The organism is Bacillus sp. SIMBA_154 (assembly GCF_046536015.1).
GTDB classification, from domain to species: Bacteria; Bacillota; Bacilli; order Bacillales; family Bacillaceae; genus Bacillus; species Bacillus pumilus_P.
This window is the reverse complement of sequence record NZ_JAWJBV010000005.1, coordinates 56,316-113,986: the sequence shown is the minus strand read 5'-3', so window position 1 is coordinate 113,986 and position 57,671 is coordinate 56,316. Positions and strand designations below refer to the sequence as shown.

Here is a 57,671-nt window from a genome sequence, read left to right as displayed (position 1 = left end):
CACAAAGAGATCGTAAGCAAATGCCTCGTTCTGCTGAGCTGCTTGTCCTATCAGCGAAGAGCAAAACGAGCATGGAAAGAATGAAAGAAAAACTCGTGAACCAAATTGAAAACACGACTTCTATCAATTTGGCAGACGCAGCATATACCCTGCAAACAGGCAGACAATTCTTTGGTTTCCGTCAAGCATTTGTTGCCGGCAGCAGAGAAGATGCTTTGCGTGTGTTAACAGAAAAGCAAGGCAAGGGCATTGGAAAGCTCATGCATTCGCATGTTGAAAAGCAGAAGATTATTTTTATGTTTTCAGGACAAGGCAACCAATACCTCAATATGGGATTGAATTTGTATCAGGAAGAGCCTTATTTTAAGGAGCAAATGGATGCTTGTTTTAAAGCATATGAAGAAGCAACTGGGCGAAGTCTTGCCCGTATTCTTTATCCATTAGCGGCTGAAACAGAAAAGGCGCGCGAAAAATTGGCAAGCACTCAATATGCACAGCCAGCCATTTTTGCCATTGAATATGCACTCTCAATGCTCTTCATTGCTTGGGGCATTCGTCCTGATGCGATGATCGGCTATAGTTTTGGCGAATTAACGGCAGCAGCTGTATCTGGCGTATTCAGCTTAAAAGATGCGATGTCCATGGTCGCCTATCGCGCGAACGCCATGCAGGCGTCACCAGCTGGCGTCATGATGAGTGTTCCGTTACCTGAAGCAGAGTTAAAACCGATGCTTCCAAAGGAAGTTTCTCTTGCGGTGGTCAATGATTCCTCTTGTATCGTATCAGGGCTTGAAGAGGCGATCAGTGAATTTGAAAAAGAACTGAGGAACAACAGATTGATGTGTATGCGATTAGGCGGAACCATTGCGGCCCACTCACATGTCATGAAGGAGGCAGCGGAGCAATTCGGAGAAAAATTGCAGCATATAAAAGCCAATCAGCTCCGTATTCCATTCATTTCGAATTTATCAGGAGATTGGATGACAGACACGAGTGCTGGAGATGTGTCTTATTGGAAACGGCATATGACCGATACGGTTCGCTTTGCTGAAGGCATCACGAATATCTTACAAGAGGAAAATATTCAATTAATTGAGATTGGACCAGGACAAGATTTAAGCGTGATGGTCAACCGGTCTCTCAATGGCCTGAATCAACATGTGTGCCATGTGTTAAGACATGCAAAACAAGATGTGACAGATACTGAATTTTTACTTGGACAGATCGGACGCCTATGGACACACGGGTTATCCATTGATTGGGATCGATTCCATATGAACCGTCAGCCGCTGAAAATGCCACTACCAACATATGCGTTTGATCGTACCTCCTATTGGTATGATGCATCAGATAGTGTAAAGCGCGACAAACCAAAGCAGGCAGGAAGAAAGCAGCAAATGGAAGAATGGTTCTATACCCCTCATTGGGAAGCGGATCTTTTACCTGGTGCGCCATCAGATGTTTCTTCTGCCGGAGCCATGCTTTTGTTTGCAGAGACATCTGTTTTCGGAGAGAAAGTAGCAGCTGAACTTCTGACGAAACGGAAAGAGCACGTTGTGGTTCATAAAGGAGAACAATTTACGAAGCATGATGAAAAAACCTATACCATTCGTTCACATGAGCCTTCTGATTATGAAAAGCTCATATCAAATCTCGTAAATGATCAAATCAACGTGACAGATGTTTGTCATCTTTGGGGACTTTCAGATCGACAACCATCTCACACGGAAGAAGAATGGGTGAAGCACACGCAGCAAAATGCCTATTACTCCTTGCTTTATATCGGCCAGGCGCTGAAGAAATATGTCTTGGACCAAAAGGTGTCGATGACAGTTCTTTCCTCATTGACATATGCCGTTGGCGGAGAGCCTGTGCTTTATCCTGAAAAAGCGATCCATCTTGGACCTGCCTTGGTTATTTCTCAAGAAACACCGACCTTGCGTTATCGCATTCTTGATGTGGATCGTCCAGTGGAAAATGGGGTTCAGGAAAAGAGATTGTTGAAACAAATCAGCGATGAACTAGACCGGGAGTATGGACAGCTTCTCACTGTCTATCGACGGAATAAGCGATATGTGAAAAAGTATGCGAAAGGTTCAGTTCCCGAAACAGGACATGCTCACTTAGCTAAAAAAGATGGTGTGTACATGTTAATTGGCGGGCTTGGGTTTATTGGATTGAATCTCGCCCAGACTTTGGCCGAGCAAACTAAGGGGAAATTGATCTTAACGAGCAGGTCTGGACTGCCTGATAGAAGCAAGTGGCAAGAATGGCTGGCTACGCATGATGAACAAGATCCAACCAAGAAAAAAATTCAAAAGGTCATGGCACTAGAAGAGGCTGGCGCAGAAGTTCTGATAAAGAAAGTGGACGTTCGTCACCGGGAAGATATCCAGCAATTAATCAACGCAGTGGATGCCTCCTATGGCCAGATTGACGGTGTAATCTATGCAGCAGGAGTGACAGGCGATCAATCATTCCGGGTGATGGAGCAAACAGATGACACTTTCTCAGAACCGCATTTTGAGGCGAAGATGAACGGTGTACTTCATCTCGATGCCGCCTTAGGTGATCGATCACTTGATTTCTGCTTTGTTCTGTCATCTTTGTCGCCGATATTGGGCGGACTTGGTTTTACAGCTTATACAGCCGTGAATCATTTCATTGATGCGTACGTGCATGAACGCAATCTACGTTCACAAACGCAGTGGTCTGTGATTAGCTTTGACGGCTGGGAATTTGAGCAGGGTAAGCAGCTGGATCTTCCAATCGGAGATGACCTCACCGAAACGTTGATGACAGAAAAAGATGGAAGAATGATCTTCGAACGATTACTTTCACTGCAACAAGTTGAACAAATTGTTATTTCGACAACAGACTTACATGATCGAATTCACCGGTATGTAGATCGTTTATCCCGTGAAGAAGAGAGCGGCGGAGAGTATGTACAAGATGGAACTTTGTATTCTCGACCAGCGCTGTCAACGAATTATGTGGCACCTGAAACGGAGCTGGAGAAGGAACTAAGTCAACAGTGGCAAGCTTTCTTTAAGATTGACGAAATTGGCATAGATGATCATTTCTTTGAAATGGGTGGAGATTCCCTAAAGGCGATCACCTTTATTGGTATCATTCATCGCGCATTCAGTGTAGAGCTGACGCTGCCTCAATTCTTCCAAATGCCAACGATTCGATCAATGGCAGAATATATCGATCAAGCAGATACAGCGGCTTATCATGTGATTGAAAAAGCAGAAGTGAAGGAACATTATCCTCTGTCGTCTGCGCAAAAACGCTTGTATCTCATGCAGCAAATGGATCTGAGCAGCACAGGATACAACGAATTTAAAGCGGGGCGAATCAAAGGGAAGCTCGATATCAGCAGATTGGAATGGGCATTTCAGCAGCTCATTAAGCGTCATGAAAGTTTGCGGACAGCGTTTGTACTCGAGAATGGCGTGCCTTATCAAAAGATCGAACAAGAGGTGCCGTTTGCTGTCACATTGTTTGACCTCACAAAGGGATCGACACAAGCATCTGAGGAAGATCAAAAACAAGTGATTGAGCAATTTTTGACTGCCTTTACATTAAGTGAGGCTCCATTGATGAGGGTAGGTGTGATGAAGGTGGCAGAAGAGGAGTTCGTGCTCATGCTGGACATGCATCACATTGTCTCAGATGGTCTTTCTCAAGATATTTTGGTCAACGACTTTATGCAGTTATATGACGGAAGGACGCTTGAGCCTCTAGCTCTTCAATATAAAGATTTTTCTGAATGGCAAAATGACATGCTTGCTTCTGATGCCCTTAAAGCATCGAGTGACTACTGGAAAAACCGTTTAGAAGGTGCACCTGCACTTGATCTGCCAACAGATTTCGACCGGCCTGAGGTGAGACAATTCCGCGGCGGACATTATACGTTCCGTATTGAAGAAGCGGAGCTGAACGCGTTTAAACAGGTCATTTTAAAAGAAGACGCAACGCTGTTTATGGGGCTGTTAAGTCTGTATCAGATTCTGCTTCATAAATTAAGCGGGCAATCAGATATCACGGTTGGGGTTCCAGTAGCAGGAAGAAAACAAGAGGAGCTGCAGCAAGTCATCGGTATCTTTGTCAATATGCTGCCCCTTCGTTTATATCCTAAAGCAGAGATGACGTACAGTGAATTCCTTCACGATGTGAAGGCGCATGTGATCGATGATTTCGGACATCAAGAATTTCAATATGAACAAATGGTCCAAGACCTGCAGCTGAGCCGGAATGTCAGCCGAAATCTATTGTTTGATGCTGTGTTCGCTTTACAAAATATGAATCAGCCAGAACTGAAGGTAGGCGGTTTAACCTTTAGTGATTATCCGTATGAGACAGGAACGTCGCGGTTTGATTTACTGTGGATTGCGTTTGAGCAGGAAGACGGTCTTTCTTCAACGATTGAATATAATACAGCGCTTTTCACAGAGGAAACCATTCATCGGATTGCCGGCTTACTAAAAGACATCATGCGAGCTGTCTCAATAGATGCAGTGAGATTAGAGGATATCGAACTGATTTCTTCATTCAAGCAATTAGACGACGTATCTCTTTTCGAATTAGATGACTTAAAAATATAAGTAAAGAGGTGAACGGAAGAGTGATTGAACATGATGATTTTCAACTGAAAGCAGCGGCAAAAGAAAAGGTGAAGGAAAGAGCCTACTGGACATCTATTTTATCAGGTGTCCAGCTGGATGGCCGCATTCCCCATACGGTTTCACAAGCCAAGCCTGCTGCAATGAACCGATCGCTTCATTCGTCCTTCCCTATGGCTGTGAACCAGTCGTTAAAGCAATTATGTGGAGATTCTGATTTGCGGATGTTTATCGTGCTGACCACAGCTGCTTTTGGCTTGCTGCAACGTTACAGCGGAAAAACTGAGTTGATGGTGACTGTTCCTACAATGGAACAGTCCGCCAATCAATCTGCCATTAATCATATGCTGCCACTCAAGGCAGAGATTGATCCTCATATGAGCTTCAGCGCAGGGTTAGATGCAGTGAAGCGATCGTTTCAGGAGGCAGTACGTCATCAAAACTATCCTGTTCATATTTTAATGGAGGAACTTTGGCATTCATTAGGAGACGGCAAGGAGTGTGTCAATCTGGCATGTGCATTTGAGACATTGCATGGACAGGCTGACCGAATGCAATTAAATGCGGATGTGCTCATTGTTTGGAAGAAAGCACAAGATCAGCTTCATGCCGAAGTTCACTGGGATGCTTCCAACTATGACGATCAAATGATGGAGCAGTTCTCCAGGCATTTCATGACACTCACAGAGCAATTGCTCAAAGCGCCTGAACAAGCGATGAGCACACACTCATTTCTATCTGACATGGAGAAAAGTCAGTTGTTTGATGCGTTTCAAGGGGAGCCGCTCGCTTATCCAGTAGATCGTGATATTGTGTCTTTATTTCAACAGCAAGTCCAGTTGCATCCAGCACGAACGGCCGTTGTGTTTGGCACCACCTCCTATACATATAAAGAGGTTGACCATTTATCGGATCGCATTGCGCTTAGACTCTCTCAAAGTCAGATGACACGGGAGACCCCAGTTGGTCTCAGAATGTATCGGTCTGCTGAACTTGTGATTGCCATTCTTGGCATCTTAAAGGCTGGCTATGCTTATTTACCGATTGATGTCCATCTGCCGATCGAAAGAATTCGGTATATGCTCAAAAACAGTGGCGCTACAGCCATTGTATCGGATGCAGCCGGACATGAAGGATTGGATGTCGAGGTTCATGTCATTCAAGACATGCTTCATGAATCGGAAATAAAAGAAAACCTGACTTGGTCCATTTCGCCTTCGGATATGGCTTATGTCCTGTATACATCAGGTACAACAGGAAATCCGAAAGGGGTCGTCATTGAACATCGTCATGTCATAAATTTGGTGTACGGAATGAAAACACGCTTTTTTGATCTGCTTCCAGATGATTTGCAAGTAGGGATGCTGGCTTCACATATTTTTGATGCGTCTGTTCAAACGTTGTTTCCAACATTGTTGCTTGGACATACGCTGCATATTGCCAAAGATGAAGTCCGTATGGATGGGCATGCGTTGTGGAATTTTTATCAAGAAAACCACATTCAGCTGTCAGATGTGACACCCTCTCATTTAAAGCTGATGAACAAGGCAGCAGGGCAATCGAAACAGGATCTGCCTGCTTTGAACATGCTGCTTGTAGGCGGAGAAGTATTTACAAAAGAGCTGATGGATCAATTTTTACAGCATGTATCAAGTGAAAAACCCATCATGATTAATGCATATGGGCCTACTGAATGTACTGTTCAATCGTCATCCTTTTTGATTCCGCCTGACTGGGATGAACAGGTCATTCCTATTGGGAAGCCGATGCCAAATGAGCGTATCTTCATATGTGACGCGCAAGGGGAGCCAGTTCCGATAGGCGTCTTTGGTGAACTGTATATCTCAGGCGATGGTGTAGGGCGTGGGTACATCAATCATCCTGATCTGAGCAAGGAGAAATTTATCAAAAAACCAGAGTTGAGCAGCGGGGTGTTATACGGTACGGGAGACCTTGCAAGGTGGCGGTTTGATGGGGTATTGGAATTTGCCAAAAGGAACGACAGCCAAGTGAAAATCAGAGGGTATCGAATTGAGCTGGAGGAGATCCGCAGAGCTATTCTTGATGATCCGAATATGCAAGGACTGATCCAAGATGTCATTGTGATCCCTAAGGAGACGACGGAGCAGGACCAATACATTTGCGCATATTTGATGGCAAAACAAGTCATAGATCAGCGTGTACTTCGTCAATCTCTCAGTGGGAGATTACCAGGGTATATGGTGCCAAGACATTTGATTCAAGTAGAGCAATTTCCTTTGAATCTATCAGGGAAATTAGATATTCAAGCGCTGCCGAATCCAGAAGATCAGCTGCCAGGCGGGCAAGAGCCAGTGGCCATTCAAGCACACAATGAAACAGAGCAGAAGCTTGTTCGCATTTTCGCTTCAATTTTACAAGTCCCTGCTTCTCACATTCGATTAGATGAACCGTTTTTTGATCTGGGCGGGAACTCTTTTAATATCGTTGAGCTGTCTAATAAAGTGAAAGAGGAATTTCATCAGGAGCTGACAGTGATGGAGCTGTTCCAATATACAACTGTTTCACAAATAGCAGCCCAATTAAAAAACAAATCAGCAGGACAAGATAAACAAATAGAAGCTGATGGAGAAAATGAAGCGGATGACTTAGAAAGTGCCGCACAACTGTTAGGCGGGATGATAGATGAGTAAGTTAACAGGATTAGAGGTTGCAGTGGTTGGTATGGCCTGCCGATTTCCGGGAGCGAAGAATATTCATAGCTTCTGGGATAACCTTGCAAATGGAAGAGAGTCCATTACGTTTTTTTCTAAGGAAGAATTGCTTGAGGCGGGGGTTGGACAAGAAGCTCTGGATCATGAGCAATATGTACGTGCCAAAGGAGCAGTAGATCAGCATGATCACTTTGATGCAGATTTCTTTGGTTATTCACAGCGTGAGGCAGAAGTAATGGACCCGCAAATCCGCATGTTTCATGAAGTGGCGTGGGAATCCCTTGAAGATGCAGGCTATAACCCTGAAACCTATCAGGAGCCGATCGGTTTATTTGGTGCTGCTTCTGCCAATTTATATTGGCAAGCTGCTTCCATGCTGATGAGAACGAATAACTCATCTGAGCAGTTTGCGGCTGTTCAGTTGACAGATAAAGATTTTATGAACACAAAGGTGTCCTATAAATTGAATTTGAAGGGGCCGAGTGTGGCTGTTGATACGGCTTGTTCCTCCTCTTTGGTTGCAGTTCATTTAGCGGCACGCGCCCTGCTCACTGGGGAATGTAAAATGGCACTCGCTGGCGGCGTCACCATCACGACTCCTCACAAAAAAGGATACATGTATCAAGAGGGCATGATCATGTCCCCTGATGGACACTGCCGAGCCTTTGATGAACAGGCAAAAGGAACAGTTGGCGGCGAGGGCTGTGGAGTTGTTGTACTCAAATCATTAAAGCAGGCACTAAAGGATAAGGATCACATCTATGGGGTGATTAAAGGGTCAGCGTATAACAATGACGGCGGGCGGAAGGTTGGTTACACAGCACCAAGTATTGAAGGGCAAAGTGAAATTATTAAAAAGGCGCTCAAGATCAGTCGTGTAGAAGCCGAGAGCATTTCTTATATTGAAGCACATGGCACAGGTACGACCCTTGGCGATCCAGTTGAAATTGAGTCACTGAATCAAGCCTTTCAAACTGATAAAAAACAGTTTTGTGCCATCGGGTCTGTGAAAACCAATATCGGTCATCTTGATTCAGCGGCAGGCATTGCCGGTTTTATCAAAACGACGCTTAGTCTGTATCATCAGACGCTGCCACCTAGTCTTCATTATGAAAGACCGAATCCAAAAATTGATTTTGAATCAAGCCCGTTTTATGTGAATACAACACCCGTACCATGGACGAAACGAGAGCAGCCGCTGCGTGCTGGGGTCAGTTCATTCGGAGTCGGCGGTACGAATGTACATCTCATCATGGAAGAGGCGCCCATTGCCGATAAACGGTCAGTAGACAAGGATCACGAACTCATGGTGATATCAGCAAGGTCGAAGCAGGCGGTTCAAACGTCTGCTGAGCAAATCATTTCTTATTTAAAAGAACAAAAGGACGTGCCGCTATCCCATGCTGCGTTTACGCTGCAGGAGGGACGAAAGCATTTTCCTTATCGACAAGCATTTCTTGCAAGCCCCGATCGCACATTCCAGTCAGCTGGACAGCCTCAAAAGGCTTTTCAGCAGCCTGCGGTCGTCTGGATGTTTTCTGGTCAAGGTGCACAGTATGTCAATATGGGCAAGGATTTATATGAGAAAGACCCTGTATTTAAACAAACGCTTCAAAAATGTTTTGCCATCATTTTATCCTTGGCAGGTGTTGAGATCGAGAAAGTGTTATATCCAACAACCGAAGCAGACTTCATTGAAGCAGAACAACTCATGCAGCAAACGTCTTATACACAAATCATCTTGTTTAGTTTTGAGTATGCACTCGCATCTAAGCTGATGGGACTAGGCATACGTCCGCATTATTTCATTGGTCATAGTATTGGTGAAATCACAGCTGCTTGTGTGGCCGGTAGCATCCATCTTGAAGATGCGATCCGGATCGTTTTAAAAAGAGGCAATTTGATGCAAAAGATGCCTCCAGGTGATATGGCTGGTGTGACGCTTCCAGCCGAAGAGATTGAGCATGAACTTCCAGAAGGTGTCGAGCTTTCTGCTGTGAATAGCTCGCAATTATCCGTTGTTTCCGGTCCTACAGACCGTTTACAGGTATATATCGAACAAGCTGAGAAAAGAGGGGCTTCTGTCCAAAAGCTGAAAACCTCTCACGCCTTTCATACGAGTATGATGGCTGAAGCGGCCAATCAGTTTAAGGATGTTCTTTCTGAGATCACCTATCAGCAAGGCGAGATACCGATTGTTTCCAATGTGACAGGGAGCTGGTTAACCCACGAGCAAGCAGCATCACCAGATTACTGGGCATCTCATATCAGGCAGCCTGTTTTATTTAGTCAAGGAATAGAGACGTTACTTGGACTTGGAGAGGTTGTCTTCATTGAAGTGGGGCCAGGTCATACATTGACTCAATTCGTGAGACGCCACGATCGCTATGATGTGAATAAAGCAGCTGCTGTTTCATTGGTGAGACATCCAAAAGAGCAAGCTGCTGATGATGAATATATGCAAAAGGCAATAGGAAAGCTGTGGAGTTACGGAGTGGAGCCGAACTGGAGCGCTGTCAGAAAAGAGGAGGCCCCATATCGAGCTTCACTGCCAACGTATCCATTTGAGCATCAAATATTCCCCTCACCACAGTTCAAAGCGGACCAGCTGATGACCGCTTCAACACCATCAGGACAGCAGGAGAATCACTTATCTGATTTTCAAGACTGGTTTTACATTCCGGTGTGGGAGCGCTCTTCACCTGTACTAAAAGAGCAGCATCATCACGGGAAACGTGTGCTGGTCTTTGAGAAAAATGGTCATATCGGCGCCTATTTGAAAGAACGGCATGCGGAGGTCGTCAGCGTATGTCAAAGTGATCATACGATCAAAGAAAATGACCAGCTGATGAAGGCAGACGTTCATATGCTGTCACATTTAGAGTGGGTCATGACTGAATTACAGCAATCTGGATTTATCCCTGAAGAGATCATCTGGATGCATGATGAACTGACGGAGCATACCAAAGACAAGCCAAACTATTTATCTGTGCTCGATCTCGTCAGGCTGATCAGCAAATACCATAACACAAACATGCGTCTTCATCTCGTGACGAGCCAAGCGCATGATGTCATCGGCATAGAGAAGGTCGATCCTCTTCAAGCAACATTAACAGGACTAGCGCTGACCATTCCTCAAGAATATCAGCACATAGAGTGTCAGCACATTGATTTATGTCAGGATACTAAGGCGAATTGGCCGCTATTTCTTTCATATGAGATAGCGATGCACGATCAAGAAGCAGTCGTGGCTTATCGCGTGAGCAGCCGCTGGATACGAAAAGCTTCAAGCACGTCGTTAAGCAAAGAGGACTCGTCAATGCAGCCTTTCAGGTCTAGTGGCGTTTATCTCATCACTGGCGGTATGGGCGGCATTGGCCTCACACTAGCTAAATATTTAGCAGAAACGTATCAAGCGAAACTTGTGCTCATGAGCCGATCACGAATACGTGAACGCTCTGAATGGCATGAGCTGCGTGGTGCGGTTGGGAAAGAAGCTGATGCCGTGAAAAAGCTGCTGGCTCTTGAAGAATTAGGGGCTGATGTACAAGTTGTACACGGTGATGTATCAGATGAACGTGCCGTGCAGAAAGCGATTCAGCTGGCTCATACGGCATTTGGTGGTTTACATGGCGTCATTCACGCGGCAGGCGAGGCAGACGGGAAGATCATTCAAGCAAGAGCAGCAGATGATGAGATTCGCATGTGTCAGGCAAAAATCAACGGGACCTATGTGCTGGATAAAGCACTCGAGGATGAAACGCTGGATTTCTTCTTGCTTTGTTCATCCCTTGTTTCCTTTCTTGGAGCGGCTGGACAAGTGGCTTATGCGGCTTCAAATGCCTTTATGGACAGCTTTGCTCATGCGAAAAGGCAGGAAGGAAAGCCAGTTATTTCTTTGAACTGGGATCGCTGGGAGAAAGTCGGTATGGCACACGACTCGGCATTAGCTGCCAAAGTCAATGACATGATGGCACTTGAGGAGCAGGCAGGAATTTCGCCAGAACAAGGAATAAAGGCCTTCCAAGAAGTGCTGCGTCTAGATTATCCGCAAATTCTTGTATCTGTTCGAGACATGGGGGAGAGAATCAAACATCGGATAACACCTGTACAGCTAGAGGATGCGCCGTCTCAAGAGATTTCGCAGGTCATAGATGAACGTCTAGAAGCATCATTGAGTGATGTGCTTAGCTCCTTTTTTAAGCATGAACCGGATGTGAATGAGAATTTCTTTGAAATGGGTGCGACGTCTCTTGATTTATTGCAGATGAGTGGTCATATCAAATCGGTATATGGCATCGAGGTTCCGGTGGTCATGATGTACAGCCATCCAACCATCGCGTCATTGGCTGCCGAACTGAAGAAAATACATGGTGTAAAGGAAGAAAAGCAAGCTGTCACTGAATCATCTAATTTACGCAAACAAGCAATGGCTGAAGGGAAAAATCGCCGTAAACAGAGATTAAAACGAAAATAGATGGGAGAAATGTAGCGTATGTCTGATCAAGAGCAATGGACCGAATCTGGACTTGAAATTGCAGTAGTAGGATTAGCAGGTACGTTTCCCGGAGCACCGGATGTCCAAACGTTTTGGGAAAATGTATCGCAAGGGGAGGAATCCGTTACGTTTTTCACTGATGAGGAATTAAAGGCAGCTGGTGTAGATGAGACGCTGCTAAAGCATCCTGATTATGTGAAGGCCAAGCCATATTTACAAGGTGCGGCATCATTTGATGCAGACTTCTTTGGCTATACTCCGCGAGAGGCTTCGATCATGGATCCGCAAATTCGATTGATGCATGAATGTACATGGCATGCGCTAGAAGACGCTGGCTATGAGCCTGAGCAATACGATGGGTTAATTGGCCTTTATGCTGGTGCATCTAGCAATCTATCGTGGATGGGGCAGCATATGTCGTCACTTGAAAAGAACGAAGATGTGTTTCAAATCATGCATCTCAATGACCCGTCCTTTGCTTCTCGGGTTGCCTATAAATTAAATCTAAAAGGTCCAAGTGTATCGGTTCAAACGGCTTGCTCCACGTCGCTTGTTGCTATCCATATGGCCTGCCAAGGATTAATCGGTGGAGAATGTGACCTTGCGTTAGCTGGCGGTGTCACACTCCATCAGCCGCAGATTACAGGATATCAACACCAAGAAGGAATGATTTATTCTCCTGATGGCCATTGCCGACCATTTGATGAGAAAGCAAAAGGGACCATTTTTGGAGAAGGTGCAGGTGTTGTGGCGCTAAAACGATTAAAGGATGCGCTAGAAGACGGAGATTTTATTTATGCCGTCGTGAAAGGGTCTGCAACGAACAATGATGGAAGCAATAAAGTCGGCTATACGGCTCCAAGTGTCAGTGGTCAGGCAAGCGTCATTGAATCTGCTTTAGAAATGGCTGAGACAGAACCAAAGACGATTTCTTATATCGAAGCACATGGAACGGGTACACCAGTTGGAGATCCGATAGAGATTGAAGCGCTCACTCGTGCTTTTCAAACAGATCAACAAGGCTTTTGCCGGATTGGATCAGTCAAAGCCAATATTGGTCATTTAGATGCTGCAAGCGGCGTGGCTGGGTTTATCAAAACAGTCATGATGCTGCATCATCGTCAATTTGTCCCGATGCCGCACTTTGATAAGCCGAATCACCGTATTCCATTTGATCAAACCCCATTTTATGTTGGGACAGATAAAGAAGAGTGGAAGGCGTCTCAATTGCCAAGGAGAGCTGGAGTCAGCGCCTTTGGCATAGGTGGTGCAAATGCCCATGTCATCTTAGAAGAGGCAAAGCCGAGAAAAGCAAACAACCCGGACTCGTCCAAAGAATTAATCGTGCTGTCAGCCAGATCAAAGCATGACATGAAGAACATGACAAAAAACCTGAAGGAATATGTTTCCTCACATCATGAACTCTCACTTGGTGAAGCTGCTTACACCTTACAAAGTGGAAGAAGGGCCTTCCAATACCGAAAAACGTTTGTCTGTTCCACGAGGGATGAATTAATAGAGCAGCTACAAGTTCTAAACGAAGAGACTGTAGGCAGAGAAAGTGCTCTTTTCAAACGGATGAGCATGAGGTTGACTGGCTATCATGAGGCAGGCTTACGTGAATATATCAAGCTGTATGAGAAAGACCATTCTTTCAAGACAGAAGTGGATCGATTCATTAGCCTCATCCAATCCGTGTTACCTATAGAAAAAGATCAGCTGTTCCATTCAAAACAACATGGTCAAGCAGAAGTGGCTATGCTGATCATGACATCGGCTTTTGCCTATCAGCTGAGGGCACTCGGGATTGAACCAGACGTATGGATTGGAGAAGGGAGCGGGGTGTGGACAGCTTTATACGCAGCCGGCGGTCTTGAACTGACAGAAGCGGCATCCATTGTGTATCACCTTCATGACACTCAAAAGGTGGATCAATGGCTTTCTACTTTGCCTCCAAAAACACTGCATCAGCCTGTTTACATTCAACAGACCGGTGAGGAACTGACCACCTTCCAACCATTGTCTGCAAAGCGTTTCCTTGATATGGGCCAGGCTGTAAAGCCGTCTTTGATTGAGCAGGAATCAACAGCCTTGATCATCGATCTTTCAATGAAACAAGGGATCATGGTTGAAAAAGGAGCAGAAAAAACAACCGAACCACTTGATGGAGACATCCTTCAAATCGCAGGTGTTCTTTGGGAAATGGGGGTCGACTTAGCTTTTCCTTTAACAGATCAGAAGAACAGGCAGCGTATTCCGCTCCCAGGGTATCCATTTCATAAAAAAGACTTCTCTGCACAAACAAAACCGATGGCAGCCATTGAACCGTACAAGCCACAGGAGGAAAAACGTGTATTTACATCGCTCGCTTCTTTACAAAAAGACATTCATGACATTGTTCAAACTCATTTTGGGTTTGATCAAATAGACGATGAATCACCATTTTTTGAATTTGGTGCGACATCTCTTGATATATCCCAGCTTGCAGCGAAAATATCTGAGCGAATGGATCAAAAAATTGACACCGTTCAATTGTATCGTTTTGCCACAGTGGCAAGCCTTTCTGAATATTTGTTTGAAGAACAGACAGAACGTGAACAAACACCTGCTTCTCTCCCAGTAAAGATCACGTCGCCGGAACATACAGATATTGCAATTGTCGGAATGGCAGGAAGGTTCCCAGGGGCGTCGTCGCTAGAAGACTTTTGGCAGCGTCTTGTGAATGGCGAGGAAATGATTCACTTTTTCACAGAAGAAGAGCTCAAGAAAGCAGGGCTGGATGCGTCTGTTTATCAGCATCCGAATTTTATCGGAGCAAAAGGCCGTTTACAACATATCGAGGGCTTTGATGCAGACTTCTTCAACTATTCTGCTAGAGAGGCAGAGCTGATGGATCCGCAGTTCAGACTCTTGCATGAATGTGCTTGGGAGGCGCTTGAGGATGCTGGCTGTGACCCTGACAGAATGGCTGGGAAAATTGGCGTTTATACAGGAACAAGTCCAAATCATGAGTGGCTGACGCGCTTTGCACATCAAATGGAAGCAACAGAGCAATTCAGTGCGATGCTGTTAAATGATCGTGAGTTCTTTAGTACGCAGCTTTCTTATAAATTGAATTTACACGGGCCTAGTGTGACCATGCAGACAGCTTGTTCGACCTCACTTGTCAATATTGGCATGGCCTGTCAAGCATTATTGAATCAAGAATGTGATGCAGCGCTGGCTGGCGGTGTGACGGTCAGCTCTCCAGAAAATATCGGCTACATCTATCAAGATGGGATGATTCAATCAAAAGATGGCCATTGCCGTCCGTTTGACCAAGAGGCGAGCGGAACCATTTTCGGAGATGGAGCGGGGATTGTTCTGTTAAAACGTTACGAAGATGCCATCAGAGACGGCAATCCGATTCATGCTGTCATCAAAGGGGTTGGTGTGAATAATGATGGCAACCGGAAAGCTGGTTTTACAGCACCGAGTGTAGAAGGACAGGCAGAGGTTCTAAAAGAAACGTATGAAAAATCAGGCATAGATCCCGCTTCCATCGGTTATTTAGAAGCGCATGGAACAGGGACAAAAATGGGAGATCCAATCGAGGTATCTGCCCTTAGCCAAGTGTTCAAAGGAACAGAGCCGCTGACGATTCCAATCGGTTCTGTCAAAAGTAACGTTGGACACTTAAATAGTGCGGCAGGGATTGCCGGTCTGTTTAAAGCCATTTTGGCCATACAGCATAAAACGATCCCGCCGACCATTCATTATGAGTCGCCAAATGAGGATATTCCTTTCAAAGATACACCGTTTTATGTAAATCAAAAGGCGCTCTACTGGAAGGAAGCAGATGAGCCGAGAAGAGCGGGGGTCAGTTCTTTCGGAATTGGCGGAACGAACGCCCATATGATCATAGAAGAAGGAATACTGGCGAAGCAGAAACCAGCTTCTTTGCAAAAGCAGCTGCTCGTCCTATCTGCAAAAACGGACACCGCTTTAGCGGCAATGACGGATCAATTAAAGCACTATGTGATACATCATCCTCAAGTTCCGCTTGAAGATATCGCTTATACATTGCGCTATGGCAGAAAGCAATTTCCGTACCGAAAAGCCATCGTGCTCTCATCTGCTGATGAAAGGCTGCAGCAAAAACAACTTGAAACCAATGTGTTCCGAAGCAAAAAATGGCGTAAAGCTACCTTTATGTTCTCGGGTCAAGGCGCTCAATATGCTGGCATGATGCGCGGGTTATACGAAGCAGAGCCAGTGTTCAAATGGGAAGTAGACAGGTGCTTCAAATATGTCCTGGAAACGGAACAAGTTGATTTAAAGGCCATTGTTTTTTCAGAGGATGAAACAAACCAAGACATCACAAAAACATCAAATGCCCAGCCGCTTCTTTTCATATTCGAATACGCATTAGCAAAGCTGCTGCAGCATAGCGGCGTTGAGCCGGAATCGATGATTGGACACAGTATTGGCGAATACGTTGCCGCTTGTTTGTCAGGTGTCTTCTCACTGGAGTCTGCTTTAACACTCGTGATGGCAAGAGGCAGAATGATGCAAGGCATGGAAAAAGGCGCCATGCTTAGTGTGCAATTACCGGAGGCAGAGCTTGGCTCGATGATCGATGAATCACTTTCCGTTGCTGCTGTCAATGCAAAAGACCTTTGTGTCGTCTCTGGGCAGGAAGAGCATGTCAACGCTTTTGAAAAGAAGCTGCAAGACAAAGGGATTGTCACAAGACAGCTCCATACTTCCCATGCCTTTCATTCTTACATGATGGAGCCGATGCTGGAGGCGTTTCATCAATTCGTAGAGCAAGTGGAATTGCATGAGCCGACGATTCCGTTCATCTCCAATGTGACAGGCACGTGGGCGACAAGTGAAGAGGTGATGACAGCATCTTATTGGACAAATCACCTTCGTGGAACCGTTCGTTTTCATGCTGGCTTGTCTCAGCTATTCACCGATGAAGTACGAGCTTTCATTGAGGTAGGACCTGGAAACAGCTTGACAGCATTAGCGAAACGTCATGAAAACAAAGAGTCTCATCATGAAGTGCTGAATATGGTGAGACATGCAAGGGAACAAGCGGATGATCATGCGTATTTCTTAAAACGAATAGGAGAGCTATGGGCAGGCGGCTACGAGGTCAAGACGCAGCAAAGTCCAACTCAAGAGGAGCGTCAGCTTGTCTCGCTGCCAACCTATCCATTCGAGCGTAAACGATATTGGATTGAAGCAGGAAAGCCGGCTTCTCCTCCGCAGCTATCAGCTCCTAAGGAAACGAAGAAGAAAGAGATGGGAGAATGGTTCTACCTGCCTTCATGGGAGCAGCAGCCGCTAGAACCAGTTTTCGAAAAAGAAACAGAAGAACAAACGTGGCTCATTTTCAGGGAACAGAATGCCTTTCATGAACTGTTTACACAATCATTCAATCAACAAGGAATCAAGGCCATTTCTGTCACAAAGGGTGAAGCTTACCAAGAGCAAGGTCAATCGTTTACGATCAACCCGGCAGAAGGTCAGCATTATCGAAACATGCTAGATTCATTGTCTAATAAAGGTGTCAATATCACTCGTATTCTGCATTTATGGGAAGCTGCGAAAGAAGATGACATCGCGAGTCGTCAAACCGCTTTTCAGGCACATATTGAAAAAGGCTATTACAGCTTAATTTTCTTATCTCAAGCCATTGCGGCTCAAAAAAATATTCGAGAATGCCGTCTGTTTACTGTCACTAGCGGGATTCAGCCAGTCACAGGGCATGAGACGATTTGTGCAGAGAAAAGTGCAATGCTTGGACCATGTAAAGTCATTTCACAGGAATACCACCATATCAAATGCTGGAATATCGATGTGGAAGACGTGCCAGACATGATGTCTTGGAAGGAACAAACACTTGTCGATCTCATTGTGCAGGAAATCATGCAGCCTGGAAAGGACCAGCTTGTGGCGTATCGCAATCGTCAACGCTGGGTGCAGAGCTACAAACGTATGCCGCTGCAAAAAAAAGATGGCCTTCCGAAGATGATCAGACCAAATGGCGTGTATCTCATCACAGGTGGATTAGGAGGCATCGGATTTGTTCTATCAAAGATGCTGGCGAAAGAAGGAAATGTGCATCTTTATTTAACAGGAAGAACGGCTTTGCCGCCAAGAGGTGAATGGGCGTCATACGTTCATCAAGAAAATGCGGATGAAGCGCAGCGTACGAGAATTGAGAAAGTACTCGAGCTTGAACGATTAGGTGCAACAGTTGAAGCGGTGCAGGCGAATGCGGGAAATCTTGATCAAATGAAGCATGTATTTGAGTCCATTCGTCAAAAACATGGCGGCGTTCATGGTGTGTTCCATGCGGCAGGATTACCAGGGAGTACATCCTTCCGAGCGATCAAAGATATACCTTCTACACTTGCGCAGGGAGAGGATCAATTCCAATCAAAGGTGAAAGGGCTCGATGTGCTGGAGCAGCTGCTAGATCAAGAGCAAGCGGATTTTTGTCTCCTCTTTTCATCCATTAGTGCATTGCTTGGGGGCTTAGGATTCTCTGCTTACTCAGCGGCTAACTTATATATGGATGCATTTGCAGCTAGAATCAATCAACATAGTCAAACCCCGTGGATGTGTGTGAACTGGGATGCGTGGAATTTCTGGGGTGAGCTAGAATCGACAATTGGAGAATCGATTAATGAGCTTGCGATTTTACCAGAAGAGGGTGCCGAGCTGTTCCAATATGTTCTTTCTAATCGACAGAATCGTCACATGCTCGTGTCCACAGGTAATCTTGATGAACGGATAGATCAATGGCTGTCACTAGAGCCTAAGGCAGCAGAGAGTGAGGATTCATATGAGGTGTCTAAGCACGAAAGGCCAGAGCTGAGCAATCCATATGTGGCTCCTCGAAATGAAACTGAAAAAGCGATCTGTCAAGTATGGCAGGACTTTATGGGCATGGAGCAAGTGGGCATTCACGACAACTTCTTTGATCTTGGCGCAAGTTCACTGGATATTGTTCAAGTCACCAATCGGTTAAATCAAGCACTTCAAACAAATGAAGCGGTTGTGACCTTGTTTACGTACCCATCTGTCGCAGAGCTTGCGAAATATATTAAGCCTTCTGATGAATCGAAGGAAGAATCGATGGAAGAAGAACTAGCCGTCGTCACATCAGGTGATCGAAGAGCTCGTTTTAAACAGCAACGGAATAAAAGATTGAGAGGCGGAATCGAGAATGAATGATACAACGAATCACTATCATGGCGCAGAAATTGCTGTTATCGGTCTTGCAGGTCGTTTTCCAGGTGCCAAAAACGTAGAAGAGTACTGGGAGAATCTGAAAAAGGGAAAGGAAACAATCTCCTTTTTTACAGAGGAAGAATTACGGCGTGAAGGTACAGATGAAGCCTTATTGAAAAACCCCCGGTTTGTGAAAGCAAAAGGAATGCTTGATGATGTCGATTTATTTGATGCGGATTTCTTTGACTATACACCAAAGGAAGCGGCTATGATGGACCCGCAGTTCAGACTGTTTCATGAATGTGTTTGGACGGCGCTTGAGGATGCTGGGTACGATCCGTTTGAATATAAAGGTCAAATTGGCCTCTATACAGGTGCAGGAATCAATACAGAATGGGTCATGAGAGCGCTTCAAGGGGCTGCTCAGGGTGAGGACTCGAAAACACTGGAAGCCGCTGTTCTCAATATGCGTGACTATTTGGCGACGATGATTTCATATAAATTAAATCTGAAGGGACCGAGCATGGTGGTGCAAACCGCCTGCTCGACCTCTATGGTGTCAATTCACTTAGCTGTTCAGGCTTTATTAAGCGGAGACTGTCATATGGCAGTTGCAGGCGGCGTGTCCATTCGTCTGCCGCAAAAATCAGGCTATCTGTATCAAGAAGGTATGATCCATTCATCTGATGGACATTGCCGCGTCTTTGATAACAAAGCCGATGGAACCGTTTTTGGTGATGGTGCAGGAGCTGTCATTTTAAAAAATTTAGAGGATGCCATTGAAGACGGGGACCACATTTATGCTGTCATTAAAGGATCTTCTATTAATAATGATGGAAATAGAAAAGTAGGGTATACTGCGCCGAGTACAAAAGGTCAAGTATCAGCGATTAAGACAGCACTTCGAATGGCCGAGGTGGATCCTGAAAGCATTTCTTACATTGAAGCACATGGGACCGGAACAACGCTCGGAGACCCGATCGAAATTGAAGCACTCAAGCAAGCGTTTGATACAGATAAAAAAGGCTTTTGCCGCATTGGTTCTGTGAAATCAAATGTTGGTCATTTGAATGATGCTTCAGGTGTCGCCGGTTTTATTAAAACGGTCTTAAGCTTAAAGCATCAAGTGATTCCGCCGACGATTCATTTCGAGACGCCGAATGAAAAAATTGAATTTGCCGATTCACCTTTCGTTGTGAACACAGACTTGACACCATGGGGCGAGCAGGCAGCTCCTCGCCGGGCAGGTGTAAGCTCATTTGGAATTGGTGGAACAAACGCTCATGTCATTTTAGAAGAAGCACCGAATACACGTGTAGCAGCAGATAGCGCAGATGACAGTGAGCTTCTTTTATTATCTGCAAAAACACCAGCAGCCCTTGAGAAAATGACGGACCGCCTTGCCGACTATTTGCTTCAGCATCAGCAGCATGTCCGTTTAGCGGATGTCGCCTATACGCTCCAAACAGGACGCCATCATTTCCCGCATAAGCGTGTGATTCTTGGAAGTGTCACAGCTGACATGTTACAAGCGCTGAATCAAAGGTCAAAAGAGGTGGTCAAGACGGCCAGTTCTCAAACATCGAGCCGGCCTGTCGTCTTTCTTTTCCCAGGCCAAGGATCTCAATATGTGGACATGGGGCGTCAGCTTTATGACAAGTATCCAGTCTTTAAGGAAGCGCTGGATCAATGCTTGGAGCAATTCAAACAGCATGTTTCAGTTGATCCATTCAGCATTTTATTTTCAACAGAAGTAAGTGATGACCGTCAGCTGATCAACCAAACAGAATATACGCAGCCGCTCCTGTTTAGTATTGAATACGCTTTGGCTAAATTGTTGATTCATTTTGGGATAAAGCCGCAGGCGATGATCGGTCACAGTATTGGAGAATACACAGCAGCTGCTGTGTCTGGTTTACTATCTGTAGAAGATGCCATAGATCTCGTGTCTTACCGTGGACAACTCATTAGCCAGCTTCCGAAAGGCTCTATGCTGAGTATTCCTTTGAGTGAACAGAAGGTGCTGCCACATTTGACAGATGATCTTTCACTCGCCGCAGTAAATGGTCCTGAGTTATGTGTGGTGTCAGGCGAGACTGCAGCCATTGATGCACTCGCTGAGAAGCTAGAGGCTGCTGGACATGGGTGCAGAAAGCTTCACACCTCTCATGCCTTCCATTCGAGTATGATGGATGACATCCTCCCATCATTCAAAGAAAAATTAGCAGAGTATCGATTGAATGCACCGTCTATCCCGTATATTTCTAACGTCACGGGTACGTGGATTGAAAATGAAGCGGTGCAAGACCCAGCATACTGGGCCGATCACTTGCGGCAAGCGGTCCGTTTCCGTGATGGGGCAGAGACATTATTAACGGAGCTTGATCCCATTTTCATTGAAGTCGGACCGGGGAATACGTTAAGTGCCTTTATTCGCCAAGCCGCTAAGGAACACCATCAGCAGCCGATTCCATTGATGCGTCACCCGAAAGAAGAGGCAGCAGACGACCGCTACCTGCTGGGCAGGCTGGGTGACATCTGGCTTCAAGGAGTGCCGGTTGACTGGACAAAATTAAGACAACACAAATCAATTCAAAAAGTATCCCTGCCGACCTATCCGTTTGAACGACAACGATATTGGATTGAAAAGGTAGATACATCAGCACTCTCTTCGTCTTCAGGTGTGCAAATGGTGGTGCCGAAGGAAAACAAGGGGCAGGAAATAGAGGAAAACAATCAAGGCAAAGACGCAGCAGCGAGCGACATTGAGGCAACACTAAAGCGGATGTGGAAAGACATCTTAGGAATCGAAAAGGTGGAAAGGGACGATCATTTCTTTGAGCTTGGCGGACATTCGTTAAATGCGACCGGTCTGATTTCTCAAATTCACAAAGAGTTTGGTGTAGAACTTACGCTCACAGACATGTTCAACAATCCGACGATTGAAAAGCTACAAGCATTCATCGAAAAGGCAGAGAAGCATCAATATTTCAAGATTGAACCAGTGGAAAAGAAAGACACGTATCCATTATCTGCTGCTCAAAGACGGACGTTCCTCATTCATCAGCGTATTGGTCAAGTGACCTCATACAACATGCCGATGGCACTAAGATGTAAAGGTGAAATTGACGTCGAGCGTTTTGAGCAGACCTTCAAGCAATTAATTGATCGTCATGAAACCTTGCGAACGACCTTTGAATTAAAAGATGGAGAACCGGTTCAGCGGGTCCATAATGAATACCAGTTTGCTGTTGAAATGACAGAGGCGAAGGAAGAGGAATTAGAAGCACAAATCGATGAATTCATTCGCCCATTTGACTTAAAGGCTGCACCATTGATCCGTGTGCGTTTTGTGAAAATCGCAGCAGATGATCATCTCTTATTAGTTGATATGCATAATATTGTGGCTGATGGTGCGAGCATGAACATCTTTATTAAAGAATTTACTGAGCTTTATCGAGGGGAAGCCTTGCCAGAACTTACTGTTCAATATAAGGATTATGCAGAATGGCAGGACCAGTATTTCCGCAGTGAGATGTTTCAAAAGCAGCAGGATTATTGGAAGGAGCAAGTGGGCTCAAACGTTCCAACCTTGACGATGCCGTATGATTTTGAACGGAAGGAACAATCCTTCTTAGGAAGAGCGATCAAATTTAACATTGAACCGCACATCGTTGAGAAAATTGAACAGCTCGCTGAACGATTTCAGCTGACAAACAATGTCATCTTGTTCCAGCTATATGGTCTGCTGCTCTCACGTTATGCCGATCAGGAGGAGCTGATTGTCGGTTCTCTTGTTGCTGGAAGACGTCACGCAGATATTGAACATACAATTGGCATGTTTACGAACTTCCTGCCAATTAAACTAGACATGGTACAAGATGTATCCTTTACAGAGCAATTGGCTCAAACAAAGCAAGTCCTGCTTGATGCTTATGATCATCAAGAATATCCATTTGATCAAATGGTCGAGCATCTAAATCCAAAAACAAGACCGCATCGCAATCCATTCTTTGATACGATGCTCATTTATCATAATGAGTACGATCCAAATATTAAAATTGAAGCGGATGGACTGACCTTTGAAACGCATGAGTTTGCTAAGGGAATTTCCAAGCTCGATATGAAAATGGATGTTGTTAGAGAGGTAACAGGCGAGTTAAAGTGCGTTCTTCAATACAATCTTGCTCTGTTTGAACATGAGACGATGCAAGCTTTCGTGAAACACTTCCAGCACTTGGTCGAACAGGCTGTTCAAGCACCTGATCAATTGCTCAAGGATTTTAACGTGCTTTCAGAGGAAGAAGAACGATTGGCAAAAGAGAAAAGAGAGCGTGCAGAGAAAAAAGCACCACTTGTGCTGACAGTCAGCTCCACGTTTACGGCAGATCCAGTTGCTCCTTACATTCAGTACTGGACCAAGCAGTTTGATGTGCAGCTCGATGTTCAATTTGCACCGTATGGGCAGGTCTATCAGGAATTGTTAAACGAACGCAGCCTCATCTCACAGAAGAAAAATGGAGCCAACCTTCTACTCATTCGTTTGGAGGATATCACGGGTCCAGCTCATCTATCACTTGAAGAAAAGAAAAAGCTGGCCTCAGAACATGCTGGAGAGCTTGCCAACGTTCTGAAATTAAAAACGAAACATAACCTATATTTTGTTGGCATTTTGCCAATGAGTACTGCTTTTAAAGACACCCTGCAAGACGTGGAACAAGAGTGGATCGCCCAGTTATCTGAGATGAGCGGCGTTCAGTTAATCGACTGCCGCCAGCTTGCTCAGCAATATCAGATTGAAGAGATTTTTGATGAAAAAGGAGAGCAAGCCGCGCATCTCCCATTCACTGAAGCCTTTTGTGGAGCAATTGGTACAAAAGTCGCGCGAGAGATTGTTGCATGGCAAGGTGCACCATTTAAAGTAGCGGCCATTGACTGCGATCATACACTTTGGAGAGGTGTCGTTTCAGAAGACGGCGTGGAAGGCATCGAGATCACGCCAGAACATCAAACGCTCCAGCGCTTTTTAAAACAAAAGCAACAAGAGGGGATGCTGCTTGTCCTAAGCAGCAGGAATAATGAAGAAGATGTGTGGCGTGTGTTTGAAAACCACCCGGATATGATCTTGCAAAAAGAGGATATTGTCGACTGGCGGATCAATTGGGAAAGTAAACCGGATCATCTAAAAGAGATGGCAGATTCACTGAACCTTTCATTATCTCAGTTTATTTTCTTAGATGATGACCCAGCGCAGTGCTTGCGTATGAATGAAGAGCTACCTGAAGTGATGACACTGCTGTTACCTGCTAATGAAAAAGCCATTCCGTTATTTACCCAGCATGCTTGGGCATTTGACCGCTATGATGTCACCGATGAGGATAGAGGGCGGACAACGAGCTATCAGGCTGAAAAAGCGCGTCAAAAAGAGCGAGCAGAGTCGCCGTCAATGGAGCAATTTTTAAAAGATTTGAATTTGAACATGAGCGTAACAGAATGGGGAGAGCAGCACCTTGCCCGGGTGGCTCAGATGAGCAGTCGCATTAACCAATTCCGTTTAAATGATCAGCGCTTTGATGAACAGCAGCTGAGAGAGCGGATGGAGAATGAGCATGTTCAAGGCTGGATCATTGAGGCAGCGGATCGCTTCAGTCATGAAGGGATTGTAGGCGCCATCTTGGCACATCATGCGAATGAAACGTTGAAAATAGATGCATGGATGCTGAGCTGCCGTGCTCTAGGGAAAGGGATTGAGCAAAAATGTCTGACATGGCTCGCTGAATACAGCCGTCAGCACCAACTTTCTACCATTGAATTTACGTTTGCATCTACTGGACGTAATCAGCTATTCAAGTCATTTATGGAAGAGCATCAGATGCAGGAGATTGAGGGTCAGCAAACATATCGAATACAAGTGGAAGAAATCGGTTCATTGAGTGATCACATTCAAATCGTCAATCAACTGTCATCTCGTCAGCACTCAGCTGGAGAAATAGAGGATCACACGATGAAGGCAGCAAGTCATCCCGCTTCGGAAGCTTATACATGGGAAACGGTTCAAACAGATCAAACATTGCACAGCGGCTATGTGAAGGCTCTAAAGGTGCATGATGAAGAAGGTCTTTGTTCATTATTAAAGACGGAACATACGCAGGCTGATGGACTTTACGTACAGCCAACCAATGAACGTGAGGCCTTACTTTTAGACATTTGGTGTGACATTCTTCATGTGGAAAAAGTAGGAATTGACAACGACTTTTTCGATTTAGGAGGAAATTCTTTACTTGCTGTCAAAATGGAAGTAGAGATTGAAAAGAAGGGTTGGTATGTTGATGATTTGAATTTTGCTGAAAAACACACCATTCGCGAATTAGCAAAATATATGAAGAGGGAGAATCAGCATGCATAAAGATGTAAAAGCCATATATGACGAATCGAAAATTTTAGATGAGGCAACTCATTTATACGGGGTCCAGCGAAGTGACATCCACTTTATCGCAGATGCAGAAAACTATGTGTATGAAATGAAAAAGGACGGAGAGTCTTTCATTTTAAAAATTACTCATACCATCCGCAGATCACCTGATTATATTTTAGGTGAAATGGAATGGCTGCATCACTTAGCGAAGGGCGGTCTTTCGGTTGCGAAACCAATTGCTTCATTAAATGGCCGTGATATCGAGCAAGTAGACGATGGGCAAGGCGGTGCGTTTTTGCTTCGAGTCTATGAAAAAGCACCAGGCCGAAAAGTTGAAGAGGCAGACTGGAACGATGAATTATTTTATGCCCTTGGACAATATACAGGCCGCATGCACAAGCTGACAAAAAGCTATCAGCTGTCAGACCCACGCTATAAAAGACAAGAGTGGGATGAAGAGGAGCAGCTTAAGCTGCGAAAATATGTACCAGCAGATCAGACGCTTGTGTTCGAACAAGCGGATCGATTAATGGAAAAGCTGGCAAAGCTCCCGAAAAATCAGGATACGTACGGATTGGTTCATGCGGATCTGCATCATGGAAACTTCCACTGGGATCAAGGGAAAATCACGACCTTTGATTTCGATGATATTGGATACAACTGGTTTATGAACGACATCAGCATTTTGCTATACAATGTCTTGTGGTACCCAGTGATTCCATACGAAGACAAAGCTGCTTTTGCAGGGAACTTTATGAAGCAGTTCCTTAAAGGATATCGTGAAGAGAATGAGCTTGGGGATGAGTGGCTCGCCTACATTCCTGACTTCCTTCGCTTACGTCACATGCTGATCTATGGTTTGCTGCATCAAGCCTTTGATTTGGCCACCCTCGGAGAAGAAGAGAAGGCTATGCTCGCTGGCTTCCGCTCCGATATTGAGCAAGCAGCACCTATTACGACGTTTGACTTTACAAAGCTAAGTCAATCTTAAAACGAAAATCCCCGCCTATGTGTTGAGGCGGGGATTGTTTTTTATGGGCGATATGCGGAGGGCGATTCAATCATTTGAAACAGGTTTTTTCCTTGCTTTGTATTATCAATCCAGCCCTGAAATGCTGCTTTACCTGGCCCGTATGCATAGACAGGGACATCCTCACCTGTATGGGCAAAGGTTGTCCAGCCTGTGAAAGAACGCTGATCAAAGATACGTTGAATACTGAGTTGGATCGTACTGGCCTTCCCTGATTGTGCCGCTTTTTCTACCTGTGAGATTTCTTCTTCTGTGAGTGAGACATCAATATAGGTGTGAAGTACATCACGTACTGATTGACCACCTGCGATTTTCTTTGCCATATACACAGGCGTTTTCTTTGCAGCTAGGATGGGCGCTGGGTCCCATTTATAGCCGGTCTCACTTGTCATACCATCTGCGCCAAAAGAAAAACCGCCAGTCGCATGATCTGCTGTGATGACCACGAGGGTTTCTTGATCTTTTTTAGCGAATTGAAGTGCCGCTTGGACCGCTTTCTCAAAATCCTCCATCTCACTCATTGCTCCGACAACATCATTTTCATGTCCAGCAGAATCAATGGTACTGCCTTCAAGCAGCATAAAAAAGCCATGCTGATTGTCCTGATTTAATTGGGTCAGTGCTGCCTGCGTCATGTCTTTTAAAGTAGGCACATGCTTCGGACGGTCGATGGCTCGATCTAGCTCATCGTCCTGAAATAAGCCGAGCATTTGCTTTGATGATTGAGATGTTAAATCATCTTTCGATCGAAGAATGGCATACCCGCTCTTCTTAAATGCTTGAACAAGATCACGGTCTTTGCGGTCAAAGTATTGCATGCCGCCACCAAGAAGGATATCGACTTTGTGCTCTCCATTGATTTTCTCATCAAAAAAGTGGTCTGCAATTTGTTCTTTGTTTTTTCGGGAGACGTTATGTGTGCCAAAAGCAGCCGGTGTTGCATCGGTGATATCAGATGAGACGACAAAGGCTGTTTTCATTCGTGCTTCCTTTGCTGCTTCAACGACGCTTCTAAGAGGTTCTTTTTCATGATTGACGGCGATAGCATCATTGTATGTTTTTTTTCCGGTTGCCATGGCTGTGGCTGCGGCAGCTGAATCAGTAATATTATCTCGAGGATCATCTGGATGTGTCGTCTGCATCCCGACTAAATAAGGGTCCCAGACAGTCTGTTCTTTTGAAGAAGAATGCTTTTCCTGCTTGAACGTACGGTAGGCTTTGATCACGGGCATCCCCATCCCATCACCAACGATAAAGATGATGTTTTTTGGTGTCTTTGTTTGTTTTTTGTCTGCTGCATTCGTTGATGCGGGAGTGACATAATGTGAGGTGAAGATGACAGCTAGTGCGAATACTGCCAGAATACCAGTAAAGAGAAAAATGCGATTTTTACGATCCATTGAGCCCATGAGAAATCTCCTTTTATCATTTATTTCATATTTTGTATTTTATTTGAATGCGAGCTGTGGTTCAACCCCTTATCCCATAAAAAAGGTGATGAGACTTTTGTCTCATCACCTTTTACACCGTATCACACTTCACGCCAACAACGCCTTCTAGATCTTTAATATCAAAGTACACATCGGTTGTATATCGGTCTTTATGCACACGAACGCGTACTTCCATGATCGGATAGTCCTTTTCCTTTAAATCATCAATTCGAACAGAATGAATGCGAATATTGAGTGCTTTCATTTCTTTTAAAATGTCTGTCATCCGGTTTCGATCAGAAAGTGACATCCTGATGCGGATTTCTTTTTCCTGCAGGCGGATCGGCCCGATTCGCTGGAAGAGCCATGGTAAAAATTCGACACTGATCAGAATAAAGAAAAGACTGAGGAAGGCTTCTTTATAAAAACCTGCACCTGTTGCAACCCCAAGTCCTGCTGCTCCCCAGATCATCGCGGAAGTCGTGAGACCTGAGATGACATCATTGCTTTTTCGCAGAATCACACCTGCTCCAATAAAACCAACACCAGATATAATTTGCGCCGGTAACCTGAGTGGGTCCATTTGAAGCTTAGAGACTCGAGGGAAATTGTAGGCTGCATCAATGCTGATGATGGTTAATACGCAGGAGCTGACAGCAATGACAATACACGTTTTTAAGCCGAGCGGCTTTTTCTTAAGCTCGCGTTCTAGACCAATGATCAGCCCGATTAAGGTGGCCACGGCTAATTTTAAGACAGTATCCCATTCAATTGTCCAAAACATGCGTATCGCTCCTTTCACTTCATGTACGTTTCACATCATGTATATGATCTTCTCACAGCCCATATGGCTGCACAACTTTTATTTTATTCAGATTCGAAAGAAAGAAAAGCTTTTTATTTAAATGAAAAAGAGAGTCATCCGCATAAGGCAGATGACTCTTCATTTCTTGTTATTTTGTTTCGTCTTCAAGATGATTTTCCATTTTGGTAAAAAGCTTCTTAGAAGCTTTAGACGGTTTATTCGTGAAGAGGCTGACAGTAAGAGCAGTCAAACCACTTAAAATAAATCCTGGAACCATTTCGTACAATCCAGTTGTGTTATTCAAGCCTGTTGAAATCCACACTAGGACGACAACAGCCCCCACAACCATTCCGGCTAAAGCGCCATGATGATTCATTCGCTTCCAGTATAGACACAATAAGATCACTGGTCCGAATGAAGATCCAAATCCAGCCCAAGCATAGCCGACAAGGTCAAGAATGGTATCACTTGGGTTTAGAGATAGACAAAGGGCAACAATTGCAACGACTAGTACAGACATACGTCCAATCATCACAAGCTCTTTGTCAGAAGCCTTTCTTCTAAAGAACGTACGGTATAAATCCTCTGTCATTGCACTTGCAGTGACAAGCAGCTGAGAAGAAATTGAACTCATAATCGCAGCTAAAATGGCAGAGAGTAAAAATCCAGTAATATATGGATGAAATAACACTTTAGAAAACACAATAAAGATAGTTTCAGGGTCTGCCAAAGTGGTGCTTGTTTCATGAACATAAGCTACACCGACTAAACCGACAGATAGTGAGCCAATGACAGACACAATCATCCAGCTCATACCGATACGACGTGCTGGCTTTAAATCTTTTACAGTCGTAATCGCCATAAATCGAACAATAATGTGCGGCTGTCCAAAGTAACCAAGTCCCCAAGCGAGGAAGGAAATAATGCCAATGACGCTCGTTCCTCTAAAAATATCAAGCAATTTAGGGTCAATCTGTTGAATATCATGGAACGTGGCAACAGGTCCACCTAATTGAGTAAAGGCAACGATCGGCACGAGCACTAAAGCTAAAAACATAATGGCGCCTTGAACGAAATCAGTTAAACTAACTGCCAAAAAGCCGCCGAATAGTGTATACAAAATGACAATACTAGAGGTTAAGATTAAGCCAAACATATAATGAGTTCCAAACGCTGATTCAAATAAGCGTCCGCCTGATACCATACCTGATGAGGTGTAAAGCGTAAAGAAAATCATAATGATGACTGCTGAGACAACTTTCAATAAAGTAGATGAATCTTCAAATCGTTTGTCAAAAAAGTCTGGAATGGTGATCGCATCATCAGCAACCTCTGTATACGATCGCAAGCGAGGAGCTAAGAATAAATAATTTAAGTAAGCCCCACTAATTAAACCAACAGCAAGCCATCCAGATGAAAGACCAGTTGTATACATAGCGCCTGGAAGTCCCATAAGCATCCAGCCACTCATATCAGATGCGCCAGCAGATAGAGCCGTCACATAAGGACCTAGCCCACGTCCGCCTAACATATAATCGTTTAAGTCATTTGTTTTTCTAAATGCATACCAGCCAATAGAAAGCATTCCAATAAAATAAATAGATAAAGAGATTCCAATTTCAATACTCATGTTTCCATATCACCTTTTTCGTATTAATTTGACATCACCTCATTCAAAATATACACAGAACATCCGATTGGTCTGTCTGCTCACTGCTATGGTTACTTAACCTATCAGAGTATACCCAAGTGATCAACCTTCTTAAACCTCTCCACTTTTATGATAAAGTGCACGGATCGGTGATAAGCCTTTATGTGTAAGCGTTTACAAAAATAAATAAAAGTAAAAATTTTCTGAAAAATAAAAGCCGCCTAATGAATATTTTAGTCACTGGTTGGATGACGATGACGGTTCAAGAGAAACAGCCTTTCACCGCACCCGCGTAAAGTTGCTTTAGAACAGTAAAATTTGATATGATAAAGTGTATATGACTTATGATCATGACTATCAACACGCATCATTTTTGGAGGTGAACCTGCATGTCAAGAATTTCAATAGAAGAAGTAAAGCACGTTGCGCATTTAGCACGGCTTGCCATTACAGAAGAAGAAGCTGAGATGTTTACAGAACAGCTTGATAGCATCATTTCATTTGCAGAGCAGTTAAACGAGGTAGATACGGAAAACGTTGAACCAACAACACACGTATTAAAAATGAAAAACGTCATGAGAGAAGATGTTCCGAATAAAGGTCTTTCCATTGAGGCAGTCATCAAAAACGCGCCTGATCATAAAGACGGCTATATTCGTGTGCCATCAATTTTGGACTAAAGGAGGCCCGAGACATGTCACTGTTTGATCACAAAATTTCTGAATTAAAAGAGCTTTTACATAAAAAGGAACTGTCTGTTTCTGATTTAGTGGACGAGTCTTATAAACGAATCAATGAAGTAGACGGGAAAGTACAAGCATTCCTTGCACTGGACGAAGAGAAAGCACGTGCGTATGCAAAGGAATTGGACGAGGCAGTTGGTGAAAAGGACGAGCTTGGACTATTGTTCGGTATGCCAATCGGTGTGAAAGATAACATCGTGACGAAGGATTTACGTACAACAGCATCAAGCAAAATCTTGCAAAACTTTGATCCAATTTATGATGCAACCGTTGTGAACCGTCTAAGAGAGGCGGAAGCTGTCACAATCGGTAAATTAAACATGGACGAATTTGCGATGGGATCTTCTACAGAGAACTCAGGCTACAAAGCAACGAAAAACCCATGGAATTTGAATACAGTTCCGGGTGGATCAAGCGGTGGATCAGCTGCATCTGTTGCAGCAGGTGAGGTACCATTTTCTCTTGGATCAGATACAGGCGGTTCCATTCGCCAGCCGGCATCATTCTGCGGGGTTGTTGGTCTTAAGCCGACATATGGCCGTGTATCCAGATACGGTTTAATCGCATTTGCTTCATCATTAGATCAAATTGGGCCGATTACGCGTAATGTAGAGGACAACGCATATGTTCTTCAAGCGATTTCTGGCGTCGATCAAATGGACGCAACAAGTGCAAATGTTGATGTCCCAGATTTCCTTTCTTCATTAACTGGCGACATCAAAGGTCTTAAAATTGCAGTGCCGAAAGAATATCTTGGCGAAGGCGTTGGCGAGGAAGCAAAAGAGTCTGTTCTCAAAGCGTTAAAAGTATTAGAAGGACTTGGTGCGACATGGGAAGAAGTGTCTCTTCCGCATTCTAAATATGCGCTTGCAACTTACTACTTACTGTCTTCTTCTGAAGCATCTGCGAACCTTGCACGCTTTGACGGCATCCGCTATGGCTACCGTACAGATAACGCAGACAATCTCATTGATTTATACAAAAATACACGTTCTGAAGGCTTCGGCGACGAAGTGAAGCGCCGCATCATGCTTGGCACATTCGCTCTAAGCTCAGGATATTACGATGCGTACTATAAAAAAGCACAAAAAGTCCGTACATTGATCAAAAAAGACTTTGAAGATGTGTTTGAAAAGTATGATGTCATTGTAGGACCAACTACACCAACTCCTGCATTTAAGATTGGTGAAAAGACAAGCGATCCACTGACGATGTACGCGAACGATATTTTAACGATCCCTGTTAACCTTGCAGGCGTTCCGGGAATCAGTGTGCCTTGTGGATTTGCAAACGGTCTTCCGTTAGGGCTGCAAATCATCGGCAAGCACTTTGACGAAGGAACAGTTTACCGCGTGGCTCACGCTTTCGAGCAAGCAACAGATCATCATAAAGCAAAACCTGAACTGTAAGGGGTGAACCAGAATGAACTTTGAAACGGTAATTGGACTTGAAGTCCACGTAGAGCTAAAAACACAATCAAAAATCTTCTCAAGCTCGCCGACACCTTTTGGTGCAGCTGCCAATACACAAACAAGTGTCATCGATCTTGGTTATCCTGGCGTACTGCCTGTACTGAACAAAGAAGCGGTGAACTTTGCGATGAAAGCGGCAATGGCGCTGAACTGCGAGATCGCAACAGACACAAAATTTGACCGTAAAAACTACTTCTATCCTGATAACCCAAAGGCTTATCAAATTTCACAATTTGATAAACCGATCGGTGAAAACGGCTGGATTGAAATTGAAGTAGACGGCAAAACAAAACGAATTGGTATTACCCGTCTTCATTTGGAAGAGGATGCAGGTAAACTGACACATACAGGCGACGGTTACTCACTTGTCGATTTCAACCGCCAAGGCACACCGCTTGTTGAAATCGTATCTGAGCCAGACATTCGCACTCCAGAAGAAGCGTACGCTTACTTAGAAAAGCTAAAATCTATTATTCAATATACAGGTGTATCTGACTGTAAAATGGAAGAAGGCTCACTTCGCTGTGATGCCAATATTTCTCTTCGCCCAATTGGCCGAGAAGAGTTTGGAACGAAAACCGAACTTAAGAACTTGAACTCGTTCGCTTTCGTACAAAAAGGGCTTGAATTCGAAGAGAAACGTCAAGAGCAAGTATTGCTTTCTGGCGGTCTGATCGAGCAGGAAACACGCCGTTATGACGAAGCGTCTAAAAAAACGATCCTTATGCGTGTCAAAGAAGGCTCGGATGATTACCGCTACTTCCCAGAACCGGATTTGGTGGAGCTGTACATTGATGATGAATGGAAAGAGCGCGTCAGAGCATCGATCCCAGAGCTTCCAGACGAGCGCCGCAAACGCTACATCGATGAGCTTGGACTGCCTGCATACGATGCGATGGTTCTGACGCTGACAAAAGAAATGTCTGATTTCTTTGAAGCGACCATTTCAGAAGGTGCAGAAGCGAAGCAAGCATCGAACTGGCTGATGGGTGAAGTATCTGCCTACTTAAACGCTGCTCAAAAAGAGCTGGACGATACAAAACTAACGCCTCAAGGGCTGGCTGGCATGATCCAACTCATTGAAAAAGGAACGATTTCCTCTAAGATTGCCAAAAAGGTATTCAAAGAGCTCATTGAAAATGGAGGAGACGCAGAAACAATCGTCAAAGAAAAAGGGCTTATCCAAATTTCTGACGAAGGTGCTCTGCTCAAACTTGTCACAGAAGCACTTGATAACAACCCGCAATCCATTGAAGACTTTAAAAATGGAAAAGACCGCGCCATTGGTTTCTTAGTCGGACAAATCATGAAAGCATCGAAGGGACAAGCAAACCCGCCGATGGTCAATAAGATTCTTCTCGAAGAAATCAAGAAACGCTAAATGGCAAAAAACCGTCTCAGAGAAGAGGCGGTTTTTTTGCTTGAAATGACAGGGTCGTATCATAGATTCAGACCACCGCCGTATATCAATTCGGAGATTCTTTTCTTATAATGAAGCATAAGCGAAAGACATATTTGAAGGGGATCAAGGTGAACTAAATTGAAAACGGCACGTAATGTTATTGAAGAAACAGCTTCAATTGTTCCACTACTCTTAGGACGGCAGGGTCCTCACACATGTCTAAATTTGTCAGCATCCCTTGAATGACCGGCTTACGAGGCTCATCTTTCGCCAGTTCTTCTTCAATCACTTCGATAGATACGAGCGTATCGTCAGAAAGAAGATGCTCAAGCTTTAACAATCGAAGCTCCTCTTGAAGAGAAACGGCACTCGGCGCTTCATCCTCCCAAATGGCTTGATTCAGAATCGGCTTGGTCTTAGAACGAAGCAGTCCTTGAACCAAATCATCAAACCGATCGAGAATAAAGGAAGAGAGCTCATCAAATGATAATTGGATATGATCTTGTAAAAGTAGTAACTGCACATATGATTGAATGATCCCTTGGGTCATGACTGACAGGTCAGTTATATAAGGTTCAATCTGTTGTCCATAAGTAGCCAAGAGGGAAATTTGTATTTCATCATTCATTTGTTTTTTCACAGTTTTAGAATGCTTTTTAATTTGCTGATTTTCCGGAATAATGTTCTCGCTGAGGATCAAAATGATAAAGTCCTTGTTCTCGGCAAAATGCTGGAACTGTTCAGCGATTTGTTTCTGAAAGATCTCTCTAGGCGCAAGATGTTGATTTTCTTTTCGAATCTTTTCAATACTTTGCATAGAAGTGTCGATATAATATTCAAACGCTCGATTGAAAAGCTGTTCTTTTGATTTGAAATGCAAATAAAACGCGCCTTTCGATATTCCGCACTCATCTGCAATTTCCTGAATGGTCGTAGAAGAAAAACCCTTTTTCGCAAACAACTGGATGCTTGCTTTAATGATTTTTTCTTTTTTTTCGTTCATGAAATAAGGCCCCTTCAGCTTTAGAATGTTACGTCAAACGCAAGTGAAATGGTTGACGGCATTGTATATCACCGTTTATTATGATATAGAATGACCAGTCAGTCAATACATAAAGGAAAATGGAGGACATAATGAATTCGATCATCAATTTTGTATTAAAGAATAAGTTCGCTGTATGGCTCATGACGATTATCGTAACAGTTGCTGGTCTATATGCCGGATTGAATATGAAGCAAGAATCAATCCCGAATATCAACACTCCAGTCATTACGGTTTCTACAACGTATCCTGGCGCAACGCCGGACGAAGTATCAGATAAGGTGACCGATCCAATTGAGAAGTCTATTCAAAACCTCAATGGGGTCAAGGTGGTCACATCCAATTCCTTTGAAAATGCCTCATCGATCCAGGTCGAGTACGATTACAACAAAGACATGGATGAAGCAAAGAAGGAAATTGAAGATGCCATTACTAATATCAATTTTCCGGAAAATGCAGAAAAACCAAAAATCGCACGCTTTAGTATCAATGCGGTTCCAATATTGGCACTCAGTGTATCTGGTGATAAAGAATCATTAGAAGAACTGACGAAAAAGGTGGAAGATGACCTTGTTCCTTCACTTGAAGGATTAGATGGCGTATCTTCTGTCGAAGCTTCAGGACAGCAAATCAAAGAAGTAGAATTTTCTTTTAAACAAAAGAAATTGAAAGAATACGGTTTAGATGAAGAGACCGTCCAAAACATGATCAAAGGCTCTGATGTGAATGTACCATTAGGTTTATACACATTCGGCAACAAGCAAAAATCAGTTGTCGTGGACGGCAATATTTTAAGCGTCAAAGATTTGAAAAACATGCGAATTCCAGTCACACCAGGTGCTAGCGGCGGTGCGGGAAGCGCTGGAGCACCTTCTAACGGCTCAGGAAATGCAGGTGCGCAAGGTGCGGAGCAGCAGGCTGGAAGTGCAAGTCAGCAGCAAACAGCAGCTCAGCAGCAAACAGGTGGAGGTTCAGCAAGCAGTCAATCTGTAGAGCTGCCGACAATCAAGCTTTCTGAGATTGCGGATATTAAAGTCGTCAAGGATGCAGAATCGATTTCTAGAACAAATGGAAAAGACAGTATCGGTCTGCAAATTGTAAAAGGCTCTGACGCCAACACAGTGAGTGTGGCAGAAGAAGTCACAAAAGAGCTTGAGAAATTCAAAAAAGATAACAAAGGAATCAAAGTAAGTACCACATATGATCAAGCAGAACCGATTAAAGAGTCTGTCAGCACAATGCTGAACAAAGCCATCATCGGAGCGATCTTTGCGATCATTATCATTCTATTGTTCCTTCGAGATATCAAATCAACATTAATCTCGGTTATTTCAATTCCGCTATCTCTGTTGATTGCAGTTTTAATATTAAATCAGCTGGATATCACACTAAATATCATGACACTTGGTGCCATGACCGTCGCCATCGGGCGTGTGGTCGATGACTCCATAGTGGTCATAGAAAACATTTATCGGCGAATGGCATTAAAGGATGAACCGTTAAAGGGTAAAGCACTTGTCAGAGAAGCCACAAAAGAAATGTTTATCCCGATCATGTCTTCGACGATTGTCACAATTGCGGTCTTCTTACCGTTAGCACTAGTGGGTGGAATGATTGGTGAACTATTCATCCCATTTGCATTAACGATTGTGTTTGCTTTACTTGCTTCACTGGTAGTAGCCATTACGATTGTTCCAATGATGGCACACAGTCTATTTAAAAAGAATCTGTATGGACAAGCGAAAAAGGTAAAAGAACATAAACCAAGCAAGCTTGCCGGCGGTTATAGACGTGTACTCAATTGGACACTCAACCATAAATGGATCACATCAGGAATTGCGATTCTCATGCTTGTCGGAAGCTTATTCTTAGCACCACTTGTCGGTGTCAGCTTCTTACCACAGGAAGCAGAAAAGACGGCGATGGTGACATATACACCTGAACCAGGGCAAACGAGAGAACAAGCAATAGATGAAACGAAAAAAGCAGAAGAATACTTAATAAAACGTGACCATGTTAACACGGTTCAATATTCACTAGGATCTTCAAATGCACTCACAGCAAGTGTAGGCGGCAACTCTAACGGTGCGTTATTCTTTGTACAATATGATGAGGACACACCGAATTTTGATAAAGAAAAAGATCGCGTGGTCAAAGCCCTGCAAGACAAAGCGTCTAAAGGGGAATGGAAATCACAAAACTTCTCTTCGGCTGGCGCAAGCAATACGGTGACGTACTATGTGTACGGTGATAAAGCAAGTGATATTGAAGGCACAGTAAAAGATGTCGAAAACATTTTAAAAGATGAGAAAAACCTGAAAAACGTCAGCACAAGCTTATCTGAGAAATATGACGAATATACGTTTAATGCAGATCAAGAAAAACTGGCGAAGCTAGGTCTAACTGCTTCACAAATTGCACAGGCGATTGCTCCTCAAAACAGTGAAACAACACTGACGAAAGTAACAGAGGACGGCAAAGAACTTGATGTGAAGCTTCAAACGGAAAAAGATGAATATAAGAGCAAAAAAGATTTAGAAAATAAAAAGATCACAACACCGACAGGGCAACAAGTCCGAATTGGTGATGTTGTTAAAGTGAAGGATGGCTCAACAGCAAATACGGTGACAAAGCGTGATGGAAAAATCTACGCAGAAGTGTCTGGTGACATGACAACAGACGACGTATCAAGTGTGACACAAGATGTTCAGAAGAAAGTCGACAAGCTTGATTTGAAATCTGGCGTAACGATTGACACAGGCGGCGTAAGTGCGGATATCCAGGAATCCTTTACACAGCTTGGGCTAGCAATGCTTGCAGCCATTGCTATTGTGTATCTCGTTCTCGTCATCACATTTGGCGGAGGTCTAGCACCATTTGCGATTCTCTTCTCGCTCCCATTTACGATTATTGGCGCACTCGCTGGATTGTTTATAGCGAAAGAAACCATCAGCTTAAACGCCATGATTGGATTGCTCATGCTGATCGGGATCGTTGTGACAAATGCGATCGTCTTGATTGACCGAGTGATTCATAAAGAACAAGAAGGTCTATCAACAAGAGAAGCTTTACTTGAAGCAGGTACAATAAGATTACGTCCAATCTTAATGACTGCACTTGCGACGATTGGTGCATTATTGCCGCTCGCATTAGGTTTTGAAGGCGGAAGCCAGATCGTCTCAAAAGGACTTGGTGTAACCGTTATTGGTGGATTAACAAGTTCTACACTTCTCACATTGGTCATCGTTCCAATCGTGTATGAAACCTTAAGCAAGTTTAGACGTAAGAAAAAGTTCGCAGACGAAGAGTAAGAGGAAGCCCCGCTCATTGGCGGGGTTTTTTTATGTGGAAATCTGACAAACAGCTTTTCTCATGAGTTCTTCAAACGCTTGGAAAAAGGCATCACGATCGACATGGTCAATAACTTGAATGGATTTTCCATCTGGATGCTCTTCGGTACGACCTTGCTTTGGTGTTTCGGTGTAAACGATCGCATTCATCTCCTTTGAACGGGTAAATGAGGTGGAAGCAAGAGTGATGGTCGTCAGCACATCCCATAAGTAGTAAGTTGAGTTCGTTTCGTGATGAATGAGTGGCGGACAAAAGGCATAGCACTGTCCGATAAAATCAATCCCAATATGAGAGCGAAGGGAAGCCCAGCGCTGGCGTACATCAAGTGTAAGCGGGACTTGATTCGTGCTTTCAAGTGCGACCATTTCAATAGGAAAGCGCTCCTGGAAAACAGTGCTGACAGCATAAGGGTCCCAAAAGGCATTCCATTCTGCTGTTCCATCATGCTCGGGTTCTTCTACATTGCCCTTTTCAAGGAAGGTGCCGCCCATCCACACCAATTTCTCAATTTTATTAGAGATCGAGGGATCCTCTTCTAAAGCGCGTGCTAGGTCTGTAAGCGGTCCTGTAAAGAGCAGGGTGACAGGCTCTGTTGCCTTTTTAACAGTTTCAATTAGATGAAGGTGTGCTGGAAGTTTGGATACTTTCGTATCAACAGCGCCTTTTTCATTTAAAATCGGCAGTGCGTCTACATAAAAGGCATGCATGCGCCATTCCTTTGGAAATGGATTCACGCCTCTAGAATTTGAAGCAGCGACTTCAATTTCATAAGGGCTAAATCGGTCAATGATTTTTTGAGATGCGCTCAGCGCAGGCTCTAAATAACAATCAGCAGGAATCACAGACAGCCCAATGACTTTCAGATGCTCCATTTGAAGGAGCAGAAATAAGGAGACAAGGTCATCCACACCGCCGTCATGATTGAAATAGACAGGCTTTTTCATGGCATACCATCCTTTTCATCGTTTTCTTTTATCTTATCAGAATGCTTATCTGTTGAGGGAAACGTGCCTGAGATTTCAAATATTAGGTGGTTGTTCTGTTGCCATTTTCAAAACTCATAGTATAATTAAAGGTTGTTAGTGGTGAAAATAGATTGCATAATGAATATAGGATGATGATGAATGAAACGTGCTCGAATTATATACAATCCGACATCTGGGCGTGAACTCTTCAAGAAGAATTTACCGCAGGTTTTGCAAAAATTTGAACAAGCTGGCTATGAAACATCTTGTCATGCAACGACATGTGCAGGAGATGCGACACAAGCAGCAGAAAAAGCCGCACAGAGAGATTTTGATTTAATTGTAGCAGCAGGTGGAGACGGCACGATCAATGAAGTCGTCAATGGACTAGCACCGCTTGATAAAAGACCAAAATTAGGAATCATTCCAGTTGGAACGACAAATGACTTCGCAAGAGCACTTGGAATTCCAAGAGAAGATATTTTAAAAGCAACAGATGCCATTATTGATGGTGTAGCAAAGCCGCTTGATATCGGTAAAGTCAATGGCCATTATTTTATTAATATTGCTGGCGGCGGCCGGTTAACAGAGCTGACATATGAGGTGCCTAGTAAGCTGAAGACAATGCTTGGACAGCTTGCTTATTATTTAAAAGGCATGGAGATGCTACCTTCCATCCGCCCGACAGAAGTCGAAATTGAATATGACGGCAAATTATTTCATGGAGAAATCATGCTGTTTCTTGTTTCACTAACAAACTCAGTAGGCGGCTTTGAAAAGCTGGCACCAGATTCCATTCTAGATGATGGGATGTTTGACTTGATTATTTTAAAGAAGGTCAACCTAGCAGAAGCCATTCGAGTGGTCAGCCTTGCACTTCGAGGCGAGCATATTCATGATAACAATGTCATCTACGCAAAAGCGAATCGCGTCAAAGTAGATGTAAAAGATAAAATGCAACTCAATTTAGATGGTGAATACGGCGGCATGCTGCCAGGTGAATTTGAAAACCTGTATCGCCATATTGAATTTATTATGCCAAAAGCAACAGCTGAAAAAATAGGGTGAAGATTGAACTTGGTTCCTTATGGCGACCAAGTTTTTCTTTGCAAATGAGGTGATAAAATTGGTGAAAATGAAACCCCCAGTTCAAAAGAATGAATATTACAATGTAACCTTCGAAGACTTAACGCACGAAGGTGCTGGTGTCGCTAAGGTTGAGGGCTTCCCTGTCTTTGTACCGAATGCCCTCCCGGACGAACAAGGGAAAATCAAAGTAACGCGTGTCAAAAAAGGATTTGCTTTTGGACGACTTATGGAGCTGACAAAGGAAAGTCAGCACAGGCAAGATGCGCCATGTCCCATTTACAAGCAGTGCGGCGGCTGTCAAATTCAGCATATGAGCTATGAAGGCCAGCTGCTATTTAAACAGAAACAAGTAAAGGACGTATTAGAGCGGATCGGCAAGCTTGATATGAGCCGTGTAAAAGTTCATCCTGTAATCGGCATGGAACAACCATGGAATTACCGAAATAAAGCACAAGTTCCAGTTGGCGAACGGGAAGGCGGGCTTGTTGCAGGATTTTATCAGCAGCGTACCCATGAAATCATTGATATGGAAACATGTCTGATCCAGCAGTCAGAAAATGATGCAGTGGTACAAGCAGTAAAAGACATTTGCAATGCGTTCGGCATAAAAGCATACAATGAAGAGCGGCACAAAGGCTGGCTGCGTCATGTCATGGTTCGCTACGGCATCGCAACAGGTGAAATGATGGTTGTTTTTGTGACAAGAACGGCTGATTTTCCGCAAAAGCAACAGGTGATTGAGCAGATTATAGCACGCTTCCCACATGTTCGGTCAATTGTGCAAAACGTGAATTCAAAGAAAACAAATGTTATTTTCGGCGATGAAACGACCGTTTTGTGGGGAGAAGAATACATTTATGACACGATTGGCGACATCAAATTTGCTATTTCAGCCCGCTCGTTTTATCAAGTGAACCCAGCTCAAACAAAGGTGCTTTACGACAAAGCGCTTGAATATGCAGAGCTGCAAGGCGAAGAAACCGTCATCGATGCGTACTGCGGAATCGGTACGATATCCTTATTTCTCGCACAAAAAGCAGGCAGAGTATATGGCGTTGAAATAGTGCCAGAAGCGATTGAAGATGCAAAACGCAATGCTGCATTAAACGGGATTAACAACGTTGAATTCGCAGTCGGCGAAGCAGAAGCCGTCATCCCAAACTGGTACAAAGAAGGCATCAAAGCAGATACGCTAGTTGTCGATCCGCCAAGAAAAGGCTGTGATGAAGCACTGCTTGATACCATTTTAAAGATGAAACCAAACCGCGTTGTGTATGTGTCCTGTAATCCTGGGACGCTTGCTCGTGATTTGCGTATTCTTGAAGATGGTGGGTATGTGACGGAGGAAGTGCAGCCTGTGGATATGTTCCCGCATACGAGTCATGTGGAGTGCGTGGCGTCTTTATCCCTTAAATAATAAGGTTTGGGAAGCCATGAAAGCGCAATTGACCACATTTTGACCACTTAGCCTTATAATTTCATGTAATCACCAAATTTTTGTGCTGTTCTTGCTTTGATTTTTGGAGTTACATGAGCGTAAATATCACCAGTCATTTTAATAGATGAATGGCCAAGGCGTTCTTGAACTTCTTTTAACGATACACCAGCTTCTAATAATAACGTTGCGTGAGTGTGACGGCAGTCATGAATACGTATTTTTGGTAGAGCGGCTTCTTTAGTCGCTCTATTGAAGTTTTCAGTTAAGGTACGAGGATAAATCGGTCTGCCATCTTGTCTAGCGAAAATAAGATCCTGATCATCATATAATTTTCCTAAACTCATTTTTACTTCAAGTTGCTTAATACGATAAGATTTCAAACATTCCACCAGGTAATCTTCAATTGTAATATCTCTTTCCGATGATTCTGTTTTCAATGTCCCGAAACGGAAGCCTTCGTCATCATATATCAAATTTCTTCTTACGTGAATTGTACTATCATCAAAATCAACATCTTCCCATTTAAGCCCGAGAAGTTCACCGCGCCTCATGCCAGTGTAAAGGGCAGTTGTGAAAATAGCATGATACACAGGTGCTGTCACAAATTTAGCCACGTTTAAAAATTTGTTTACTTCTTCCCTTGTCCAAGTAACGTATTTTCTTCTACGCCCACGAGGTACCTTTACTTTGTCTAGAGGGTTTTTATTAATCAACTCCCAATCAACCGCTTTTTCCATGCATCCATACAGAACAGCAAATATATATTCTATATATCTTTCAAAAAGTCCCTCTTCTAATAACTTTGCAATAAAATGTTCAATATGTGCTGGTTTGATCTCGTTTAATTTGAAATGGCCCAGCAAAGGTATTATTTTGTTTTTAACTACTCTGCGGTAATTTTTGAAAGTTGTTTCCTTTACTTTTCTTTTTGCAACTAGATCCAACCATTTTTCTACATGCGATGAAAGAAGAACGTTACTATCTAAAATAAAAGTATTTTTATTGATCTGGTTTTCAAGTTCGTTGGCAACGACCTCAGCTTCTTTTTTTGTTTCAAATCCTCTACGCGTAACCTGTTTTCTTTTACCAGTGATAGGGTCTTTTCCTAACTCAATTGTAAAAGAGTATGTGTAGCCTTTTTTATTCTTCGCTGGAACCTTTCTAAAGTACGCCATGTTAAACGGCCTCCTTCTTAATTAATTTGTTTTAAAGTATTCTCATATAAAGAAAAAGCAAAGCTTTTTCTTCTAAACATTTCTAAGCGGGTGGTGGCAAAAGAATAAGTCACATTAAAGGTGTCACCAATTAGTTTTATTGCTTCAGATTGCAAAGAAGGCAGGTTCAATTTTTGAAGCATAAAGGTGGGGACACAAAAATGATACATAAAACTATTAGCCTGGTATTCTTGCAATTCTCGAAAGAGCTTGTGCATATCAAACTGGTTGCCATAGTGCTTAATTACATGACACAGTTCGTGACCAAATTCCTCCCATTGCTGTTTTTTGTTTAAACGTTTATCAATGATCATGCTGTACGAGCCATTCACACAAAAAACGATACTAGGCCTTCTTTCAAAGTGAAGCCATATTTTTAGTGAAGCTGCCATAAGTTCCATATCGATCGATTCTGGTGTAAGTATGTTTAATTTTGTGTATATTTTCTTCACTTCTTCTTCTAAATGAGATAATCCTTTCATTCAATCACCTCTAAACGAGAATGTATGTTCTGTTTTTGTTTCTAAAAAAGAGCCCTGAAAGAAAAGGGCTTTATTTAACTGGGATCGTAAATGAAACGTCTTTATTTTTCATAAAGTCTTCGGTTGTAACATCGCCGAATTTTAGTTTGATTTCTTTTATTCCTTTAACATCAATTTCTTTTCCTTCTGGAGCTAGGAACTGAATGATGCCATCTTGTTTAACTCCACCTTCTACTTCTCCACCTATAGAACCATCAGTCATGAAGAGATTAGCCTCTATCTGCATATCGCCAATAACTGCTTTTCCTTGATCAGGGTAGAAGTTTAGTACGCTATTAGTTGTATTTTCAATGTTGATACCAACGTTTATTTTGTCTTTCATGATTTTAACATCGCCGAGGTTAACTTTCATACCAAGAACTTCAGTTTTTTTATTGCTAGCATCTATTTTTTTTGAGCCGTCATTCTTGTTGCTTTTCTTTTTAGAATCAGAAGATTCTTTTGTTTTCTCTGCGCCCGTTGATACATCTTCTGTTGATCCACACGCTGCTAATGCAAGTGTTAAACCTAATGCCAAAAACAATACAAGTAATTTTTTCAAAACAAATTCCCCTTTTAACATAATTTTTATATAAACGATCATTCTCTCTATTTACAGATCGGTATATATCTGTTCTAGAATTCAACAAATATCGAAAAAATTTACATCCTTATGCAAGATTTATACTGTAAAAATTACAGCACAACCTTCAGTTGAGAAACAAATGATTGTAGACTCTACTGTAATTTTTACAGTTGAATGGTCGTTCAATTGTAGGTATTACTGTAAAAATTACAGCAGAACCTTCAGCATTAATTAAACTAAATAAAACATATTAATAAATATAAACAAAACAGAATTATTTTTTGTGCTATTTATTTTCTACCCATCTTCTTTTCCTTCTCTTTGATGTAATTGATGAAGTCTATTGTTTGTCTTCTAGCTTCCTCTGAAAAATCAGAGGCTTCATTGAAAGCAATTTGAAGGTCAGGATCAGACTCAATTTTATTATCATCAAAGATTTTGTAGTCAGGATTATCACTCCTGCCAACTAGGTAATCAATTGAAACATCAAATATATCTGCAAATTTAAGCAATTCACTATCAGTAACAGGTCTTTTGCCTGATTCTATTCTACTTAAGACACTGTAGTTAATATTGACTCTAGATTCTAATTCGCGTAATGACCAATCGTTCTTCTCGCGAAGTTCTTTAATTCTTTCACCTAATTTATTTTTCATAAAATCACCAAGATCCCTTTTATGATTTTTTCCATATTAGCAACACAATAATATCATGTTTCTAATATGGAAAAAAATATTTTGCTAAAAACACAACAAAAATAGTTGACTTTGCTAATTCAACAAAATATACTTATAACTAAGTTGCTGATTCAACAACAAAATAAAGAGGTGAGATATTTGGAATTCAATCTTGTTTTGATTAGAAATAGAAGAATTGAGTTAAACCTTTCTCAACAAGAATTAGCGTGTGCTTTAGGTTTTAAAGACGCATCAACTTATTTAAAGTATGAGAGAGGAGAATACGCATTTAAAGCAAAGCAACTCCCTGTTTTGGCTGAAATTCTTCAGTGTAAAGTGACAGATTTTTTTGTTCAAAATGTTGCTTAAATAGCAACAAAAAACACATTCGGAAAACATCTCGAAAGGAGCAAGAACATGGAAAAAAACATTGTAAGCCTCCATGTATCAAACCAACCTGAATTGAAAGAGTTGCTCGATAAGGCTGGTTACCAAATCGAACAACTCAAACAAACACTTAGTCAAATTGAATCATTTACACCTAATGTGAAAATTGATTAAAAACCAAGCTTTCTAGCCACATACTCAGTACTAGCTGTTTCAAGCATTTCTCTCCATGAACTGAATTTAGTGTTATTTAAAACATAATCATCTAATTCATTTTCAGGTATTTGATCTAAGTTTTCATGCTGTGAGAAAATCTCTCCACTTTCAAATTCATTGTAGGATGAAAAATTAGTGTTTTTTCTCAAAAAAGCATCTGTAAACAACTCTTCTAAAGGAACGTCGTTAGATCCTTGAAGATCATCAGCAGCCTTAGACATTTTTTCGAGTTGTTTTTCAAATTCTTTAAACCCTTTGATTTCCATATGTTTCACCACCTTTCAGAAATAATATCGGCTGAAAGGTAGAAAAATCCAATAGGAGGTTGTGACATGCCACAGACAGTTATCACTTTTGATGAATTGACAGCAACAGTGTTTCAGGATCAAATGCAAAAGCTTTTCCAAGAAGCTTATGAAAAAGGCGTTGAAGACGGTCGAAACAAATACGCGCTCAAGCCAGTTTTAACGCGTAAAGAAGCGATGGAAGTGCTTCGATGCAAAGAAACAAAAATGGCAGAGCTAGTAGCCAGATCAGACTTTCCTAAGAATCCGATGCTAGGAAGGAACATACCCACTAAGCAGCTGCTTGAATGGATTGATCTTCATACCGAATGGATGAAAGAAAACACAGATTACTTCAAGAAAGGAGCCACAGCATGAATCAATTACAACAGATTTTCAACTATCAGAATCACGATGTCCGAACAGTCTTTCAAGATGGACAACCTTGGTTTGTTGCAAAGGATGTATGCGAGATTTTAGGGATTAAAAATGCTACCCAAGCCATTTCAAAACTGGATATTGATGAACGGGCTATGTTGAACATAGGGCGTCAAGGTAATACAAATATCGTGAACGAACCGGGTCTTTATACATTAATTCTAGGAAGCCGTAAACCCGAAGCTAAACAATTTAAGCGATGGATCACCCATGATGTCATTCCGACAATCCGAAAGACAGGCGGTTATGTAGCAAACGATGATCTATTCATTCAAACTTATCTGCCGCAGGCTGATGAACAAACAAAACATTTTTTTAAAGCCACCTTGCAAACGATGAAAGAACAAACCAAGCAGATTGAAGCAATGAAGCCTAAAGCACTTTTTGCAGACGCAGTCGAAACGTCTGAATCATCTGTACTTGTTGGAGAATTAGCAAAACTGCTTCAACAAAATAATGTGCAAATCGGACCAAACAAACTCTTTGAATGGTTACGAGAGAATGGATACTTAATCCGCAAAAAAGGTGAATCATATAATCTCCCAACACAGCGCAGTATGGATATGGGGTTGTTCGAGATCAAGAAGCGAGCTGTTAACAATCCTGACGGTTCAGTTAGAACAACACGCACACCGAAAGTGACTGGAAAAGGACAAGTTTACTTTATTAATAAATTCCTAGCGTCAGAAACGGCCTAATCGTTAACCGGTTCAGCGCAGGGTTTTCTATACCTTGCCTGTCCCTTCATTAATAAATTTTACCAATAAAAACTGAATAGAAAAGGATGGGAACAAATGCAGAACAGCCCGTATAATCAGCGGAATTTACCTGAAATCATGAGGAGAGTAAGGAAAGAAGCCGGATATTCGCAGTATCAACTTGGCAAATTAATCGGAGGGCGTGATCAGAGGAATGTATCAGACATTGAAAATGGTTATGTCAGACCTACACCTGAATTGTGCATCAACTGGTTCAAAGCATGTGAAGCCTATGAACATATTGATCTCGTACACTACATTTTCAAAATGCATCCACTCGCAGCGGCACCGATTGATCCCGCCCTAAATGATTGTGCTCATAAGGCTCTAATCAACCTAGTGCAGGAAATGGAAGATGCCAAACAAGCCACTAAAGAGCTTGCGGAATGGTTGAACAATACCCGTCCAGGCAAACATGCCGAGCTTCCGATGCAGGCGATCAAGCAAATATACGATCTAACGCAGGCAAACAAAACACTTATGTATTCAATGTCGAGGGAGTTCGGCTTGAAGATACAAGACCTGACGGAAAAATGGTCGAAAAAAGCCATAGTCTCAGAGGTAGCAATGCACAAAAGACAGGAGGCAGTTCTAGCATGATTGATAAACAGTTTTTAAGTGAAGATATTCCGCTGGCGGAATCAAAAATTGACAGTGTAAAAGAGCTTTTATACCTTGCTCATCAAGCACTAAAAGATGGAGATTACGAAGAAGTGGCAAGTATGGCTGGCAGTATTAGAAACATTAGCGAAGATCTAACGAGAATGGGTAACAAGGGTCTTTTAATTAAAACAGCTGAGGCAATACAGAAAAAACACGGTGTACGGCTGACAGTTGTCAAACGTACTGAAAGGACTGAAACCATTGAATATTGAGCATCCGATGGTAACACAGATTAATAGTTTTGGTTATCCAAAGAGTCATTGGAAAGATGAAGCGGAGCGCGATGGCTACGAAGAGGAAGACGATGAAGATAAATAAAAAAACCCGCTTGGCATAGCGAGTTTTGAAAAGGTGTACTGCTTCGATTAGGTACCGACAGTATACCAAATAATCACATAAAAATCAATGGAGGTATACATGATGTCAAAATTTCAAATCAGCTTCGACCATCGCCGTGAAGCGCAGGAGCGTTTAGAGCAGGCAGGCGGTTGGATCGACTACAAAAAAGGACAACCTGTGTTTAATTTTCCTAACGCAGCAGCCAAACAAAAATATATTCAGCTAGGGCAGGCGGCTTATCGTCAAAAGGTGGAGATGTAGTCATGCAAGCGAAGGTCCTTTCATCTACAGCTGAAATGTCGAGAGAAGAATGGCTTCTCTCTCGGCAAAAGGGTATAGGTGGGTCTGATGCTGCTGTGGTGCTTGGCTTGAGTAAATGGAAAACGCCGTTTGAATTATGGCTTGAAAAGACAGGGCAAGTCTTGCTGGATGATGAGCAGAGTGATGCAGCATACTTCGGAACCATACTTGAAGATATAGTGGCGAAAGAATTTGAGATTAGGAGCGGCAAAAAGGTTCGCAAGAAAAACGCCATTTTACAGCATCCCGAGCATTCTATGATTCTAGCAAACATTGACCGCATGATCGTTGGTGAAAAAGCCATTCTCGAATGCAAGACAACATCCGCCTATAACGCAAAGGAATGGATAAATGATGAGATTCCCGCCAGTTACATTGTTCAGGTTCAATACTATCTAGGGATTTTAGGACCTGAATACAAAAAAGGTTACTTCGCTGTATTGATTGGTGGTAATCGGTTTGTGTGGAAAGAAGTTGAGCGTGATGAAGAACTGATTGAAATGATATTTTCATCTGTCGTGAATTTTTGGAATGACCATGTGCTGAAAGGTGTTGCTCCAGCACTAGACGGATCGAGCGCGGCAGAAGAGTTCTTGAAGAAGAAATATGCTGAATCAGATAGCACCAAAATTGTTGATCTCACAAGCGCAAATAAAGAGCGCATCCAACACTATCTAAGACTTAAAGCAGACATTGCCGCTTTACAAGAGCAAGCCAAAGAGATTGAGAATCAGATCAAGCAAGAATTGAAAGATGCTGAAACAGGTTTTGTCGGTAAGTATCAAGCAACTTGGAAACCAGTTGTTTCTAACAGAGTAGACACAAACAAACTGAAAGAGCACTTCCCCGATATTTACCAAAAAGTCATAAAAGAAACGAGATCAAGGCGTTTCGCAATCAAGGAGGTCGAATGATGGCTACTAATCAATCATTAAAAAACAATATACAGAAACGGCAGAATAACGCAGCGGCACCCGCTACTCAAGGAACAACACTAAAATCATTGCTTTCTTCACCAACAGTCATGAACCGTTTTGAAGAGGTTTTAGGGAAGCGAGCACCACAGTTCACAGCATCAATTTTAGGTCTATATAACAGCGAGAAAATGCTTCAAAAAGCGGAGCCGATGAGTGTCATTTCATCTGCAATGGTAGCAGCAACGCTTGATCTACCTGTAGATAAGAATTTGGGTTATGCCTGGATTGTTCCGTACAGTGGTAAAGCGCAATTTCAACTAGGATATAAGGGTTATATCCAGCTTGCTTTAAGAACCGGACAATACAAATTTATTAACTGTATACCTATTCGTGAGGGAGAGCTTCAAAAATGGAACCCTTTGACGGAAGAAATTGATATAGATTTTGAAAAACGTCAATCAGAATCGGTCATTGGATATGCCGCATATTTTGAACTGCTTAACGGCTTTAGAAAAACAACATATTGGACTAAAGCAGACGTTGAAAAACATAAAAAACGTTTCAGTAAGTCCGATTTCGGTTGGAAAAACGATTGGGATGCTATGGCGCTGAAAACGGTATTAAAAGCAATCTTGAGCAAGTGGGGCATCTTGTCGGTTGAAATGCAGTCAGCCCTTAAAGAAGACGGAGAAGAACAGCGTGAACGAATTGACATTACGGATGAAATGCCGGAAACGGAAATCATTGATGCTGATGAAAAGCCTAGCGCAAATGATGCCGATCCTTTTGATGGCGAAGCGGTTGATATAAAAGATGACGATCTCCCATTCAATTAGAGTGCCTATTCCCTTCTGTTATTTATGGATGACAGAGGGGGCACCCAATAGGTCTAAGTTGTTCCGAAACTATGTCGAGGGTTACATCAAAAGAACTGAACCAAATTTAAAGCTTGTCAGCATCGACGGAATGACAGCTCTATGCGAAAGGGCGTGAATAGATGAACTACCTGAAAGAAATAAACGGTTTCATGAGATTTCTTGAAACAACAGAATTAAAGCCTACCACTCAAGCACTGTGGTTTCACTTGATGGATATAAACAACGGTTGTTCGTGGAAAGATTGGTTCACGGTGCCAAACAGTCGGCTTTATTCTCGGTTAGGAGTTAGCGAAAAGACTATGATTGAGCATCGGAAAATTTTAATGGAACATGGCCGGATTGAATACAAACCAAAAGGTAAATCAGCGGGCAGTTATCGCATCGTAAGTCTTGAGACTAAAGCGAGCATCGCCCCTGTACCTGACGAAGAACCCGAAAAGCCAAAAGAAGAAAAACCAACACGACAGGAGGACGAGCAACCTATGAACCCGTTCATCTTTTTTGAAAGTCATTTTGGGGGCACATTAAGCCCGATTAATGCTGAAAAGATCAATCAAATGATTGACGATCACGGAGAAGCTAAAGTGATTGAAGTCATGAAAGAAGCCGTTGAGAAGGATCGGAAATCAATAGGTTGGGTTTCAGCGGTATTGTACAGACCAATCATCAAAGGAGGCAAGCAAGATGGCAAAGACAACGCTAGACGAGGTGTTCGAAAAAATGAAGGCCAATCTAAAGTTACGCCAATCTTCGGTACCGGTCGCCTCAGAAGAAACGTATGAATGCGATGAATGTAAGGATAAAGGAATTATCGTGTATCGGATTCACAAAAGCACAGAAGAGCGCATGAAAAATGAAGGGAAACGTTTCGACCTTGCCGCTCATGAAATGGTTCGTGAAGATGACTTTCTCGCTGGTAAAGTATGTAGCCCTCAAGATGCGAAGTATTGGAAGACAACCTTTTCACGCCAGTGTCGATGTGTTGCCGAAAGGGCAGCACTTAAAACACAAATGCAACTTATGAGTGCCAGCAATATATCTGAACGGTTTAAGAAAATGACATTCAGTAGTTTTAAAACAGCTGGAAAACCTCAAGTGATTCAAGAAATGCGAGAATGCGCCTTTGAGTACGCTAAAGCATTTCAAGATATAAAGAACACTGACGAAAACAGCATTGCTTTATTAGGTCAGTCGGGTGTCGGTAAAACACATCTTCTATCAGCTGTTGCCAACGGATTTATTGAAAAATATAAAATTCCCGTCCTGTATTTTCCGTACCTTGAAGGCATGACGGATCTTAGAAAAAATTTCGATAAGTTACCAAAGAAGATGGACCTTTTAAAAAACATAGACGTGCTTTTTATTGATGATCTATTCAAATCAAGAACAAATGAAAATGACGAGCTGAAGACATGGCCGTTTTTGCAAATGCAAGAAATTATTAACTATCGTTATCAACATCAAAAACCGATCATGCTTTCATCTGAATTAACATTTGAGGACTTCATACAAATGGATGAAGCATTCGGCACCCGACTTTACTCAATGTGTAAGAACTTTGCTGTGACAATTGAAAAGAATATAAAGCTGAATCATCGGCTAGAAGGAGCGTTTTGAGATGTGTAACACATGCAATGGCGAGAAAGTCGTCATAAACGAAAATACTTTCATGGCTGGCTTCTTCCCTTGTCCTGAATGTAACACCACAGGATGTAAACAGAGCCTAAAGCCAGTCATTGAAATGTTAGATCAAATGCTGGCTAAAGCAAGGGCGTTGGAAGGAAAGACAGCATGAAGACGATGGCAGCACTAATCACTATCGCTTTAACAACATCATCAAGAGAAAGGAAGCTCCTGCAATGGCTGCGGGATGACGGGAGGTAAGGGAATGAGAGAAATCAAGTTTAGAGGTTGGTATGGAAGTCGAATTGGGATGATGGCACCAACCTTTGATGGTGATATCAATGAAATTTTCGCTGATAAACATGGTGATTATATGCAGTACACCGGATTAAAGGATAAAAACGGCGTTGAGATTTATGAGGGGGATATTACTATTGATCCAATTAAGAATATCAAAGGAGTCATTTGTTACGATTCTCACCAAGCTAGATATAAGTTTGTTCCTTTAGATTTGTATCACGCTAACTCAGGGAACGGTGGATGGACAGGGTTGGAACTAAACGTAAACAGAAGACTTCCAGAAGTCATCGGCAACATCTATGAAACCCCGAAGCTGTTAACAGAAAAATAATGAATCCTAGCATCACGTCTTTACTAAAAAGAACTGACCTAACTGAAACAGAAAAATCAAAGCTCGTTGCCGAACTGAAAAAGCACTTCCAGCAACGGAAAGCGAGGGTGAGGAATGGCAAAAGTATTGGAGAATCAAACGCTTTATCAATGCGAAAATTGCGGGAAACGTCTTCTGACTAAGCATGGAGCTAAGTTACATGAAACTATGTATTGTCCTGTTGTTCTACAAAGAGAAAAGAGGAAACGTCAGGAATCCTGTGAACATAAGCACATGGAAACGAGCTACTGTCCTATGGCAGGAGAGGAACACTTGTTGGAACCTGACTATTATTATTGTGTAGATTGTGACATGACAGAAATGGATATTAGGCAGCAAAAAAAGGAGAGGGCAAATGTCCAATAAATACGGCGCACGCAAAACGGTAGTAGATGGCGTCACCTTCGACAGCAAGGCAGAAGCCAAATACTATCAGCATCTTAAATGGCTCAAGCAAGCCAAACAGATAAAAGACTTTTCATTGCAACCACGCTTTGAGCTTCAAGAAGCCTTTAAGAAACATGACAAGACTTTTCGGAAGATTGAATATATTGCAGACTTCGAGATCACTAAACTCGATGGATCAAAAGAAATAATCGACATCAAGGGAATGGAAACGAAAGAGTTTGCTATCAAGCGAAAGCTGTATGAACGCAAATTTGATACTCCGCTAAAAGTCGTTGCTTTTGATCGGTCGCTTGGTTTTATCGAACTGGACAAACTCAAAAAGCTGAAAAGGAAGGCGGGGAAACCAACTGTTAAACGTGGTAATAGCAGACGATCGTCCGTTGTGGGTAAGGCAGGAAGATAAGCTTATGGCCTGTATGACACGTTGTTCGCAGTTTAAACAATGCTCTAGCCGCTTTGGAACAGATTGCAAACGAATGGGCGGCGTTGAAATACCGAAGATTGGAGGGAGAAATAATGAGCGGAAAGCCTAACAACCCTTATGCTACGGGTCCAGTCATCGAGTGGAAGATGACAAAAGAGGAACTAGAGGCGTATCTAGCCAAGCGCCCTATCGTGTATAGAGAAGAACTAAAACCGTCACCATCATACCAAATGGATAAATGGGCATAAAAAAACACCGAAGCCGCGGCCCCAGTGCTAATTAAACCCAACACTTTAATTATAACACATGGGGGCATGAAGCGGATGAAACCAACTGAAATTAAAGACTTTGATACAACTATTCAAAATGCAATAGAACCCGGTAAGGTCCGCATCATCGTAATAGACGGCAACGAAGGAACCGCACACATCACAGACGCACCTGAACACGGAAAAACGATCATTCAAACTGCTAAAGGTCACTTTGCAAGAGTTGACCATGAAATAGGATACAAGATCAAAAAATAAATGGAGGCGGGGAAATAATGAGTCTACCTAAACATGTCGAGCTTTCACAGGCAGTCAAGGCCTGCAAAAATCAAGCGATGACTATTGATGATGCAGCTGCATATATAGGCGTGCCTAAATTTTTCGTACCAGTGCTTGCTGATTATTGTCCTGACCTGATCATAGAGGGCAATGTCGTCATGGCGAAAAGGGAATCAAACGGACCTGTCATCTTCACCTTGATTGGTTTCATGGCGATTATAACGATCGCTGGATTACTAGGAAATTAAACGCCTAGCGGCTTAGGAGGAAACGGTATGAGTGAACATGTGTTAAAGGAATTTGAAACGCTTAGGGAAGCAGTTGAATTTATAAAAGGCAGACTACCAGAATATATGACGGAAGTTAACAGGTACTATGAATTGTTTTTACTATACCCAATTGATGGCGGACCTTTCTTCGTCTTTGAATCAAATTATGCCCTAGCAAGCTGGCTAGAAAGTGTTGCATGGGATGATTGGGGCTTATGGGAACTTAACGATCCTTCAGAATCGTTGAATGAAGATGTAATGGTATGGCAGTTTCACAGAGATATTCGCAAAGAAATGTTTGAGACTCTTTACAGGGATTCAAAACCATTTATAAACGGTTGGTCAAGACAGCGTAAAGAAATATGGTTTGAAGCAGTTCCATCATTCTCATTAAATTGAAAAGGGGCCAACTGAAATGAACCTTGAAAAAATGTTTAAAATGCAGGCGGAGTTAGACAGTCGAATAATTAAAGAAAAAGGGCTGGAAGGTCAAGACCTTCTTCCCGGACTTATCTTGGCACTACAGGTCGAACTGGCTGAATGCGCTAACGAGTGGCGCGGCTTTAAGTTCTGGAGCAATGACCAGCAGCCATGCACAGAAAAAGAGATAGAGTGTTCTCTTTGTAAAGGCACTGGCGATATGAATTACGAAAGGGTCGCAGAGGACGCAGAAGGAAGCGGAGGACACGAATATATCAAGTGTGAAGAATGCAACGGAGAAGGAACGACAGGCACGAAAAATCCACTCTTAGAAGAATACGTGGACTGCTTGCATTTTATCTTGAGTATTGGTAATGACATTGGTTATTCATCAAGTATTTATAATTTGAACATTTTGAAATGGAATGTCAAGAAAGTTAGCGGAGTGAATGCGTTTCTATCTCTTTTCAAAGGTGTGTCGTCCTTAATTACGGGATTTGAAGATGCTGGCATGTTGTTTCACTACTATAGAAATATCTTCAACCGATTTAACGAGCTAGGAATAGCTCTCGGCTTCACTTCTGAACAAATAGAACAAGCATACATTGACAAAAACGCCGTCAATCATAAGCGGCAGCAGGAGGGATACTGATGGATATTGTTATCAGATACATTTTCAAGCATCGTTTTTCAGGAAACATTGAGATCAAAAAGTATTCTACTAGTCAACTAGAAGCGCGGGTAGCAAAAAAGCTGTCACCGTGCTTCGATGAAACTGAATACGAATTGATCTCTCGTGATCTATGCGTACCCTTAGAGCAAAAACTAGATGTCTTTGTAGGTGATTTAATCAAGGTTTCCCATTTTTCTGGTGACTATGTGGCGGTTGTGAAACTTGGAAAGTATGAACAGGATGGAAGCGGTAATGAGTATGAACCTTCAAAATGTGTAGGTTTTTATGCGGAAGCGGTAAACCCAAAAGCCACTGATGAAGACGGCTTTGAAGTTGTACCTGACTATCTTGTTCAAAACTCAATGATTGAGCTTGATTACTATCAACGTATAGGCAACATCTATCAAAATCCTGATCTATTGGAGGAAGCACAATGAACGAAAACCCGATTATCTCATCTGTAATTACAAAGCTGCACCAACAGCAGGAAAAGGGCCTGCAAAAGTACGGGGCTTATGTCAAAACCTCCTCCTATGATCTAAAAGGGTGGTTGCAGCACGGACTTGAAGAAACGTTGGATCTTGCGACATACCTTGAAACGGCAATTCAGTTGTTGGAAGAACAGGTTAAAAGCAAAAACAAAGAAGAAATGAAGTTTTATGAGACGCACGAGCCTTATTATGCATTGATCAAAGCGCGCAATATCGAACGTGCAATGGAGATTTATAATAATGATGTAACTGGTGATGAAGAGAAAGAACTTGCGGAAAGCATCAAAGAAGTAACGGCACTATATGCAGCAACAAAGTATAGTCGCTGTACTGGAGAAGATAACAAAACAGTTCCTATTGAAGAAGTCCTTGAAGATTTAACGAACGAAAAAGAAATGAGATTGGCAATAGACGGGAGCTTGCTATAAGAAAGGGGAATGAATCATGGGATTAGATTTTACTCATTGTGATGCACGTTGGTCATACAGCAGCTTCAATAACTTCCGAAGAAAATTAGCAGCATGTATCGGTATGAATTTAGATGATATGCAGGGCTTTGGTGGGGATATACCATTTGAGAACTATGATGATGACATTATTCCATTGCTGGATCATTCAGACTGTGAAGATGACCTACCGCCTGACGTTTGTAAAACCGTTGCTAATAGATTGCGTCAACTTGTCCGCAATTGGTCGGATGATGATAGAGATAAAATTAACGCGCTCTATCTTGCAGAGGGAATGGAACTAGCGCATCAACAAAATGAACCATTGGAATTTATATAAGAGGGGACAATGACAAATGAAAAAACTACTAATCACACTAACTATTATTATTGCGGCGGTGCTTTATGCGCCGTCTGCTCAAGCGGTATGGTCAAACTGGCAAACTGAGGGATATGGTCATCAAGCGCGAGTCTTTACGGATGATACCAATTACTATGCAGGCGCAAAGACAATTGACTGGAGAGCGGAAAAGAAGGGATCAAGCACGCTTTATTACACCGCTGGCGTTTACAAAAAGCGAAGCGGTGGCGGCTTAACAGATACTAATCTAGTGCAAAGAGGCAGCTTCAAAGTTGCCACGCCTCTAAAGTCGTTTAGTGTAAGTGAAATTCGCAAACGTACCGGCAAAGGAACATACGTGATCCAGCTTGATTGCTACACGGATTCAGCAAAGAAAAAATACATCGGCACCTTTGAGTCCGTTAAATTCAATATTCGATAGGCGGTGGCGAAATGACAAATAAAATCGTATGTCCTCATTGCAAGAGTGCTGATGGATTTTACACGAAAGAGAGAGTAACTGGTTCAGCTCACATTTACTACAATTCAGCCGGAGATTTAGAAGAAGAACAAGGCGCTATGTATGACGGCCTGTCGCACCACGGAGGAACAAAAGCCTATTGTAAGCAGTGCTATAAACTGATGGGGAAAACAGAATATTTAGCATCTGGAAATCATGAGGAAGACACATGGCGGAGGTAACGGAATGACAGCAGAAGACTTGCACAGCTACTATTGCGAGGATTGCGAAGAGTGGACATATCTTGAAACATTAGAGCATCCGGGTGAGGTCCATTGTGCATATTGTGGAGTTGCTGATGTTAATATCAGCTCAGCCGATTATGAAAAACTCAAAGAATGGGTGAAGATATGTAATGAATCAGTATAGAGTGTATGACGACAGAACGGATGAAACACTGTTCAAATCTTCTAAAGAGGATTGTCTCTTTTTCATCAAATGGAATTATGAAGAAGATGACGATGATTTTGAACACATTTTTATAGAGCCAATTAAATAAGTCCAAGACGGAGAGCCTGCGGACACTGATCAACACCTTTTAAGGGTGCTGGTTGGTGTCCGTTTTCTTTTTGTCAGAAAGGAGCAGCCGTGAAAAAAGATAAACCGAAAAAACAGCCGCAGGAGCTTACAGAAAGAGAGATAAAAGAGCTCATGGGGCAAAACATGCAAAGACTGAAAAGAGCCAAAGGCGGGGCGTACAAGCGTAAATAACGGGAGGGGATATAGATGACAGATCAAATGATTGCTTGGCAGGTTGAAGAATGGATTAGAGACTATGA

At 42.8% G+C, this 57,671-nt stretch carries 49 protein-coding genes (2 of these 49 cut by a window edge); 39 read left to right on the top strand and 10 right to left on the bottom strand.

What is annotated here, in order from left to right; genetic code table 11:
• The 6 genes in view from R0K30_RS10010 to R0K30_RS09985 are tightly spaced (at most 20 nt apart) and all read left to right on the top strand, a layout consistent with a single transcriptional unit that may run on beyond the window.
• Positions 1-4,610: the 3' portion of an amino acid adenylation domain-containing protein gene (locus tag R0K30_RS10010; RefSeq protein WP_410610470.1), read on the top strand. The gene continues 4,480 nt to the left of window position 1, outside the view; 4,610 of the gene's 9,090 nt are visible here — the last part of the coding sequence; its start codon lies off the left edge, out of view; the stop codon is at positions 4,608-4,610.
• A 20-nt stretch (positions 4,611-4,630) separates the two neighbouring features.
• The gene (locus R0K30_RS10005) at positions 4,631-7,300 is read left to right on the top strand and encodes a non-ribosomal peptide synthetase (protein ID WP_410610468.1); all 2,670 of its coding nucleotides are present in this window, start codon (positions 4,631-4,633) and stop codon (positions 7,298-7,300) included.
• Positions 7,293-11,798 (top strand): SDR family NAD(P)-dependent oxidoreductase, encoded by a 4,506-nt coding sequence (locus R0K30_RS10000; RefSeq protein ID WP_410610466.1) that lies wholly within the window; start codon positions 7,293-7,295, stop codon positions 11,796-11,798. The genes R0K30_RS10005 and R0K30_RS10000 overlap by 8 nt, the downstream gene beginning before the upstream one ends.
• An 18-nt stretch (positions 11,799-11,816) precedes the next feature.
• Positions 11,817-19,052: a beta-ketoacyl synthase N-terminal-like domain-containing protein gene (locus R0K30_RS09995; RefSeq protein WP_410610464.1), complete on the top strand. Its 7,236-nt coding sequence runs from the start codon at positions 11,817-11,819 to the stop codon at positions 19,050-19,052.
• On the top strand, positions 19,045-25,455 hold the full coding sequence (locus tag R0K30_RS09990; RefSeq protein WP_410610462.1) for an HAD-IIIC family phosphatase: 6,411 nt from the start codon (positions 19,045-19,047) through the stop codon (positions 25,453-25,455). Before R0K30_RS09995 ends, R0K30_RS09990 begins: the two co-directional genes overlap by 8 nt.
• On the top strand, positions 25,448-26,455 hold the full coding sequence (locus tag R0K30_RS09985; RefSeq protein WP_099727358.1) for a phosphotransferase enzyme family protein: 1,008 nt from the start codon (positions 25,448-25,450) through the stop codon (positions 26,453-26,455). Before R0K30_RS09990 ends, R0K30_RS09985 begins: the two co-directional genes overlap by 8 nt.
• Before the next feature lie 41 nt (positions 26,456-26,496).
• Here the strand turns inward: R0K30_RS09985 and R0K30_RS09980 are convergent, their stop codons facing one another.
• The 3 genes from R0K30_RS09980 to putP all read right to left on the bottom strand — a co-directional run bounded on the left by R0K30_RS09980 (position 26,497) and on the right by putP (position 30,359).
• Positions 26,497-27,903 carry an alkaline phosphatase gene (locus R0K30_RS09980; RefSeq protein WP_099727357.1) on the bottom strand — a complete coding sequence of 469 codons (1,407 nt, stop codon included), beginning with the start codon at positions 27,901-27,903 and terminating at the stop codon, positions 26,497-26,499.
• Positions 27,904-28,015: 112 nt separating this feature from the next.
• Entirely contained in the window at positions 28,016-28,708 is a 693-nt protein-coding gene (locus R0K30_RS09975; RefSeq protein ID WP_024424547.1) for an MgtC/SapB family protein, read from the bottom strand.
• 169 nt (positions 28,709-28,877) lie between these two features.
• A complete protein-coding gene (gene putP / locus R0K30_RS09970) occupies positions 28,878-30,359 on the bottom strand; it encodes a sodium/proline symporter PutP (RefSeq protein ID WP_099727356.1) in 1,482 nt (493 codons plus the stop codon).
• Positions 30,360-30,769: 410 nt separating this feature from the next.
• On the opposite strand from putP, the gene gatC reads away from it, so the two are divergent.
• The 3 genes from gatC to gatB are packed head-to-tail and all read left to right on the top strand — an operon-like array spanning position 30,770 to position 33,976.
• Positions 30,770-31,060: an Asp-tRNA(Asn)/Glu-tRNA(Gln) amidotransferase subunit GatC gene (gene gatC, locus R0K30_RS09965; protein WP_003213898.1), complete on the top strand. Its 291-nt coding sequence runs from the start codon at positions 30,770-30,772 to the stop codon at positions 31,058-31,060.
• A 14-nt stretch (positions 31,061-31,074) separates the two neighbouring features.
• Entirely contained in the window at positions 31,075-32,532 is a 1,458-nt protein-coding gene (gene gatA, locus R0K30_RS09960; protein ID WP_099727355.1) for an Asp-tRNA(Asn)/Glu-tRNA(Gln) amidotransferase subunit GatA, read from the top strand.
• Positions 32,533-32,545: 13 nt separating this feature from the next.
• The gene (gene gatB / locus R0K30_RS09955) at positions 32,546-33,976 is read left to right on the top strand and encodes an Asp-tRNA(Asn)/Glu-tRNA(Gln) amidotransferase subunit GatB (protein ID WP_099727354.1); all 1,431 of its coding nucleotides are present in this window, start codon (positions 32,546-32,548) and stop codon (positions 33,974-33,976) included.
• Between the two features lie 178 nt (positions 33,977-34,154).
• On the opposite strand, the gene R0K30_RS09950 is transcribed toward gatB, so the two are convergent.
• Complete coding sequence (locus tag R0K30_RS09950) at positions 34,155-35,000, bottom strand: TetR/AcrR family transcriptional regulator (protein WP_099727353.1); 846 nt, start codon at positions 34,998-35,000, stop codon at positions 34,155-34,157.
• A 131-nt stretch (positions 35,001-35,131) separates the two neighbouring features.
• Here R0K30_RS09950 and R0K30_RS09945 point away from each other — a divergent pair, with 131 nt between their 5' ends.
• Positions 35,132-38,350 (top strand): efflux RND transporter permease subunit, encoded by a 3,219-nt coding sequence (locus R0K30_RS09945; RefSeq protein WP_410610456.1) that lies wholly within the window; start codon positions 35,132-35,134, stop codon positions 38,348-38,350.
• A 30-nt stretch (positions 38,351-38,380) separates the two neighbouring features.
• Here the strand turns inward: R0K30_RS09945 and R0K30_RS09940 are convergent, their stop codons facing one another.
• Positions 38,381-39,334 (bottom strand): nucleoside hydrolase, encoded by a 954-nt coding sequence (locus R0K30_RS09940; protein WP_099727351.1) that lies wholly within the window; start codon positions 39,332-39,334, stop codon positions 38,381-38,383.
• Between the two features lie 180 nt (positions 39,335-39,514).
• On the opposite strand from R0K30_RS09940, the gene R0K30_RS09935 reads away from it, so the two are divergent.
• Both R0K30_RS09935 and rlmD read left to right on the top strand, forming a co-directional pair.
• Positions 39,515-40,423: a diacylglycerol kinase gene (locus tag R0K30_RS09935; RefSeq protein WP_099727350.1), complete on the top strand. Its 909-nt coding sequence runs from the start codon at positions 39,515-39,517 to the stop codon at positions 40,421-40,423.
• Positions 40,424-40,484: 61 nt separating this feature from the next.
• Positions 40,485-41,861 (top strand): 23S rRNA (uracil(1939)-C(5))-methyltransferase RlmD, encoded by a 1,377-nt coding sequence (gene rlmD, locus R0K30_RS09930; protein ID WP_410610453.1) that lies wholly within the window; start codon positions 40,485-40,487, stop codon positions 41,859-41,861.
• 53 nt (positions 41,862-41,914) lie between these two features.
• On the opposite strand, the gene R0K30_RS09925 is transcribed toward rlmD, so the two are convergent.
• The 4 genes from R0K30_RS09925 to R0K30_RS09910 form a co-directional block, all read right to left on the bottom strand.
• Entirely contained in the window at positions 41,915-43,057 is a 1,143-nt protein-coding gene (locus R0K30_RS09925) for a tyrosine-type recombinase/integrase (RefSeq protein WP_410610451.1), read from the bottom strand.
• Positions 43,058-43,074: 17 nt separating this feature from the next.
• Positions 43,075-43,578 (bottom strand): ImmA/IrrE family metallo-endopeptidase, encoded by a 504-nt coding sequence (locus R0K30_RS09920; protein WP_410610449.1) that lies wholly within the window; start codon positions 43,576-43,578, stop codon positions 43,075-43,077.
• A gap of 70 nt (positions 43,579-43,648) precedes the next feature.
• A complete protein-coding gene (locus R0K30_RS09915) occupies positions 43,649-44,179 on the bottom strand; it encodes a hypothetical protein (RefSeq protein ID WP_410610447.1) in 531 nt (176 codons plus the stop codon).
• 314 nt (positions 44,180-44,493) lie between these two features.
• The gene (locus R0K30_RS09910) at positions 44,494-44,859 is read right to left on the bottom strand and encodes a helix-turn-helix domain-containing protein (RefSeq protein WP_212046613.1); all 366 of its coding nucleotides are present in this window, start codon (positions 44,857-44,859) and stop codon (positions 44,494-44,496) included.
• Between the two features lie 180 nt (positions 44,860-45,039).
• On the opposite strand from R0K30_RS09910, the gene R0K30_RS09905 reads away from it, so the two are divergent.
• Both R0K30_RS09905 and R0K30_RS09900 read left to right on the top strand, forming a co-directional pair.
• Positions 45,040-45,249, top strand: coding sequence for a helix-turn-helix domain-containing protein (locus tag R0K30_RS09905; protein WP_410610444.1), 210 nt, complete (start codon positions 45,040-45,042; stop codon positions 45,247-45,249).
• Positions 45,250-45,297: 48 nt separating this feature from the next.
• A complete protein-coding gene (locus R0K30_RS09900) occupies positions 45,298-45,441 on the top strand; it encodes a hypothetical protein (protein ID WP_410610442.1) in 144 nt (47 codons plus the stop codon).
• Here R0K30_RS09900 and R0K30_RS09895 read toward each other — a convergent pair.
• On the bottom strand, positions 45,438-45,749 hold the full coding sequence (locus tag R0K30_RS09895) for a hypothetical protein (protein WP_410610440.1): 312 nt from the start codon (positions 45,747-45,749) through the stop codon (positions 45,438-45,440). The genes R0K30_RS09900 and R0K30_RS09895 overlap by 4 nt on opposite strands.
• Positions 45,750-45,815: 66 nt before the next feature.
• Here R0K30_RS09895 and R0K30_RS09890 point away from each other — a divergent pair, with 66 nt between their 5' ends.
• The 25 genes from R0K30_RS09890 to R0K30_RS09770 all read left to right on the top strand — a co-directional run.
• Positions 45,816-46,145, top strand: coding sequence for a hypothetical protein (locus R0K30_RS09890; protein WP_410610438.1), 330 nt, complete (start codon positions 45,816-45,818; stop codon positions 46,143-46,145).
• Positions 46,142-46,903 carry a phage antirepressor gene (locus R0K30_RS09885; RefSeq protein ID WP_410610436.1) on the top strand — a complete coding sequence of 254 codons (762 nt, stop codon included), beginning with the start codon at positions 46,142-46,144 and terminating at the stop codon, positions 46,901-46,903. The genes R0K30_RS09890 and R0K30_RS09885 overlap by 4 nt, the downstream gene beginning before the upstream one ends.
• A 96-nt stretch (positions 46,904-46,999) precedes the next feature.
• On the top strand, positions 47,000-47,563 hold the full coding sequence (locus R0K30_RS09880; protein ID WP_410610434.1) for a helix-turn-helix domain-containing protein: 564 nt from the start codon (positions 47,000-47,002) through the stop codon (positions 47,561-47,563).
• Entirely contained in the window at positions 47,560-47,838 is a 279-nt protein-coding gene (locus R0K30_RS09875) for a YqaH family protein (RefSeq protein ID WP_167403903.1), read from the top strand. Before R0K30_RS09880 ends, R0K30_RS09875 begins: the two co-directional genes overlap by 4 nt.
• Positions 47,839-48,046: 208 nt before the next feature.
• Positions 48,047-48,226 (top strand): hypothetical protein, encoded by a 180-nt coding sequence (locus tag R0K30_RS09870; protein ID WP_410610432.1) that lies wholly within the window; start codon positions 48,047-48,049, stop codon positions 48,224-48,226.
• A gap of 2 nt (positions 48,227-48,228) precedes the next feature.
• Positions 48,229-49,179: a YqaJ viral recombinase family nuclease gene (locus R0K30_RS09865; RefSeq protein ID WP_410610430.1), complete on the top strand. Its 951-nt coding sequence runs from the start codon at positions 48,229-48,231 to the stop codon at positions 49,177-49,179.
• The gene (locus tag R0K30_RS09860; RefSeq protein ID WP_410610428.1) at positions 49,179-50,018 is read left to right on the top strand and encodes a recombinase RecT; all 840 of its coding nucleotides are present in this window, start codon (positions 49,179-49,181) and stop codon (positions 50,016-50,018) included. Before R0K30_RS09865 ends, R0K30_RS09860 begins: the two co-directional genes overlap by 1 nt.
• Before the next feature lie 161 nt (positions 50,019-50,179).
• Positions 50,180-50,842 (top strand): DnaD domain protein, encoded by a 663-nt coding sequence (locus tag R0K30_RS09855; protein ID WP_410610425.1) that lies wholly within the window; start codon positions 50,180-50,182, stop codon positions 50,840-50,842.
• Positions 50,745-51,677 (top strand): DnaA ATPase domain-containing protein, encoded by a 933-nt coding sequence (locus R0K30_RS09850; RefSeq protein ID WP_410610423.1) that lies wholly within the window; start codon positions 50,745-50,747, stop codon positions 51,675-51,677. Before R0K30_RS09855 ends, R0K30_RS09850 begins: the two co-directional genes overlap by 98 nt.
• Positions 51,678-51,948: 271 nt before the next feature.
• Entirely contained in the window at positions 51,949-52,314 is a 366-nt protein-coding gene (locus tag R0K30_RS09845) for a YopX family protein (RefSeq protein WP_410610421.1), read from the top strand.
• 394 nt (positions 52,315-52,708) lie between these two features.
• Entirely contained in the window at positions 52,709-53,164 is a 456-nt protein-coding gene (locus R0K30_RS09840) for a DUF1064 domain-containing protein (RefSeq protein ID WP_410610419.1), read from the top strand.
• Between the two features lie 113 nt (positions 53,165-53,277).
• The gene (locus tag R0K30_RS09835) at positions 53,278-53,433 is read left to right on the top strand and encodes a hypothetical protein (protein ID WP_410610417.1); all 156 of its coding nucleotides are present in this window, start codon (positions 53,278-53,280) and stop codon (positions 53,431-53,433) included.
• A 75-nt stretch (positions 53,434-53,508) separates the two neighbouring features.
• Positions 53,509-53,712 (top strand): XtrA/YqaO family protein, encoded by a 204-nt coding sequence (locus tag R0K30_RS09830; protein WP_410610415.1) that lies wholly within the window; start codon positions 53,509-53,511, stop codon positions 53,710-53,712.
• Between the two features lie 17 nt (positions 53,713-53,729).
• Complete coding sequence (locus R0K30_RS09825) at positions 53,730-53,981, top strand: hypothetical protein (RefSeq protein WP_410610414.1); 252 nt, start codon at positions 53,730-53,732, stop codon at positions 53,979-53,981.
• Between the two features lie 27 nt (positions 53,982-54,008).
• Positions 54,009-54,401, top strand: a complete 393-nt coding sequence (locus R0K30_RS09820; RefSeq protein ID WP_410610412.1) for a hypothetical protein — start codon at positions 54,009-54,011, stop codon at positions 54,399-54,401.
• A gap of 16 nt (positions 54,402-54,417) precedes the next feature.
• A complete protein-coding gene (locus R0K30_RS09815; RefSeq protein ID WP_410610410.1) occupies positions 54,418-55,074 on the top strand; it encodes a dUTP diphosphatase in 657 nt (218 codons plus the stop codon).
• Positions 55,074-55,532, top strand: a complete 459-nt coding sequence (locus R0K30_RS09810; RefSeq protein WP_216927850.1) for a hypothetical protein — start codon at positions 55,074-55,076, stop codon at positions 55,530-55,532. The genes R0K30_RS09815 and R0K30_RS09810 overlap by 1 nt, the downstream gene beginning before the upstream one ends.
• Positions 55,529-56,014, top strand: coding sequence for a hypothetical protein (locus R0K30_RS09805; protein ID WP_216927851.1), 486 nt, complete (start codon positions 55,529-55,531; stop codon positions 56,012-56,014). The genes R0K30_RS09810 and R0K30_RS09805 overlap by 4 nt, the downstream gene beginning before the upstream one ends.
• Positions 56,015-56,030: 16 nt before the next feature.
• The gene (locus R0K30_RS09800; protein ID WP_410610407.1) at positions 56,031-56,372 is read left to right on the top strand and encodes a hypothetical protein; all 342 of its coding nucleotides are present in this window, start codon (positions 56,031-56,033) and stop codon (positions 56,370-56,372) included.
• Between the two features lie 16 nt (positions 56,373-56,388).
• Entirely contained in the window at positions 56,389-56,814 is a 426-nt protein-coding gene (locus R0K30_RS09795; protein ID WP_410610405.1) for a hypothetical protein, read from the top strand.
• Positions 56,815-56,825: 11 nt separating this feature from the next.
• Complete coding sequence (locus tag R0K30_RS09790; RefSeq protein WP_410610403.1) at positions 56,826-57,074, top strand: hypothetical protein; 249 nt, start codon at positions 56,826-56,828, stop codon at positions 57,072-57,074.
• 4 nt (positions 57,075-57,078) lie between these two features.
• Positions 57,079-57,261: a hypothetical protein gene (locus tag R0K30_RS09785; RefSeq protein WP_410610401.1), complete on the top strand. Its 183-nt coding sequence runs from the start codon at positions 57,079-57,081 to the stop codon at positions 57,259-57,261.
• Complete coding sequence (locus R0K30_RS09780; protein ID WP_217013583.1) at positions 57,248-57,391, top strand: hypothetical protein; 144 nt, start codon at positions 57,248-57,250, stop codon at positions 57,389-57,391. The genes R0K30_RS09785 and R0K30_RS09780 overlap by 14 nt, the downstream gene beginning before the upstream one ends.
• 89 nt (positions 57,392-57,480) lie before the next feature.
• Positions 57,481-57,603, top strand: a complete 123-nt coding sequence (locus tag R0K30_RS09775; RefSeq protein WP_410610399.1) for a hypothetical protein — start codon at positions 57,481-57,483, stop codon at positions 57,601-57,603.
• 15 nt (positions 57,604-57,618) lie between these two features.
• Positions 57,619-57,671 carry the start of a hypothetical protein gene (locus R0K30_RS09770; protein ID WP_144521587.1) on the top strand. 412 nt of this gene lie beyond the right edge of the window, so only the first 53 of its 465 coding nucleotides appear in the window; it begins with the start codon at positions 57,619-57,621; its stop codon lies off the right edge, out of view.

What these genes read in the sequence shown, in the direction of transcription:
- R0K30_RS10000 (WP_410610466.1), top strand. Translation starts at nt 7,293, where the DNA reads ATGAGTAAGTTAACAGGATTAGAGGTTGCAGTGGTTGGTATGGCCTGC.
- R0K30_RS09995 (WP_410610464.1), top strand. Translation starts at nt 11,817, where the DNA reads ATGTCTGATCAAGAGCAATGGACCGAATCTGGACTTGAAATTGCAGTA.
- R0K30_RS09990 (WP_410610462.1), top strand. Translation starts at nt 19,045, where the DNA reads ATGAATGATACAACGAATCACTATCATGGCGCAGAAATTGCTGTTATC.
- R0K30_RS09985 (WP_099727358.1), top strand. Translation starts at nt 25,448, where the DNA reads ATGCATAAAGATGTAAAAGCCATATATGACGAATCGAAAATTTTAGAT.
- R0K30_RS09980 (WP_099727357.1), bottom strand. Translation starts at nt 27,903, where the DNA reads ATGGGCTCAATGGATCGTAAAAATCGCATTTTTCTCTTTACTGGTATT.
- R0K30_RS09975 (WP_024424547.1), bottom strand. Translation starts at nt 28,708, where the DNA reads ATGTTTTGGACAATTGAATGGGATACTGTCTTAAAATTAGCCGTGGCC.
- putP (WP_099727356.1), bottom strand. Translation starts at nt 30,359, where the DNA reads ATGAGTATTGAAATTGGAATCTCTTTATCTATTTATTTTATTGGAATG.
- gatC (WP_003213898.1), top strand. Translation starts at nt 30,770, where the DNA reads ATGTCAAGAATTTCAATAGAAGAAGTAAAGCACGTTGCGCATTTAGCA.
- gatA (WP_099727355.1), top strand. Translation starts at nt 31,075, where the DNA reads ATGTCACTGTTTGATCACAAAATTTCTGAATTAAAAGAGCTTTTACAT.
- gatB (WP_099727354.1), top strand. Translation starts at nt 32,546, where the DNA reads ATGAACTTTGAAACGGTAATTGGACTTGAAGTCCACGTAGAGCTAAAA.
- R0K30_RS09950 (WP_099727353.1), bottom strand. Translation starts at nt 35,000, where the DNA reads ATGAACGAAAAAAAAGAAAAAATCATTAAAGCAAGCATCCAGTTGTTT.
- R0K30_RS09945 (WP_410610456.1), top strand. Translation starts at nt 35,132, where the DNA reads ATGAATTCGATCATCAATTTTGTATTAAAGAATAAGTTCGCTGTATGG.
- R0K30_RS09940 (WP_099727351.1), bottom strand. Translation starts at nt 39,334, where the DNA reads ATGAAAAAGCCTGTCTATTTCAATCATGACGGCGGTGTGGATGACCTT.
- R0K30_RS09935 (WP_099727350.1), top strand. Translation starts at nt 39,515, where the DNA reads ATGAAACGTGCTCGAATTATATACAATCCGACATCTGGGCGTGAACTC.
- R0K30_RS09925 (WP_410610451.1), bottom strand. Translation starts at nt 43,057, where the DNA reads ATGGCGTACTTTAGAAAGGTTCCAGCGAAGAATAAAAAAGGCTACACA.
- R0K30_RS09920 (WP_410610449.1), bottom strand. Translation starts at nt 43,578, where the DNA reads ATGAAAGGATTATCTCATTTAGAAGAAGAAGTGAAGAAAATATACACA.
- R0K30_RS09910 (WP_212046613.1), bottom strand. Translation starts at nt 44,859, where the DNA reads ATGAAAAATAAATTAGGTGAAAGAATTAAAGAACTTCGCGAGAAGAAC.
- R0K30_RS09900 (WP_410610442.1), top strand. Translation starts at nt 45,298, where the DNA reads ATGGAAAAAAACATTGTAAGCCTCCATGTATCAAACCAACCTGAATTG.
- R0K30_RS09895 (WP_410610440.1), bottom strand. Translation starts at nt 45,749, where the DNA reads ATGGAAATCAAAGGGTTTAAAGAATTTGAAAAACAACTCGAAAAAATG.
- R0K30_RS09890 (WP_410610438.1), top strand. Translation starts at nt 45,816, where the DNA reads ATGCCACAGACAGTTATCACTTTTGATGAATTGACAGCAACAGTGTTT.
- R0K30_RS09885 (WP_410610436.1), top strand. Translation starts at nt 46,142, where the DNA reads ATGAATCAATTACAACAGATTTTCAACTATCAGAATCACGATGTCCGA.
- R0K30_RS09880 (WP_410610434.1), top strand. Translation starts at nt 47,000, where the DNA reads ATGCAGAACAGCCCGTATAATCAGCGGAATTTACCTGAAATCATGAGG.
- R0K30_RS09875 (WP_167403903.1), top strand. Translation starts at nt 47,560, where the DNA reads ATGATTGATAAACAGTTTTTAAGTGAAGATATTCCGCTGGCGGAATCA.
- R0K30_RS09870 (WP_410610432.1), top strand. Translation starts at nt 48,047, where the DNA reads ATGTCAAAATTTCAAATCAGCTTCGACCATCGCCGTGAAGCGCAGGAG.
- R0K30_RS09865 (WP_410610430.1), top strand. Translation starts at nt 48,229, where the DNA reads ATGCAAGCGAAGGTCCTTTCATCTACAGCTGAAATGTCGAGAGAAGAA.
- R0K30_RS09860 (WP_410610428.1), top strand. Translation starts at nt 49,179, where the DNA reads ATGGCTACTAATCAATCATTAAAAAACAATATACAGAAACGGCAGAAT.
- R0K30_RS09855 (WP_410610425.1), top strand. Translation starts at nt 50,180, where the DNA reads ATGAACTACCTGAAAGAAATAAACGGTTTCATGAGATTTCTTGAAACA.
- R0K30_RS09850 (WP_410610423.1), top strand. Translation starts at nt 50,745, where the DNA reads ATGGCAAAGACAACGCTAGACGAGGTGTTCGAAAAAATGAAGGCCAAT.
- R0K30_RS09845 (WP_410610421.1), top strand. Translation starts at nt 51,949, where the DNA reads ATGAGAGAAATCAAGTTTAGAGGTTGGTATGGAAGTCGAATTGGGATG.
- R0K30_RS09840 (WP_410610419.1), top strand. Translation starts at nt 52,709, where the DNA reads ATGTCCAATAAATACGGCGCACGCAAAACGGTAGTAGATGGCGTCACC.
- R0K30_RS09835 (WP_410610417.1), top strand. Translation starts at nt 53,278, where the DNA reads ATGAGCGGAAAGCCTAACAACCCTTATGCTACGGGTCCAGTCATCGAG.
- R0K30_RS09830 (WP_410610415.1), top strand. Translation starts at nt 53,509, where the DNA reads ATGAAACCAACTGAAATTAAAGACTTTGATACAACTATTCAAAATGCA.
- R0K30_RS09825 (WP_410610414.1), top strand. Translation starts at nt 53,730, where the DNA reads ATGAGTCTACCTAAACATGTCGAGCTTTCACAGGCAGTCAAGGCCTGC.
- R0K30_RS09820 (WP_410610412.1), top strand. Translation starts at nt 54,009, where the DNA reads ATGAGTGAACATGTGTTAAAGGAATTTGAAACGCTTAGGGAAGCAGTT.
- R0K30_RS09815 (WP_410610410.1), top strand. Translation starts at nt 54,418, where the DNA reads ATGAACCTTGAAAAAATGTTTAAAATGCAGGCGGAGTTAGACAGTCGA.
- R0K30_RS09810 (WP_216927850.1), top strand. Translation starts at nt 55,074, where the DNA reads ATGGATATTGTTATCAGATACATTTTCAAGCATCGTTTTTCAGGAAAC.
- R0K30_RS09805 (WP_216927851.1), top strand. Translation starts at nt 55,529, where the DNA reads ATGAACGAAAACCCGATTATCTCATCTGTAATTACAAAGCTGCACCAA.
- R0K30_RS09800 (WP_410610407.1), top strand. Translation starts at nt 56,031, where the DNA reads ATGGGATTAGATTTTACTCATTGTGATGCACGTTGGTCATACAGCAGC.
- R0K30_RS09795 (WP_410610405.1), top strand. Translation starts at nt 56,389, where the DNA reads ATGAAAAAACTACTAATCACACTAACTATTATTATTGCGGCGGTGCTT.
- R0K30_RS09790 (WP_410610403.1), top strand. Translation starts at nt 56,826, where the DNA reads ATGACAAATAAAATCGTATGTCCTCATTGCAAGAGTGCTGATGGATTT.
- R0K30_RS09785 (WP_410610401.1), top strand. Translation starts at nt 57,079, where the DNA reads ATGACAGCAGAAGACTTGCACAGCTACTATTGCGAGGATTGCGAAGAG.
- R0K30_RS09780 (WP_217013583.1), top strand. Translation starts at nt 57,248, where the DNA reads ATGAATCAGTATAGAGTGTATGACGACAGAACGGATGAAACACTGTTC.